This is a genomic window from Rhizobium hidalgonense (genome assembly GCF_005862185.2).
GTDB lineage: Bacteria > Pseudomonadota > Alphaproteobacteria > Rhizobiales > Rhizobiaceae > Rhizobium > Rhizobium hidalgonense.
The window spans coordinates 2,696,674-2,753,519 of the sequence record NZ_CP054027.1 but is presented as its reverse complement, the minus strand read 5'-3'; the positions used below and the strand labels follow the sequence as shown (position 1 = coordinate 2,753,519).

Here is a 56,846-nt window from a genome sequence, read left to right as displayed (position 1 = left end):
CGGCAGGCCGTAGAGGAAATGCGGCGCGGTGATCGCATCCGGGTGACCGGGATTTTCCATCTGCGCGATCATCTGCTTGCCGCCGCCGGTATAACCGGAGACCGCGTTGACCGTCACCGGATAACCGTCCGGCAGGATGCCGGCCGCGCGCAGCGGCCGGATAAGACCAATCGCGCCCGTCGGATAGCAGCCGGGGTTGGCGACGAAACGGGCGGCCTTGATCCTGTCGGCCTGCGCGCCGTCCATTTCGGCAAAGCCATAGGCCCAGCCCGGATTGACGCGGAAAGCGGTCGAGGTGTCGATGACACGGACGTTGTTGTTGCCCGAAACCATCTGAACCGCTTCCTTGGAGGCGTCGTCGGGCAGGCAGAGAATGGCGATGTCGGCGCCGTTCAGCATGTCCTCGCGCATGGCGGCGTTGCGCCGCTCGGCCTCGGGAATGGACAGAAGCTCGACATCGCGGCGGCCGGCCATGCGCGTGCGGATCTGCAGACCCGTCGTGCCGTGTTCGCCGTCGATGAAGATTTTCGGTGCCATGTTAACCTGCGCTTTCAATGAGTTCAGAAGATTTCCGGATTCACTTTGAGATGATAAGTCAGCCTTGTGACACGGCGATGGCGTGTCGCTCGGCATGAAGGCCAAGCATATACATCGCCACTGTTGCCCCCGCAATGGCGGTGATATCGGCATGGTCGTAGGGCGGCGATACCTCGACGATATCGGCGCCGCGGATATCGAGTTGGTGCAGGCGCTGCAGCACCGAGAGGATCTTGGCGCTCGACGGGCCGCCGGCAACCGGCGTGCCGGTACCCGGCGCAAAGGCCGGATCGAGGCAATCGATATCGAAGGTCAGATAGGCAGGCGCACCGCGGGTGTGGGAGATGATCGCCGAAGCGATATCGCCGGCACTCATCTCCTCGACCTGATGGCCGTAGAGAATATTGACTCCGCAATCCTCCGGCGCATGGGTGCGGATGCCGATCTGGATCGAGCGGTCGGGATCGATGATGCCCTCGCGGACGGCGCGGGCCACGAAGGAGCCGTGGTCGATGCGCCGGTCTTCGTCGAACCAGGTATCCTGGTGGGCATCGAATTGCACAAGGGCAAGCGGCCCATGTTTTGCCGCGTGGGCTTTCAGCAGCGGCCAGGTGATGTAGTGATCGCCGCCGAGCGTCAGCAGGAAGGCGCCGCTGTCGAGGATGGCGTTCGCCTGGCGTTCGATGGCCGCGGGCGTATCCTGGTGATTGCCGTAGTCGAGCAGGCAGTCGCCGTAGTCGATCACCGCCATCTCGGTAAAGAGATCGCGGTTGAACGGATATTGCGGATCATTGTCGAAGATCGCCGAAGCCCGGCGGATTGCCTGCGGCCCGAAGCGTGTGCCTGGCCGGTTCGAGGTCGCGGCATCGAAGGGAATGCCCCAGACGGCAACGTCGACGCCGGCAAGCTCCTTGGTGAAGCGGCGGCGCATGAAAGACAGCGCTCCGGCAAAGGTCGGGTCGCCGGCGGCGGAGGTAAGGCTGGTCGCCGTGAAGGCGTGGTCAATCGATCTGTTCGCCAAGTCATGCTCCATTTTTCGGGTCGCAGATCCACGGTCGCGTTCGATGCGGACGCTGCATTGCAAGGCGCCATTCGACGCCGGGCGGACGGCCGGTCTCACGCGAAGGAAATGGCGATCCGCTCACGCGCAGAAAGGGGTAGGCGAGGCGCGGGCAGATTTCAAGCAATCGTTCGGATGACGGCCGCTCGTCGTCACCGAGCGACCGTCCTTCTGCCTATCAGGCCGGTCCTCGCAGGGACCACAATCCAGAAAGCGTCGTCAGCGCCGTCACGCAGATATAGCCGACGAGCGGCCAGGCGCTGTCGCCGCCGAGCAGAAGCACGAACACGGTTCCGGCAAAGCCGACGATGATGCTCTCAACGCAGAAATACAACGCGACCGCGGTGCCTGCCGTATTGCCGAAGGCGTCGAGCGCGCCGTTGGCGGTGACTGCCGTCGCAAGGGCGATGCCTATCGCGATGACCCACATCGGCACGACGAAGCTCATCAGGGAAGGCTGCAGAAACAACTCTCCGAAGGTAAGTAGAATGGCGCCGAGAAGCAGTATCGCCATGCCTCTGGCAAGGCTGCCTGCAATGCCCCAGCGCATGATGAAGTCTCTGGCGAACCGCGCTGTCACGATCATCACGAGCGCCACCGTGGCGAAGACGAGGCTGAAGCCGATACCGGAGAAACCGGCCTTACCGATCAGGATACGGGGCGCCGTCGAGAAGAAGATGAAGAAGGCGCCCATCGCGGCGCTGAAGCCTGATGTATAGACCCAGAAGGGAAAGCTGGTGAGGATCGGGCGGACAGCGATCTTCGCGGTGGCGTTGGGGCGGGTTTCATGCCAGCGCTTACCGGCGTTGAAAAGGGCGGCAACCGATAGCAGGCCGAGGACCAGGAAGATGGCGCGCCAGCCGAAATGATCGGCGATCAAGGCTCCGGCGATCGGGCCCAAAGCAGGCACGAAGGAGAGGATAGAGCCGAGAAGGCCATAGATGGTGCTGCTTTCGGGACGCCCGGCGTAAACGTCACGCACGGTTGCGAAGGTTGCGACGAGCGCTGCCGAGGCGCCGATGGCCTGCAGCAATCGTAGCACCACGAAGAGCGATGCCGACGAGGAGCCGGCAAGCAGCAAGGAGGAAATGGCAAAGAGTGCCGTTCCTGCGAGCAGCACGGGTCGTCGTCCGACAAGATCGGACATCGGGCCGAAGACGATCTGCCCGGCGCCCAGCACCAGCATATAGAGGCTGAGGGTCAGCTGGATGACTTCAGGTGAGGTGCCGAGTGCCTTCGGCATAACAGGCACAACCGGCAGATAGATATCCATGGCGAGGGAGGCCAGGATGTCGAAAGGCGCCATCAACGCCAAGGCTGCTGGCACCGAATAGGTCCAGCGCTGAATTTTTGGATAAGACATGGGAAAGAACCCGCTCAAATGATTTCATTCGGCGGCGATCTGTCTCATCAGTATCGGGATTGGCCAGACAGACGCCGCAACAACAGGGCAGTTGTTGCGGCCTATTTGTCTGCGGATTTGGTTGTTCCCATCATGCGCCCCTGACTGCGGCTCCGTCGTTCCTGAAGCGCTTTACCCGTTGTCTAGCAATGCAGCCGGGGTTCTGCAACAGCGCGCTCCAGCCTCCTGCGCCGCTATCTCGATAAAAGCGATGGTTTAGTAGAATTATTTCTAAAAGTCAGACTTGCAGAAAATGACACGACTGCCTATGCAAGGCCGGGTTGCAGATTCGCTCCTGACAGCCGGCAGAGCACTATACTTTTGGGAATATTTTAGTGATTTACCGAAGAGAGATTGACGGCCTGCGGGCGGCCGCGGTGATGCCCGTTATTCTGTTTCATGCGGGCTTCAGTTTCTTCAGCGGCGGCTTCATCGGTGTCGACGTTTTCTTCGTGATCAGCGGCTTTCTGATCACCTCGATCATTCTTGAGGAGATGCGCAACGGCACCTTCTCGCTGGCGGCATTCTATGAGCGCCGCGCCCGTCGGCTCCTGCCGGCCCTGTTTCTTGTCGTCCTTTGCTGTCTGCCCTTCGCCTGGCTCTGGGTCATGCCGGAGGAGTTTCGGACATTCTCCGACAGCCTGATTGCCACCAGTCTTTCCGGCGCCAATTTCCTGTTCTGGTTCAAGAGCGGCTATTTCGCGCCGGAGGCCGGAGAGGTGCCGCTGCTCCACATCTGGAGCCTCGCCGTCGAAGAGCAATATTACATGTTCTTTCCGCTGCTCGTCCTATTCATGTGGAAGCGCAGGCCGAACTGGCTCTTTGCAGTCCTGGTTGCGATCGCCTGTGCCAGCCTTGCCTATAGCGAGTGGGCGTCGCGCGTCTTTCCCTCGGCCAATTTCTATTTCCTGCCTTCGCGGGTCTGGGAGTTTCTGGCCGGATCGATCTCCAGCTTGGCGCAGTTGAAGGGGCAGAAGCGCGGCAGCAATCCGTTGTCCCTGCTCGGATTCGGCATGATCGCCTTCTCCGTCTTCTATTTCGACGAAACCTCGCCCATTCCCTCTACGCTCGCCCTGGTCCCGGTGGTGGGCGCGATGCTCGTGCTGCTCTTTGCACGGCAGGGAACCTATGTGGCGGCACTGCTTTCGACCGGCGCCCTCACCCTGATCGGGCGGATCAGTTACAGCGCCTATCTCTGGCATCAGCCGCTTTTTGCCTTTGCGCGCATCCGCAGCATCGATCCGCCCCCGCTCGCCGTGATGGGCGCTCTCGGCTGCCTTTCTCTTGTGCTGGCCTATGGCTCCTGGCGTTTCGTCGAGCAGCCGTTCCGAAGGGGCGAGCTCAGATTGCTGCCGTCGACCCGCAGCCTGGTTGCATTGGTATCGCTGGTGCTTGCGGCCTTCATCGCCTTCGGCATCTACGGCCACGATACGCGCGGCATTCCATGGCGTCTGCCGGCACCGATCAAGGAATTCATGGCGGATAATGACTGGAGCAAGACCTGCCTTCGTGAGGGCTCGTCGGGCTGGGATGCGATGCCGATTGAAGATTGCATATTCAACGGCAGCCACGCAGAGACGTATGCAATCCTCGGAGATTCCCTGGCATCGTCGCTGACGCCGGCGCTGGCCAAGCGCCTGGACAGCATGAATATCGGCCTGCAGCAGATCACCCACAGCTTCTGCGCGCCGGTTGCTGACGTCTCGATGGTCCCCCATCAGGCGCGCGACTGCGGCGCCTTCAACGCCGCGGCCATCGACTATCTGGTCAAGAGCAAGGTGAGAACGGTCTTTCTCGCCGCCTCCTGGAAGATCTTTTTCGAACAGTCGCGCTATCTCTTCAACGGCGAAGAAGTCGCGACATCGGACGGAGGGCAGAGGCTGAGGGATGCTTTCGACAAAACCGTCGGCGCGCTGACATCAGCCGGCATCCGCGTCGTCATTATCTATCCTCATCCCCGCGGCGACACCGAGATCGCCGCCAAGGTCGCAAAACTGATGCATAAGGGTACGCCGGCGCCAACGATCACGATCGCTCAGGATGATTTTCTCCAGCAATCGTCGCCTTCCTACGCCTATCTCGACGACCCCAAGGACAGGCATGTCCTGCGCGTCGATCCGGCGAAGATTTTCTGTGGGATAGAGACGGGCCGATGCGACCTGGCGCGGGAAGGCAAGACCTTCATTTCCGACAAGGTGCATTTCACCCCGGCGGGTGCGGAAGCCGTCGTTGACGAAATCCTGGTCGCTCTCAGGCAGGACGACATGACGGACGGTAACGGCATGGCAGCGCTCTCCTCCAACTGACGTACGTCGCCCCGAAGGACGAGAGCGGCCAAGTTTCCCCGGAAGCGCAGAACCACTCGTCTCTTGTGTCCCCGCAAAAGCGCTTCGCGCTTTGCCTGGCAAAAGCGTTTCGCTTTGCCTGAGAAAACCCACTTCGCCCTTTTCCTGCAATTGCTCTAAACGTGTCGCAATCTTTCAAGCGCGCTGCTTCTGCTTTTGTTTGGTAAGCCGTTACCGCAGCGCTGCCGTGGTTCTGCCCTTTATCAAAAGCCGATTGCCCAACAAAAAAGGCCGGGTTGCCCCGGCCTTCGTAATCTCGTCTGTCCGAAGCGATTAACGCTTCGAGAACTGGAACGAGCGGCGGGCCTTCGCCTTGCCGTACTTCTTGCGTTCGACGACGCGGCTGTCGCGGGTCAGGAAGCCGCCCTTCTTCAGCACCGAGCGCAGGCCCGGTTCGAAGTAGGTGAGCGCCTTGGACAGACCGTGGCGAACGGCACCGGCCTGGCCGGACAGGCCGCCGCCGGCGACGGTTGCGATGATGTCGAACTGGCCGTCACGGGCAGCCGCGACGATCGGCTGACGCAGGATCATCTGCAGCACCGGACGAGCGAAATATTCCGCGAATTCCTTGCCGTTTACGATGATCTTGCCGGAGCCCGGCTTGACCCAGACGCGGGCGACGGCGTTTTTGCGCTTGCCGGTCGCGTAGGAGCGGCCGAGCGAATCGACCTTGCGGACGTGGGCCGGAGCAGCAGCTTCAGAAACCGTGCCGAGATCCTTCAGGGAGGAGAGGTCAGCCATGATCAGGCGCTCCTTACATTCTTTTTGTTGAGCACGGCAACGTCGAGGGCGACCGGCTGCTGGGCTTCATGGGGATGGTTGGAGCCGGCGTAGACGCGCAGGTTCTTCATCTGGCGACGGCCGAGCGGGCCGCGCGGAACCATGCGTTCGACGGCCTTTTCGAGGACGCGCTCCGGGAAGCGGCCTTCGATGATCTGGCGCGCGGTGCGTTCCTTGATGCCGCCGGCAAAACCGGTGTGCCAGTAGTAAACCTTGTCGGAATACTTCTTGCCGGTGAAAACCACCTTGTCGGCATTGATGACGATGACGTTGTCGCCGTCGTCAACGTGGGGTGTGAAGGTTGCCTTGTGCTTGCCGCGCAGGCGCATAGCGATGATGGAAGCGAGACGGCCAACGACCAGCCCTTCGGCGTCGATGATCACCCACTTCTTCTCCACCTCTGCAGGCTTCTGGGAGAAGGTTGCCATAGTGAATACTCTCTTTTGAGACCCTTGGCCCGAAGGCTTGAAGGGCGTTTCTTGTTGCTTGGATTGGCAGGCTTGCGGCATGCCAAAAAGAAAGCAGCCCGGACAGGCTGCGTTCTGGCGCGGTGTATAGAGGGAATGTGACAGCGGGTCAATATCGACATCCCCGATGCCTGGAAAAAAGAGTAAGTAAAAACAAGTAGTTAAGTGTATGGTATTATGTTACCACACATTTGTCGGCTGAAGAGCTGCTACGCTTGACGCTTTTCGCACCTCCTGCCGGGTCTGAAAGAGAGTGCCACGGTCGAAAGCGGCCGCTAAACTTTGAACTCGCGCAGGCATTTCATCATTTCGCGAAGGCCGCGTGTCAGGTGTTTGTCGCGGCGCAGAACCATGCCGAGCAGGCGCGTGAGCTTCGGATGCAGCGATGATGTCGTCACGAGGCTGGCGTGGTCGCGCTTCAGCGCCAATCCCGGCAGGATCGACCAGCCGAGCCCGACGGCCACCAGCTCCTTGATCGCCTCGATGCTGCCGAACTCCATTGCCGGCCGGATCCGGATGTCCGGTGCCGCCAGCCACGCGTCGATTGCCCGCCGCGTATTGCCGCCCTCGTAAAGCAGCAGTGTCCTGTCCCGCATGAACGCGGCGTCTGGTCCGCCGTCGGGTATGAGACTGCCCGCGGGAGCGACGGCCAGCAATTCCTCCTCGTAGAACGGTTCGATCTCGAAGTTGCGCCCCAGGGCCGGCAGGGCAACGACGGCGATGTCAAGGCTGTTGGCCTCCAGATCGCGTAGGACGTCGTCGGCATCGCCGATGCGCACGGTGATTTCGAGGCCGGGCATGGATGTTCTGGCGGCGGCGATGGCCCGAGGAAGCAGATGGATCGATGCAGTGCCGCCGCTGCCGATGCGCACGCGGCCGCTGGCGCCATCCCTATAGGGCGTCATCGCTTCTTCGGCGGCGGCCGATTCCTGCAGCAGGCGCCTTGCATGCGTAAGCAGGTCGAGGCCTGCCGCGGTCGGCTGCGCCCGCCGCCCGACGCGCTCGATCAGCCGGACGCCGAGACGCTGTTCGAGTCCCTTGACCTGCAGGCTGACGGCCGGCTGCGTCAGCCCCTCCTTGTCGGCGGCTGCCGTAAAGCTTCCGAGATCGGCGACGTTGACGAAGGTCGCGAGCTGATCGAGGTTCAGCGCCATACCAAAGGATCCCTTATGCAAATCATAATACCAATAAGCTTCCTTCATGGGATTTTCCAGCCCATCCTTCAGCGGTTGAAGAAAGGCAGAAGAGATGGCCATGGAACTGAGCGAAATCCTGGAGACGCCTCGCGATATCGTTCGATCGAAAATGCGCCGGACGGCGCGCTGTGGCCGGCGGCTGCTGGCGGCTGTCGGGCAGCGCCTGGAAAAACGCCGCAGCCGCCGCACGCTGTGCGAACTCACCGACGACGAGCTTCGCGATGTCGGCCTGACCCGTGCGCAGGCGAGGGCGGAGACAACGAAGTCCTGGTTCTGGTCGTGACGGCTGCGGCCTGTGCGGAAAGCGCCGATCCTGCTCGAAATTGCCGGCGCCTTGTGGCAATACCTCGGTCTGGAAATCGAGCGCAGGGAGCAGCATCATGGCCGAAATCGTATCCTTCCCGGACGCAGGCAAGGCAGAAGCGCTATTGGTCCGCTCGCTGCGGGACGGGGTGTTGCGGCTCGTGCTCAACAACCCGCCCGCCAATGCACTCTCTATCGCGCTTCTCGAAGCGCTGACGTCCGAGCTCGACAAGGCCGGATCGGACGCCGATGTCCGCGTTGTCGTCATCGCCTCGACCGGCAATGTCTTTTCCGCCGGCCATGATCTCAAGGAACTCACCACCCGTCGCGCCGATGAAGATGAGGGAGCCGCTTTCTTCGAGAGGGCCTTCCGGCTCTGCGCCGATCTGATGCTGAAGATCGCGCATCTGCCGAAGCCCGTCATCGCCGAGGTCGACGGGCTGGCGACTGCGGCCGGCTGCCAGCTCATTGCCTCCTGCGATCTGGCGATCTGCACGGATACGTCGACATTCTGCACGCCGGGCGTCAACATCGGCCTGTTCTGTTCGACGCCGATGGTGGCCGTTACCCGGGCCGCGCATCGCAAGCAGGCGATGGAGATGCTTTTGACCGGCGAGACGATCGACGCCTCCACCGCCAAGGATTTCGGGCTCGTCAACCGTATCGTGCCGAAGCAGTATCTGGCGCAGGTCGTTTCCAAATATGCCGGAGTGATCGCCAGCAAATCGCCGCTGATCCTGAAGATGGGCAAGGAAGCCTTCTACCGCCAGCTCGAACTGCCGGTGGAGGCGGCCTATGATTATGCCGCCAAGGTGATGGTCGACAACATGCTGACGCAGGATGCGGAGCAGGGGATCGGCGCCTTCCTCGGCAAGCGCAAGCCGGAATGGAAAGGTGAGTGACTAGGCCAGTTTCAGAACCAGGCCACCGATTGCGATGACGACGCCGGCGACGTAACGCCAGACGCTGGCCTTTTCCTTGAAGACGGTGATCGAGATCACCAGCGCAAACAGGATCGCGGTTTCGCGCAGGGCCGCGACGGTCGCGACCGGGGCTTTTGTCATCGCCCAAAGCGCCAGCCCGTAGGAAGCGATCGAGCCGGCGCCGCCGATGAGGCCGCGCCACCAGTTGCGGCGGACGTGATGCGCCACAGCGAAAGCGCCGCGCTGGGAGGCTGCCCAGGAAAACAGCAGCACCGGCGGCAGCAGCGACATCCACAATGTGTAGGAAATCGCATTGCCGGAAAGGCGTGCGCCGACGCCGTCGACATAGGTATAGCTGGCGATGACGCAGGCATTGGCAAGCGAGAGCAGCACGGCGCGGCTGCTGCCGCGCCGCGCCTCCAGTGCCAATGTCAGGACGCCGGCACAGATCGTCATCGTGCCGGCGAGAGCGCCGGCGGAAAGATCTTCCTTCAGAATGAAGCCGCTTGTCGCGGCGATCAGCAGCGGCGCGCAGCCGCGCATCAGCGGATAGACGAGGCCGATATCGCCGGCCCGGTAGGCAGCGGCGACCAGTTGGAAATAGGCGAACTGCAGAATGGCCGAGACGCCGATGAACGGCCAGCACGCGCTGTGCGGCAACGGCAGAAATGCCAGGAACGGCAGCGCTGAAACCGCGCCGCCGGCCGAGATTAGCGCCGCATCGAGGGATTTGTCGCTGCCGGCCTTGACGATGGCGTTCCATGTCGCATGCAGCAATGCGCCGAAGAGAACGAGCAGGATGACGTCGAGTGGCAAGGGGGTAATCCGCAAACAGGTGGGGAGGAGAAAACGTTTCGCCCCTGGACGGCGCAAACTCTTGAAAAGACAACTGGCATTTGCACGAAAATGAACGGGAGGCGGTCCCGAATGCGTTCATATGTGGAATACCATCCTTTCAATATCAGGACAATGTTGGGTCACCGCAGCAATTTTTACGTGCGCGCGATATGCGTTCAATCCGCGCGACACTTTCAACTATGAGATGTTTCTAATTTACGTGAGAACGCGAAGGGGTTTTATCGTGAACGAAACAAGAAAATGCCTGCGGGAATTCCGAAGTGGATTATTCTATGATGCTGAAATATAGATATTATTCTATAACTTTGACATAGAGGAAAACCAAAGCCACTGGTTGTGTTATCTCTAATAAATCGCAGCGCGCGATTGAGTCCGAGCCTCCCGCAACTGCGAATGATGTCGCAGCTCGTCATCCCGTGCGATGTTGAAAAATATCAGAGCTGATAGTGCGGAACGAACAGCATCCCGTCAAGGTTGTCTATGTTCTGGCAATTCAGAACGGGGCAGCGCGGATCGTCTTTCGAGGGGATGTGGGTCCACTCCGCATAATCGGTCGCATCGCAATAATGGCTGTTGCGGACATAGCGATCGTAAAGCGGCAAGCCACGGGGCGACTGATAACGGAAGATCACGGCACCCTGATTGTGGATGGCGGCGCGCACGCTGGCGCAGTTCATGCTCAGCGGATTATAGCGCGAGATCGCCAGCGCCGGCGAGGCGGCGAGCACGAAGATGAGGGCAAGAGCGATTTTTTTCATCGAATCATCCTCAGAGAGTGTCCAATCATATATACGGAAAAGCCACGCCGCCGGTTTCACGGAAAAGCAAAAAAACTGCGCGCCGTACCGGAGGGCTTTCGGGAATGGAGGAGCAACCATGAACCACGACGCCTATACGGACGATTATCTCGCCGGAATCCTGCATTCCGTAAAGACCATCGCGCTGACCGGCGCGTCGCCCAATCCGGCGCGGCCGAGCAACGGCGTCATGGGTTATCTGCTGTCGCGCGGCTACGAGGTCATTCCCGTCAATCCGGGGCAGGCGGGCAAACAGATCCAGGGCCGCACCGTCTATGCCCGGCTCGCCGACGTTCCCGTGCCGATCGACGTGGTCGACGTCTTCCGCGCCGCCGAATATCTGGATGGGGTGGTCGAGGAGGCGCTGGCGCTGAGGCAGCTGCCGCAGGTCATCTGGGCCCAGCTTGGCGTCCGGGACGATGCCGCTGCCGCAAAGGCGGAGGCCGCCGGCATCAAGGTGGTGATGAACCGCTGCCCGGCGATCGAGTACCCCCGTCTCATTGCCTGAGTTGCGGTTCGCTGAGACGGATTTTCCACGGAACGCCCATGGGTTGAAACGGATCGCAATTAACTTTCATCGGCGACAGGCTATGATCCTGCCCGACAGCAATAACTGGAGGACGACATGGCCAAGAACGATCCGGGATTCAACACGTTGGCGATCCATGCCGGCGCCCAGCCCGACCCGGCAACCGGCGCGCGGGTCACGCCGATCTATCAGACGACCGCTTTCGTCTTCGATGATTCCGATCATGCCGCCGCCCTCTTCGGCCTGCAGGCCTTCGGCAACATCTACAGCCGCATCATGAACCCGACCCAGGCCGTGCTCGAGGAGCGCGTCGCAGCGCTCGAAGGCGGCACCGCGGCGCTTGCCGTCGCCTCTGGCCATGCGGCGCAGATGATCGTCTTCCACACCATCATGCGCCCCGGCGAGAATTTCATCGCTGCCCGCAGACTCTACGGCGGCTCGATCAACCAGTTCGGCCATGCCTTCGAGAATTTCGGCTGGCAGGTGCGCTGGGCCGATTCTGCCGATCCGGCAAGCTTCGAAAGCCAAATCGACGACAAGACGCGCGGCATCTTCATCGAGAGCCTCGCCAATCCCGGCGGCACTTTCGTCGATATCGCCGCCATCGCCGATGTCGCCCATCGCAACGGCCTGCCGCTGATCGTCGACAATACGATGGCAACCCCCTATCTCATCCGTCCGATCGAGCATGGCGCCGATATCGTCGTGCATTCGCTGACGAAATTTCTCGGCGGCCACGGCAATTCCATGGGCGGCCTCATCGTCGATGGTGGCACCTTCGACTGGTCGAGATCCGGCAATTATCCGATGCTGTCGAGCCCGCGGCCGGAATATAACGGCATGGTCCTGCATGCGACCTTCGGCAATTTCGCCTTTGCGATCGCGGCCCGCGTGCTCGGCCTGCGCGATCTCGGCCCCGCGATCTCGCCCTTCAACGCCTTCCTCATCCTGACCGGCATCGAGACCCTGCCGCTGCGGATGCAGCGCCACAGCGACAATGCGATCGCCGTGGCAAAATGGCTGAAGGCGCACAGCAAGATCGCCTGGGTGAATTATGCCGGCCTTGACGACGATCCGAACCACACCCTGCAGCAGCGCTACTCACCCAAGGGCGCAGGCTCCGTCTTCACCTTCGGCGTCAACGGCGGCTACGTGGCGGGCAAGACGCTGGTCGAGGGGCTGGAGCTCTTCTCCCATCTTGCCAATATCGGCGACACCCGCTCGCTCGTCATTCATCCGGCCTCGACGACACACCGGCAGCTGACCGACGACCAGAAGACCGCCGCCGGCGCCGGCCCCGACGTGGTCCGCCTTTCCGTCGGCATCGAGGACGTCAAGGACATCATCGCCGATCTCGAACAAGCGCTCTCGAAGATCTGAATGGTCGATTCACGAGTGTGAGATGGGCTCAGTGGATATCGTGGCGTCGTCAACTTTCTCTATTTTTCCGTCAATTTAATCATGACGGCCAAGGGTATCGCCAATGGGGTGGGAAGCGCTCGGGCATTGGGGTGAAGACGCGGTTCGCATCGAACCACTTACCGGCGGAGTTGCGAACGACGTTTGGAGCGTTCGCATCCACGGGCGGGTCGCGGTCGGTCGTCTCGGCTCCAGGGCGAATGCTGATCTCGCATGGGAAGCCGAGCTACTCCAACATCTCGACCGAGAAGGTATGACCGTTCCAGTGCCGATCCCGACGACTGACGGCCGGCTGTTCGTGGACGGTCTGGTGGTGATGAAATACATGGAAGGTGGACCGCCCGAAACGGGGGCCGACTGGCGTCGCGTGGCCGACACGCTCCGCGAGCTGCATCGGTTGACGCAGGGATGGCCGCAGCGGCCAGGCTGGCGATCATCCACCGATCTGCTGCATGCTGAAACCGGAACGAGGATCAACCTTACCGCGATGCCGCCTGAGGGCGTTATTCGATGTCGAGCAGCGTGGGCGCGGTTGATCGGGCGTCAGACATGCGTTGTTCACGGCAATCCAAACAACCCCGGCAATATCCGCATGACCGCGGATCGGGTCGCGTTGATCGACTGGGATGAGGCACACGTCGACGTCCCCGACCTTGACCTAGTACTGCCCGACAACGCTGCCGGTCTCGACGACAGCGCGTTTGATATCGCCGCGCAAGCGTCGGCGGCATGGGAAGCGGCCGTCTGCTGGCAGGACGAGTACGCAGTCAGGCGGCTTGCCGAAGTTCGAGCGATCTGAGCAGTTTCGGCAGATCAACGGGCCGTATCCATACGGGAACCTCCGGCTACCGCATTGGCGCCATTTGCCGTCGGGGAGGCGTCTGAGACACGGGTTCTGGTATCGGGCATCAAATTGAATAAGGAAGGCAGATGCGAGGGCTCCAAAAATTTAACGAAATCAAACGCCCATGCTCAAAACGTCTATTGCGAACGTCAATTCAGAGAGGTCTATGACGACCATGACAAATTTCATCACCTTCCGCATCGATGGCATCGAACCGGAGGTCGGCGCCCCGGAGCCTGTCCGGATCATCTCCGGCGATCCGCAATTCCGCACCTGGAATCTGGAGGAGGCCGAAGGCGGGCTCTATTCCGGCATCTGGGAGGCGACGCCGGGCAAGTGGCGGATCGTTTACGAGGAATGGGAATATTTCAGTCTGCTATCCGGCTATTCGATCGTCACCGAGGACGGCGGCAAGCCGGTTCATCTGAAGGCGGGCGACCGGATGATCTTGAGACCCGGCTTCAAGGGAACGTGGGAAGTGGTTGAAACGACTCGCAAGGACTATGTGATCAAAGTTTAAGCAGCGCCGGCAAACCGGCGCTGACGATGGCGGACCTGTCCCGATTTGCGGCGATGACGGCCTGTCTTTCGACGAATGGCTGCGCCTCTTTCCCAGATAGATGGCTTTTAACCAATCCCGTTAATCGGACTTACATCGTCAAAATGCTATATCTCTTCTGCAGCGCATTGCGGACATGATGTCTCCTGCCGTCACCAATAGACATGGCCTTGCAACTAATCTTTTCGGAATTGGCATGTCGTCGAATCTTGTCGGTAGGCACCTTCGGACCCAAACGTCTTCCATCATTGCGACAACCGTTTGCTTCCTTGTCGTCGCCCTCGTATTGACCGGCCTGATGGCGCATGTCGTCGTGACGATGACCCGGTCGGCGAACGAAATTGATGATGCCCGAGCCAGTCGCGCCGCCCGCGCGGCGATCGCAGCCTTTGTGGCTCGTTTGAGCGCGACGACGACTGATAATGCCGTGTGGGACGATGCCTATAGTGCGGCGTCAACTCCTGCCGCTGCGGATTGGGCCTATGAGAATTGGGGAAAAACCAGCGCGGAGTACGCGCTCTATGACGGCGCGATCGTGATCGGGCCCGACCGGTCTTCGATTGTCTCCGCCTATGCCAAGGGCAAGCCATTCCAGCCAAGCGCCTTTTTCGGTGAAGGCTTTTATCGGCAGATCGGTGCAGCCGCCGATCCGGCGCAGGAGCCGGTGGTCAATTTCATCAAGACCGAAAGCGGTATCGCCCTCATCGCATCGCAGGCAATCCAGCCTTTCGGCGAAAAGGCTGAGCTGCCGAAGCTCAGCACGCTGAGCTTCTACAAGGAATTTACCCAGGAAGTTCTCGACACGCTCTCGAACGAACATGAACTTGAAGGTCTGCGCCTCGAGGCGACCCCGAAGCCGGAATTTCTGAACACGCCGATCACGGACATGAAGGGGGCCGTCATCGGCTACCTCGTCTGGCCGAGCAAAGCGCCTGGAAGTACTGTGTTTCAGCAGGTAACGCCCTATGTCGCGGCTGCCGTCGCCATCCTTTCGCTGTTTTTGGTCGGCGTTCTCCTGGTTGGGGCGACCGAGGCGCGGCGCCTGCGCCAATTGGCGCAAGCAGCGCTTTTCGAAGCTGGTCACGACAGCCTGAGCGGCTTGTTGAACAGAGGTGGGCTTCTGAGCCTGCTGGGAGATATGGAGAACTCAGAGTCATCACCAACCCGCCTCTATCTGATCGATCTCGATGGCTTCAAGGCCGTCAACGACGCCTGGGGCCACGCAGTGGGCGACGATTTGATCCGAATGGTCTCGAAGGCGCTGATGGCATGCCACCCCGAAGTCGTCGCCGCGGCCCGGCTGGGGGGCGATGAATTTGCGCTGGTGCATGTCGGATCTGCCACATGCGAAGATATGGAGAAGACCGTTCTGGCGCTGTTTGCCAAGCCCTACAAAATCGACGGACGGACAATCGAAGTTGGAGCAAGCATCGGCGCTGCGGCGCGTGACGGCGATGTCGAGCCGCTGGAGCTTCTACGCAGAGCGGATATGGCGCTTTATCGTGCAAAGGCAAACGGCAGAGGCCAGGCGGTCGAGTACGACCCCGAGCTCGACCAGGAGCGCCAACGGGTCGCCGAACTGGAAAGCCTGTTGAAGAACGCCATCAGCAGTGGCGCAATCGAAGCGGTTTTCCAACCTCTCGTCTCTGCCTCGACCGGCACCGTTACCGGTCTTGAAGCCTTGGCGCGCTGGCGAACAGCAACGGGAAATGTCAGCCCGGAGATCTTCATTCCCCTCGCCGAAAGGTGCGGCCTCATCGATGCGCTCGGCGTCCATATGCTGAGAACATCGATCGAGCATGCCAAGAACTGGCCAGATCTGGCATTGTCGGTCAATGTTTCGCCGGTCCAGCTCTGCAATCCCGGATTTGCCGCCGAGGTGATCTCGGTCCTGCAGGAACTCGATTTCGATCCAAAGCGTCTGACGTTGGAGATCACCGAAGGCGTTCTGATGACCAATCCGGAGCAGGCGCGGCGGTCGATCGACCAACTGAAGCGCGTCGGCATCAAGTTCGCGCTCGATGACTTCGGCTGCGGCTATGCAAGCATCGGGGCATTGCGGCAGTTTGGTTTTGACCGCATGAAGATCGACCGTTCACTGGTGTCGGCACTCGACGAAGGCGCAAGTGGCGCCGACGTTCTTCGGGCAACCATCTCGCTGGCGACCGCCCTCCAGATTCCCGTGACCGCTGAAGGCATCGAGAATTCCCGCCAGGCGGCGATCCTGCGAGATGCCGGCTGCGATCAGCTTCAAGGCTATCTCATCGGAAAACCGATGTCGGCACGCGATATATCCGGCAAGCTGCGGGAAGACGCGGCCGCATGATGCGATCGTAGGATCGCGGCATATGTGGCGCATGGCTGCTGTTTCGGCAGCTGCGTCAGGCCGCCCTCTTGGATGAGGTCAAGGACAAGTTAAAAGGAGCGGCCTCGGGCTCTCCGGCAGCCAGCAGCGGCGTCTCTGTATCGCCCGCGGCGTGGCGCTGCGGCCGGAGGTCCTGCTTCTCGACGAGCCGACCTCGGCGCTCGATCCGATCTCGACCGCCAAGGTGGAAGAGCTCATCGCGCAGCTGAAAGGCGACTTCACCATCGCGATCGTCACCCACAACATCCAGCAGGCAAGCCGCATCTCCGACAACACCGCCTTCATATATCTCGGCGAACTGGTGGAATACGGCCCGACCGCGGAGATTTTCCAGTCGCCGAAGGTCAAACGCACGGAAGATTACATCACCGGCCGCTACGGCTGATCTGTCAGGGGTGGATCACCACTGCAGATCCAGCCGGTCCAGCCCGTGGAAATGATAGACATCCTTGACCACGGGCGTCCTTGCCAGCCTCAGGCCGGCGAGCCTTTCGAACAGGATCGGCAGCACGACGTTGAGTTCCAGCCGTGCCAGCGGTGCGCCGATGCAAAAATGGATGCCGGCGCCGAAGGAGAGGTTCGCCGCCTCGTTGCGGTCGGGCCGGAAGGCGAGGGGATCGGTGAATTTCGCCGGATCGAGATTGGCGGCGGCGAGAATGAGGCTGACCTTGTCGCCGCGCCGGAAGGTGACGCCATCGATTTCGGCGGGCTCGAGCGCCCAGCGCTGGAAGATATGCACAGGCGCGCAGATGCGCAGGGTTTCCTCAACGGTGCGCGCCGTGGTCGCCTCGTCGCGGAAGAGTTCGGCCGGATTTGAGCCGCTGTCGAGGATGGTGCGCACCGAATTGCCGATCTGGTGCACCGTCGCCTCATGTCCGGCATTGAGCAGTACGATCGTCGTCGAGATTAGCTCTTCCTCAGTGAGATACTGACCCTTGTGCTCGGTATGGATCATGTGGGTGAGCAGGTCATCGCGCGGCGCGGCGCGGCGTTCCGCGATGACAGTCCTGACATAGTCGGAAAATTCCTTCGCCGCCCGTTCGGCCTCGTCCTCCTGCTCGCGCGTGCGGCCGAACATATACATGCGGACATAGGCGTGTGACCAGGCAAGCAGCTGCGGCCCCATCTCCTCGGGAATGCCGATCATCCGGGCGATCATCGTCACCGGGATAATGTCGGCAAAGGCCGAGAGCAGCTCGACCTCACCCTTGCCCGCGAAGCCGTCGATCAGCCGGTTGGCAAGCTCGGCAAGCTCCGGCTTCATCTTCTCGACATGGCGGGAGACGAAGGCGCGGTTGACGAGCGTGCGCAACCGCGTGTGCTCCGGCGGTTCGAGTTCGAGCAGGGAATACCGTTCCGAGAGATCGAAACTGGCAAGATGCGGCATCGGTTCGGCAAGGCCGAGTTCCTCGCGGCTGGCAATATGCAGGATCTGCCGGCCGAAACGGCGGTCGCGCAGCAGCCCGTTCACATGGTCGTAGCCGGTGAAGAAATACTGCTTCTGCTCGCTCCAGTAGAAGGTCGGGCAATGGGCATGCAATACGGCATAGACGGCATTCGGGTTGCCGTAGAAGCCCGGATTGCGGGCGTCCAGCGAGACGTGGCGGCGGGCAGGGTCGATCGAGAGAAAGGGCGGTATCATCATGCCCCGAGGCTTAGCGGATTTGCCGGGCCTCGAAAAGGTAGGGGGAGGGGGTGTTCTCGAACGCGCGTCGAGGCCGCGCGGTCGGATGCTCCATCACTTGAGGATTTGCTCACAACCCCGAGAATCGATTCCAGTTTCCGGGGTTATGTACTAGCCGGCGCGCGACAGCGTTCCCATGCGCCGCAAGGCCTCGACCTGGTCGTCGACCGTCGGCACGAGTTCGCCGGCGGTGGTGCTGGGCGTCGCCGGTGCCGGGGCTGCTGCTTCCGCTTCGCCGAAGGTGACCGTGCAGTTACGGCCGGCGCCCTTCGCCGCATAGAGCGCCCGGTCGGCAGCCGAGATCAATTTGTCGATATTGGCTTCGATCGAGGAGGCGAGCGCAATGCCGATGCTGACGGTCGCCGGAACGATCGCTTCACCGGTGCTTACCGGAAGACGGCAGAATTCGGTGCGAATCGCTTCAGCGATTGCCTCGGCTTCCGTCTGGTCCGTGACTGCAGCGAAGGCTGCGAATTCTTCGCCGCCCATACGGCCGAAGATGTTGTTCGGAATGTATTGGCGGGCCATGTGGGCGAAGGCGGTGAGCACCGCGTCGCCGGACTGGTGGCCGAAACGGTCGTTGACTCGCTTGAAATGGTCGAGATCGAAGAGCATCACCGCGACCTGGCGCTGCTCGTCATGGGCTTTTTCCTGAATGGCGCCGAAATAGCCGAGCAGGCCGCGGCGGTTGAGCACGCCCGTCAGCGAATCGGTCAGCGTGAGGGCGCGCAGGTGCCGTTCGGAGCGTTCCATGATCAGCCGGCAGGTGAAGGCGAAGGCGATGGTCAGCAGGAAGGCGCTTGCCATGGCGGAGGCGCCGCCGAGATTGGTCGCCTCGATATCGCTTGGCACGGTCAGCGCCATCGTCAGCGCCGAGCCGAAGCACAGGCAGCCCTGGATGACGAACACGCTCATCAGCTTGACCCGAGTGCGTTCGCGGCGCATGTCGCCGGCGGCAACCGCGAGCGCCAGCGCCGTCGCACCTGTCGCCGAAGCGAGATTGTAGAGCACCACCCGGTTTGAATAATCGCTGTTGACCCAGGGCAGGAAGACCCCGGCGAGCCAGATCGCCGGCGGCAGCAGCGCCCACCATTCGATCTTCTTGCGATCAAGCGCCAGAAAACCCGCCACCCAGGCGCTCTGGCCGAGCAGGGCAATGGCATTGCCGATTTCTATGGACAGAACGCTGGGAACTTGGCCGCGCATCGCGATCATGGCAAAGCCGATGCCGGTCAAAAGGAAGCCGAGGCCCCAATAGAGATAGGCTTCATTTCGGACGTTATGGCGCCAGGCGACGAATAGCACCAAAGCGAGCGTCATGGCCTCCGAGCACCAGATGGCGAGACCTGTAGCAATATTGAACACGGCAGCAACCCCTTGCCCGTCGGCCTTTCAATCGGCCCCTATTTGTTGGCTGCCATCCTTGCCGAGGAAGCTCGCCACTTCCTTAATGCTGCTGCGCTGCGGCATGCTTTTGGGCGGATATCTCCCGGTAGGCTTTCTGTCGGGTAAATGTGTGTGAGCACTCTCGAATGGAGTAAGCTTTCCTTCATCCTGTGATGCAGAAATCCCGGGGAAGGCGGCGCCATGGGCTCGCCGTTAACAGGCGCTTGTTGGAAAGAGGCTACAGCAAAGCCCGCCTTCTTAACGTTATCCTCATGCGTGTCTTGAAGAGGAGGGCCGGGACACTCTATGTAGGGATAAGACATTTTTTCTTTGATTCCCGGCGCCGGCCGGCGAGACGTTGACAAAGGACGCACATGAGAAACCCAGTCGATACCGCAATGGCCCTCGTGCCGATGGTCGTGGAACAGACCAACCGCGGTGAACGCTCCTACGACATCTATTCCCGCCTGTTGAAGGAACGCATCATCTTCCTCACCGGTGCCGTCGAAGACCATATGGCGACGCTCGTCTGCGCCCAGCTCCTCTTCCTCGAGGCCGAAAACCCGAAGAAGGAAATCGCCCTTTACATCAATTCGCCGGGCGGCGTCGTTACCGCCGGCATGGCGATCTACGACACGATGCAGTTCATCAAGCCGGCGGTTTCGACGCTCTGCATCGGCCAGGCCGCATCCATGGGCTCGCTGCTGCTGGCCGCCGGCCACAAGGATATGCGCTTCGCGACACCGAATTCCCGCATCATGGTGCATCAGCCCTCGGGCGGCTTCCAGGGCCAGGCTTCGGACATCGAGCGCCACGCCCGCGACATCCTCAAGATGAAGCGCCGCCTGAACGAAGTCTATGTCAAGCACACCGGCCGCACCTACGAAGAAGTTGAAAAGACGCTCGATCGTGACCATTTTATGGATGCGGACGAAGCCCAGGGCTGGGGCGTGATCGACAAGGTTCTGACGTCGCGCCTCGAAATGGAAGGCGAACAGGCCTAGTAATTAATTGGGATGGTGTTTTCCTCGCCACAGTTCTATCTCATTTGTGATCGAACAAGGCTTTCAACTGGCGACGAAGACGCTAATAGTAACCATTAATGCTATGTTGAATTTTTATGACATAGCATTCGGCATTCGAAGGGGAGTTCGTTGCCGCCGGAACCCGGACATGATTGGTTGGGCCCGGTTCGTACCCCCTGAAGCCTTCTCGGCAAAGGCTCCGGAAACGGAGTGCCGCCAGGAGCTGATAGAGTGGACCGCGATTTCGCCTTGAAATGCGGCGTGCTGGAAGGAAAGTGATATGAGCAAGGTCAGCGGCAGCAACGGCGGCGACTCCAAGAACACACTCTATTGTTCGTTCTGCGGAAAGAGCCAGCACGAAGTCCGGAAACTGATTGCCGGGCCGACCGTCTTCATCTGCGATGAATGCGTCGAATTGTGCATGGACATCATCCGCGAGGAGAACAAGTCCTCGATGGTCAAGTCCCGCGACGGCGTTCCAACGCCCCAGGACATCATCAAGGTCCTCGACGAATACGTCATCGGCCAGCGGCAGGCAAAGAAGATCCTGTCAGTCGCGGTTCACAACCATTACAAGCGCCTCGCGCACGCCTCCAAGAACGGCGAAGTCGAGCTGGCGAAGTCGAACATCATGCTCGTCGGCCCGACAGGCTGCGGCAAGACCTATCTTGCCCAGACGCTCGCCCGCATCATCGACGTTCCCTTCACTATGGCGGATGCGACGACGCTGACCGAGGCCGGTTATGTCGGCGAAGATGTCGAAAACATCATCCTGAAGCTTCTGCAGTCGGCTGACTACAATGTCGAGCGTGCCCAGCGCGGCATCGTCTACATCGACGAAGTCGACAAGATTTCGCGCAAGTCGGACAATCCGTCGATCACCCGCGACGTCTCGGGCGAGGGCGTGCAGCAGGCGCTGCTGAAGATCATGGAAGGCACGGTCGCTTCCGTTCCGCCGCAAGGCGGCCGCAAGCACCCGCAGCAGGAGTTCCTGCAGGTCGACACGACCAACATCCTGTTCATCTGCGGCGGCGCCTTCGCCGGCCTCGACAAGATCATCTCCGCCCGCGGCGAGAAGACCTCGATTGGCTTCGGCGCGACCGTCAAGGCCCAGGACGACCGCCGCGTCGGCGAAGTCCTGCGCGAACTGGAGCCGGAAGACCTGGTCAAGTTCGGCCTCATCCCCGAGTTCATCGGTCGTCTGCCGGTTCTGGCGACGCTTGAGGACCTCGACGAGGATGCGCTGATCCAGATCCTGTCCGAACCGAAGAACGCACTGATCAAGCAGTATCAGCGCCTGTTCGAGATGGAAGACGTCGAACTGACCTTCCACGAGGATGCCCTGCGCGAAATCGCCCGCAAGGCGATCGTCCGCAAGACCGGCGCCCGCGGCCTTCGCTCGATCATGGAGAAGATCCTGCTCGACACGATGTTCGAACTGCCGACGCTGGAAGGCGTGCGCGAAGTCGTCATCTCCGAGGAAGTGGTGCGCGGTTCGGCCCGCCCGCTTTACATCTATGCCGATCGTCAGGAAGAAAAGGCCAACGCTTCGGCGTAACCTTTGCGCTTTCGCACGATTATTTTGGGGGCTTGCCATCGGCAGGCCCCTTTCTATTTGAAAAACCACCCGAGGCACTGTTAGTATTTTGCCGGTGGGGACCGAAATTGACTTTGCCGATGTTTCGCAGGCTCCGATGTTGCGTAAGGAAGAGTGCTTGGCAATGATGCCGAGATTCCGTAAACCTATTGTCGGCGCTTGTATTTTAGCCGGTCGGAAGTGGTAAGCGCCGGTCCAGCCACGCGCTTCATAGTGTTGGCGTTCCGTTGTAATAAAGCTGTCACATCCGGGGAACGCGGGCGTTTAGCGTGGCTTGAAAAGCGTAGTCAGAACCTCCACTTGTAGCAACAAGTGAGAGTGCCGGCCGGTCCCAAGCGGCCGTGCAGAGAGCCCGGCAACGGGACGATGGAAAGGACTTAAAAATGACGAAGAAAACGTCTGTAGCGAGCAGTACTGCCTACCCTGTTCTGCCTTTGCGCGACATCGTGGTTTTCCCGCATATGATCGTGCCGCTGTTCGTCGGACGGGAAAAGTCGATCCGTGCGCTCGAAGAGGTCATGGGTTCCGACAAGCAGATCATGCTGGTCACGCAGATCAACGCCAGTGACGACGATCCGGATCCGTCCGCGATCCACAAGGTCGGCACCGTGGCGAACGTATTGCAGCTCTTGAAGCTGCCCGACGGCACCGTCAAGGTTCTGGTCGAAGGCCGCGCCCGCGCCGAGATCGACACCTATACCAGCCGCGAGGATTTCTATGAGGCGCTCGGCCACGTGCTTGAGGAGCCGAATGACGATCCGGTCGAGCTAGAAGCCTTGTCGCGTTCGGTCGTCTCCGAATTCGAAAGCTACGTGAAGCTCAACAAGAAGATTTCGCCGGAAGTGGTCGGCGCCGCCAGCCAGATCGACGACTATTCCAAGCTCGCCGATACGGTCGCGTCGCATCTGTCGATCAAGATCACCGAGAAGCAGGAGATGCTGGAAACCACCAGCGTCAAGGCCCGCCTCGAAAAGGCGCTCGGCTTCATGGAAGGCGAGATTTCGGTCCTGCAGGTCGAAAAGCGCATCCGCTCGCGCGTCAAGCGCCAGATGGAGAAGACCCAGCGCGAATACTATCTGAACGAACAGATGAAGGCGATCCAGAAGGAGCTCGGCGACGGCGAGGAAGGCCGCGACGAGATGAGTGAACTGGAAGAGCGCATCTCCAAGACCAAGCTGTCCAAGGAAGCCCGTGAAAAGGCCGATGCGGAGCTGAAGAAGCTGCGCCAGATGAGCCCGATGTCGGCTGAAGCCACCGTCGTGCGCAATTATCTGGACTGGCTGCTCGGCATTCCCTGGGGCAAGAAGTCGAAGATCAAGGCAGATCTCAACAATGCCGAGAAGATCCTCGAAGCCGATCACTTCGGTCTCGACAAGGTCAAGGAGCGCATCGTCGAATATCTGGCCGTGCAGGCCCGCGCCACCAAGATCAAGGGTCCGATTCTCTGCCTCGTCGGCCCTCCGGGCGTCGGCAAGACCTCGCTCGCCCAGTCGATCGCCAAGGCGACCGGCCGTGAGTATGTCCGCATGGCGCTGGGCGGCGTTCGCGACGAAGCCGAAATCCGCGGTCATCGCCGCACCTATATCGGCTCGATGCCCGGCAAGGTCATCCAGTCGATGAAGAAGGCCAAGAAATCCAACCCGCTGTTCCTGCTCGACGAGATCGACAAGCTCGGCCAGGATTATCGCGGCGATCCGTCTTCGGCCCTGCTCGAGGTGCTCGATCCGGCGCAGAATTCGACTTTCATGGACCACTACCTGGAAGTCGAATACGACCTGTCGGACGTGATGTTCATCACGACGGCGAATACGCTGAACATCCCCGCGCCGCTGATGGACCGCATGGAGATCATCCGTATCGCCGGCTACACCGAAGATGAAAAGCGCGAAATCGCCAAGCGGCACCTGCTGCCGAAGGCCATCAAGGAACATGCGTTGCAGCCGGAAGAATTCTCGGTCAGCGACGACGCCCTGATGGCGATCAGCCAGCAGTACACCCGGGAAGCCGGTGTGCGCAGCTTCGAACGCGAATTGATGAAGCTCGCCCGCAAGGCGGTCACCGAGATCATCAAGGGCAAGACGAAGTCCGTGCATGTAACGGCGGCCAACATCTCCGACTATCTGGGCGTCCCGCGCTTCCGCCATGGCGAAGCCGAGGGCGAAGATCAGGTCGGCGTTGTCACCGGTCTTGCCTGGACGGAAGTCGGTGGTGAACTGCTGACCATCGAAGGCGTGATGATGCCGGGCAAGGGCCGCATGACGGTCACCGGCAATCTGAAGGAAGTCATGAAGGAATCGATCTCGGCGGCGGCCTCCTATGTCCGCTCGCGCGCTGTCGATTTCGGTATCGAGCCGCCGCGCTTCGACAAGAGCGACATCCACGTGCACGTGCCGGAAGGCGCAACGCCGAAGGATGGCCCCTCGGCCGGCGTCGCCATGGCGACTGCGATCGTCTCGATCATGACCGGTATCCCGGTGAACAGGCATGTGGCCATGACCGGTGAAATCACCCTTCGCGGCCGTGTGCTGCCGATCGGCGGTCTTAAGGAAAAGCTGCTCGCAGCGCTTCGCGGCGGCATCAAGAAGGTGCTGATTCCGGAAGAAAACGCCAAGGACCTGGCGGAGATTCCGGATAACGTGAAGAACAGCATGGAGATCATCCCGGTGTCCCGCATGGGCGAGGTGATCAAGCATGCGCTGATCCGGCGGCCGGAGCCGATCGAATGGGATGGCACGGTGGAAACGCCTGTGATCGCAACGGTCGAAGGCCTCGACGAGACGGGCGCAACCATAGCGCATTGAGCCGCCTGGGCCACATTTATGCCCCATTGGCTGAAAAGACGGAAAAAGGCTGGCGAAAACGCCAGCCTTTTTTGTGAAAACGTCATGTAGACGCTTGCTTTTCCTTGATTTGCAGGGCTTTTGGGTTCCCGGCGGGCCTGATGAAACCTATTCTGCGCCTAGCTTACATTTGAGTCGTTTCGTACCATTTAGAAAGGGGTGGAAACATGAACAAGAATGAACTCGTGTCCGCAGTCGCCGAAAAGGCAGGACTGACGAAGTCTGACGCGGCTTCCGCTGTTGACGCGGTTTTTGACGTTGTCCAGGGTGAACTCAAGAACAAGGGCGACATCCGCCTCGCAGGGTTCGGCAGCTTCACCGTTTCTCATCGTGCCGCATCGAAGGGCCGCAACCCGTCGACGGGCGCTGAAGTTGACATTCCGGCTCGCAACGTGCCGAAGTTCACGCCCGGCAAGGGCCTGAAGGACGCCGTCAACGGCTGATCTGAGATTATCCGCCAGCCGTAAACGAGACCGGCTGTGCAGGATTTGGGAGGGGTTCGGTTTGCCGGACCCCTTTTGCTATAGGGCCTTGCCGCCCCACGCGCTTTGATCTACGACATTTCTGTTCTCAGGGCGGGGTGAAATTCCCCACCGGCGGTAAGGGTCTCGGCCCGAGCCCGCGAGCGCCTTCCCAGCTCAGGCTAGGAGGGGTCAGCAGATCCGGTGTGATTCCGGAGCCGACGGTATAGTCCGGATGGAAGAGAATGAGCATGGCCGCGTGCGGGCAGGGGACTGCCGGCATTGTGTGCCGTCGCCTCATGCGTCCTGATTTATGTTGGTCCCTAGTTGCGGATGAAGAGCATGAATCAGAAATCCCTTGCAGCCTCGCAGTCCCGCGCCTTTGCCGGCGCCGCTTTCATGGTGCTTGGAGGTGTGGCCTTCTCGCTCCTTAACGTCGTCACCCAGTGGCTGACCATGAAGCTCGCCTTTCCCCCGGCCTCTGCGGCCTTCTGGCAATACGGCTTCGCCTTCCTTTTCTCCTTGCCCTTCCTGCGCAAGGTCGGCCTTTCCGCCATGCGTACCGATTACCCATGGCGGCATGTCGTGCGCGTGGTCTTCGCCGCGCTCGGCGTCGAGGCCTGGGTGTCCGGCCTCGCTACGGTCCCGATCTGGCAGGCGATCGCCCTCGTCATGACCTCGCCCTTCTTCATCATTCTTGGCGCCCGGCTCTTCCTCGGCGAACGCGTCGGTCCCGCCCGCTGGATGGCGACCGGCGTCGGCTTTGCCGGAGCAATGATCATCCTGCAGCCCTGGTCGGACAGCTTCTCCTGGTCGGCGCTGTTGCCTGTTCTCTCGGCGCTGCTCTGGGGCGCGTCGTCGCTGATCACCAAGAACCTCACTGGCATCGAGAAGCCGGAGACGATCACCGTCTGGCTGCTGGTGCTGCTGACGCCGATCAATGGCGGGCTGGCGCTTGCGGCGGGTTTTGCCGTGCCGACGGGCGCAACGCTTGCGCTTTTCCTGCTGGCGGGCCTGCTGACGGTCGTGGCGCAATATCTGCTGACCCTTGCCTATGCCAGTGCCGACGCCGCCTATGTGCAGCCGTTCGACGACCTGAAGCTGCCGCTGAACGTACTCGCCGGCTGGCTGTTCTTCGGTTACGCGCCGGCCGGCTATTTGTGGCTGGGCGCCGCGCTTATTCTCTCCGCGTCGCTCTTCATCATGAGGAACGAGATGCGTCGGGAAAGGCAAGCTGCGTGACGCGAACCCTGTGAAATCTCGCGGGCTGTCATGTGTCTGTCATGGCAGTCCCGCAAAAAACCTCTGTTCGATCTTTCGACATTGGGGGTTTCCATGACAATTTCATCGCGCAAGGCAGCACTGGCTGCCGTGCTTGTCGCATCCGTTGCGTTTCCGGCTGCTGCCGAACCGGTTTTCAACCGCATCGCCTCTTTCTCGGTCGCCGCGAACCTGCCCGCCGACAAGGACAAGCATTCAGTCACCTCGGCCGAAATCATCACCGCGACCGACGACGGCAATACGCTGATCTATAGCGACAGCCCGCTCGGCGCGATCGGCTTCATCGACATTACCGATGCCAAGGCCCCGAAGGCCGGCGGCGCGCTGATGATGGACGGCGAGCCGACATCGGTCACCTCGAGCGCCGGCAAGGCGCTGGTCGCCGTCAACACCTCCGAGAGCAAGGCGAAGCCGTCGGGCCGCCTTGCGATCGTCGACGTGGCGACCAAAAAGATCGAGAACAGCTGCGATCTCGGCGGTCAGCCGGATTCGATCGCGCTGAACAAGGACAAGACACTCGGCACCATCGCGATCGAAAACGAGCGCGATGAAGAGGTCAATGACGGCAAGATCCCGCAGATGCCCGCCGGCGACCTGGTCGTCTTCCAGCTCAAGAACGGCACCGTCGATTGCGGCACCATCAGACACGTGGCGTTGACCGGCCTTGCGGGCGTCGCTCCTGAGGATCCGGAGCCGGAATTCGTCGCCTTAAACGGCCTGAACGAGATCGCCCTGACGCTGCAGGAAAACAACGAGATCGTCATCATCGACGCCAATACGGCCGAGGTGAAGACGCATTTCTCCGCCGGCAGCGTCGATCTCACCGGCATCGACATCAAGCGCGACGGGGCATTGAAGTTCACCGGCGAGAAGAAGGCCGTTGCGCGCGAACCCGACGCCGTGAAATGGCTAGACGACAACCGTCTGGTCGTTGCCGATGAAGGCGACTACGAGGGCGGCTCGCGCGGCTTCACCATCTTCGACAAAACGGGCAAGCTTCTCTACGAATCGGGCGCATTCTTCGAACGCGCCGTCGCCCATATCGGCCACTATCCGGAAAGCCGTTCGGGCTCCAAGGGCGTCGAGCCGGAAGGCCTGGAGGCAGCAAAGTTCGGTGATGAGCAGTATTTCTTCCTGCTCGCCGAGCGCGCCTCTGTCGTCGGCGTCTACAAGGACACCGGCGCCGATCCCGAACTCGTGCAGCTTCTGCCGTCGGGCATTTCGCCGGAGGGCGCGATCGCACTTCCCCAGCGCAATCTGCTCGCCACCGCCAATGAACTCGACCTCGGCAAGGACGGCGGCACACGCTCGCATGTCATGATCTATGAGCGTGCGGAAGGCGAAAAGGCCTATCCGCAGATCGTCTCCGCCGACAAGGACGGCAATCCGATCGGCTTCGCAGCCCTCTCGGGCCTTGCCGCCGTTCCGGGCAAGCCGGGCATGCTCTACGCCGTCAGCGACAGCGTTCTCGGCTCGCAGCCGACGATCTACACGATCGACGCCAGCAAGAAGCCGGCCGTCATCACCGACGCCCTCGTCGTCAAGCGTGACGGCGCCCCGGCCCAGAAGCTCGACATCGAAGGCATCGCGGCTGCCGCCGACGGCTCCTTCTGGCTCGCCTCGGAAGGTTACAGCGAGCGTCTCGTCCCGCACGCCCTCTACAACGTCAACGCCAAGGGCGACATCAAGGCCGAGATCGCCCTGCCTAGGGAATTCGCCGCCAACGAAATCCGCTACGGTTTCGAAGGCGTGACGATTATCGGCACCGGCGACGACGCCACGCTCTGGATGGCTGTCCAGCGCGAGTGGAATGACGACGAGAAGGGTTTCGTCAAGCTCGTCTCCTACAATCCGAAGAAGAAGGAATGGGGTGCGGTCCGCTATCCGCTCGACAAGACGGAAAGCGGCTGGGTCGGCCTGTCTGAAATCTCCGCCCACGGCGACAGTGTCTACATTATCGAGCGCGACAACCTCGTCGGCGATGCTGCCAAGCTGAAGAAGCTCTACAAGGTTGCGATCTCGGAACTGAAGCCTGCCAAGCTCGGTGGCGAATTGCCGATCGTCAAGAAAACCGAAGCCCACGACTTCCTCGGTGAACTCAAGTCCGCGACCAACGGCTACGTGCTCGACAAACTCGAAGGCTTCGCCTTCGACGCATCCGGCAAACCCTACGCCGTCACCGACAACGACGGCGTCAGCGATTCTTCCGGCGAGACTTTGTTTTTCCCGGTTGAGTTGAGCGCGACAAACTAAAAGCGGCCCATCACCCTAACCCTCTCCCCGTAAAAAAACGGGGCGAGGGGACGTGCCCTGCGAGAGGTTGGAGGGAACGGAGAGGTTGCAGCACGGTCCCTTCGCCCCGCGAGCGGGGTCCGAAGGACGGGTCGAGACCCGTGGCTCGACCCCGGTCGGTGGCGGCAGGCGGATGAGGGGCGGCTCTCGTCTCGCCGCAGCCCTTACGAAGAGCCTCCAGCCCTACCAGCGCTGATGCACATGCGGCGCGATCAGCCGCTCGTAGATTTCGCGTGTTGCCGCCATGACATCGGCAGAAAGCGGCGCCAGATCGGCGGCGTCAGCGTTGGCTCTTGCCTGTTCGCCATTGCGGGCGCCGGGGATGACGACGGTGACGGCTTCGGCCATCAGGATCCAGCGCAGCGCAAAGGCTGCCATCGTGGCGCCGGCAGGCACCAGCTTGCGCACCTCTTCCACCGCCTGCAGGCCGACCTCGAAGGGCACGCCGGCAAAGGTCTCGCCGACATCGAAGGCTTCGCCGTTGCGGTTGAAATGGCGATGGTCGTCGCTGGCAAAGTGCGTCTCCCGGGTGATCTTGCCGGAGAGAAGGCCGCTTGCCAGCGGCACGCGGGCGATGATCGCCACGTTCCTGCGGCGCGCTTCCTGAAAAAACAGGTGATTGGGGCGCTGGCGGAAGATGTTGTAGATGATCTGGATGCTGACGACGCCGGGATATTCGATCGCCTTCAGCCCGTCTTCGACTTTTTCGACGCTGACGCCGTAACCCTTGATCTTGCCGGCTTTCTGCAGGGCGTCGAGACTTTCGAAGACCTCGGGCTGGTAAAGCACCTCGCGCGGCGGGCAGTGAAGCTGCACGAGGTCGAGGCTGTCGACGGCAAGATTCTCAAGGCTGCGGTCGATGAAGCCTTCGAGGTTCGCCTTGCTGTAGCCTTCGGCGACATGCGGGTTGAGCCGGCGGCCCGCCTTGGTGGCGACCATCGGGCGCTGACCGCCGCGCGTCTTCAGCACGTCGGCGATGATTTTTTCCGAGCGGCCGTCGCCATAAACGTCAGCCGTATCGATGAAGGTCATGCCGGCATCGAGCGCGGCCTTCAGCGCCGCGCCGCCGTCCGCTTCGCTGATATCACCCCATGAGCCGCCGATCTGCCAGGCGCCGAAGCCGACATTGGTGACGGTGAAGGGCATGCGGCCAAAAGCATGGTGTTTCATGAGAAATTCTCCCAATGCATGTTGCCCGGAAGTGTGCAGCGGTTCCGGGATAACGACATGCGTAAAACAAAGAACTAAAGCGCGTCGCATGAACCAAGTTCAATGCGACGCGCTTTAGGTGATGAAAGATAATGGCCTACCAGCCGGGCGACTATGCGGCAATTGCCGATCCGCCCTTGATTGGTCGCCTCGATGAAATATCGTCAGCTGACAAGGCTTCAACTGCAATGGAATGAAAAGGAAAGATCATGGAGATCAAACCAGCCGGCTCCCGTCCCTCGATGAAGCCACCGGCCGACTATTTCACCGGCGCCGTTCGCCAGGATCCGCTGATGGAGCCGCCGGCGCCGGCCCGGGTGAAGGCGACCTCCGTTACCTTCGAGCCCGGCGCCCGCACCGCCTGGCATACGCACCCGCTCGGCCAGACGCTGATCGTCACCTCGGGCAAGGGCCTCGCCCAGAGCTGGGGCGAGGAAATCCGCGAGATCCGCGCCGGCGACACCGTCTGGTTCTCGCCGGGCGAAAAACATTGGCACGGCGCTGCCCCCGACACGGCTATGGTGCATATCGCCATCCATGAGGCGTTGGACGGCAGACACGTCGACTGGATGGAGCAGGTCAGCGACACGCAATATTCCGGTATGAGCTAATCAGAGCCGCTTCAGGCAATAGGAAAAATGCGCGTGTGATTCGACCGTCAGGAACTCGAATTGCCAGCCGTAATCCTTGCAGAATTTGGTGACCGCCTCGACGACGCCATAGACGATCGGCTTGACCGTATTGCCGGTACAGAAATCATGCCCGGCAATGCGCCCGGTCCGCTTCACCTTCTTTTCGCAGAGCAGCAGCTCCTGCCAGGTGAGCTCGAAGGAATGATCGGTGTCGATATAGGCCCAGTCGAGGAAATCGTCCTCAAACTCGGCAAGCTTGTCGAGCGACGTGCCTTGCATCAGATGCAGCCGGCCGGCTTCGATCTCGGCCGCGAATTTCGTATGGACCGTATCAAGCCCGGAGCTGTAGCGATCCATCGACCAGGGATCGATGAGGTAGAGCTGCGCCGGGCGGTTCTTTTCGAGGATCTCCGCCGTATATTCGCCGAAGGCCGCGCCGACCTCGACCCCGATGCCGCCGTTCGGGATGCGGTAGAGCAGCTCGCCGCGATCCGGCAGCAGGCGGGCGTTTTCCATATGATGGGCGCTGAGCGGAGTGCGCGGCATGCTCGCCCGGAGCGCCTGCCTGTCTTCACGTGTCTTCATCTCGGATCTCAGGATTGCGGGCGGCTGATGGCCCTGATGCGGTATGACGGGAACGTAGGAGCAGCCGAGGCCGATGACAACCGCATGACAGGAATTTGCTTCTTTCGAACAAATCGCTAAGTTTCACCTGTGGACTGACGAGAGCCCCGGGAGGAGCGATTTCATGAGACGCATGTGGCCTGAAGAATTCAACGCCATCATCAGCGGAGCCGAGGAGGTGACGTTGGAAGCACCCGCCGAGGCCGGCGAAGCGCCGCTGCATCGCAAGGCGCTGAAGGCGCGCATCAGCATGGGAGATTACGAGCGGATCTGGCCGCTCGCCGAGATGCGCTTCCGGCTTGGCGAAAAAGATGGCAAGGCCATCACCCTGATCACCACCAACCCGCATTATCACGCCTGGCACCCGAAGGACGGCGGCAGCGTTGAATCCGTGTCGGACAGCGGCCGCCCCTACAAGACAGATTATCTCGTCGTGCACTTCCTGCTCGACGAAGTGAAGGAAACATCCCCCGCCTGATGGGCGAAGGCCGGCGCCGCCGCAAGGCGGTCCCGGCCTCTTCTAACGCCGAATTGATTCTGACGCGGATGACAACGGCGGCGATATCGCTAAGTTTGGCGACAATGTTCCTATGAAATTGGAGGTTCCCGTGACGGGCAATGTGCTGGATATCCCGGTCAAGACTGTGGATGGTCGTGACACCACGCTCAACGACTATAAGGGCAGGGTGCTGCTGGTCGTCAATGTCGCCTCGAAATGCGGGCTCACGCCGCAGTATGAAGGCCTGGAAAAACTCTATGGCGAAAAGCGCGAGCGCGGCTTCGTCATCGCCGCTTTCCCCGCCAACGACTTCAAGGGCCAGGAACCCGGCACCGACGCCGAGATCCTCGATTTCTGCACCAGCACCTACGACGTCACCTTCCCGATCTTCTCGAAGATCTCGGTCAAGGGCGAAGCCCAGCACCCGCTCTACCGCCAATTGACCAAATCGGGTGTGGCGACAACAGGCGACGGCCCGATGCGCGAACGCCTGAAATCCCACGGCATATCCGGCGGCAACGAGGACGACATCCTCTGGAATTTCGAAAAATTCCTGATCGGCCGCGACGGCAAGGTCGCCGCTCGATTCGCGCCTGACGTGATGGCGGATGATTCGCGGCTGGTTTCGGCGGTGGATAAAGAACTGGCGAAGGGATGAATGGCGGGCGATGAGCCCCGGCTGTTACCAATTCCAGAACGCCACTTCGGAATCCCGAAATTCCCCGCTTCGGGATTCCGAAATTCGCCGAGCTTCGCGCCGTGTCGACAGAAAAAATCATGCAATGATTTCAATCCCGCAACCAATTTCGGGATTCCGAAGGGCTATATAGAGTCTGGTGGGGAGTTCCCAGCTATAGGCATCTGGCCTCGATCGAAGACTCGGTCGCGATCACAGAGCCATGGAATGCCCGCGGCTACCAAGCGCGTCCGGGCTGCTTGATTCGCAAAAGCTGAGCAGCGCCTTCAGATCCCAAGCACGGTCACAAGCGGGGGCGTAAAGTCCTTGAAGCCCAGTCGCGGCCAGTCGCACCGGATGTCAAACCGCGTCTTTGGCACGTGGCGCTGGCATTTCGGATTCGTCTTGAAGGCGTATCCGGGCAGGCTGACATAGATGGCACTTGGCGTGCAAAGGGCAATCGCGATGCACAGCGTCAATACGGAGCTGAAAATCCTCATGGCACATCTCCAGGCCTCGTAGGCCTTCAAGCGCGGAGACTTTCCGGGCGGCGAATACTCCCACTTTTGCCGGCCCCCATCCATTCGCCCAATAGGAGGTGGCGGGTGACCGGAGTAGTCCGTTTTGGTGGAACTGGCTTTCAGACAGTGTGCCGCATCAGAAACGCTGGGCGCTCTCCCGCGGATCCAATTGGAATTCCACATACGGTGACGAAGCAACTGAGGCGTCTGCCTGAAGTCGCTATTATTTGACACATAAGGGAAATGGTGGGCGATGAGAGACTCGAACTCCCGACATCCTCGGTGTAAACGAGGCGCTCTACCAACTGAGCTAATCGCCCATCGCTAGCGAAACCGGATCGGCCTGCCGCGTTGGTGGCCGTGATCTATGCGGATCGCGGCAAAACCGCAAGAGTGTTTGTGAAGATTTTTTGATTTTTTTGGCGGCGATCCTGTTGCTTGCGGCGCCGGTCGGGCGCGGCAGGGCTGTGGATAAAGGGGAGGGGCAGGGCGGAAGGCCGATCAGTTTCGACAATGCGACCGTCTCCGATGAAGCGCCGCTGCCGCCTTCGGAAACGGAATTGCCGGCTTTTCATTCTTCCCGCGCGGGCCTTGCCGAAACAATTCAACGACTGTCATGGTTTTGTCTCCAAACCTGCTTGACACTAAAAGGCGAACCCCGTAGTTAGCCGCTCATCGAAACGGGCAGCCGTTTTGGTGAGGGTGCGAAGGCATCCGGACTGCTTGAAATGAATTGCGGGTGTAGCTCAGTTGGTTAGAGTGCCGGCCTGTCACGCCGGAGGTCGCGGGTTCGAGCCCCGTCACTCGCGCCATTTCAAGTCTTGTAGAACGCAAATGCGATTTGTCGTTCGTCCGGGTTTCTTCATCCTCGCGGCCGCAAATGGCCGGTCCTATGCGCGGGTGTAGCTCAGTCGGTTAGAGTGCCGGCCTGTCACGCCGGAGGTCGCGGGTTCGAGCCCCGTCACTCGCGCCATTTTCTTCCGAGAGCCATGCAGTTTTCAGTGGTCAGGCATGCAGCTTGAAGCGGCTTGGGCGGATTTGTCGCGACATCGTTGCATCTGCTTGATAATGTCCGCGCGCGACGCGTCGAATTGCCTCTGTAAATCTCTTGCGCCGGGGCTTCGGCTGCGCTAACCACGGCTTGTTGCAACGCACGTTCGCTTGCCGGGCATTTGCCCAAATGCGCCGCCTGGCGCCTCCGGCAAGCAGGGATGAACATGATGACTGAACTGCTCAGTTCCTATATTCCGATCGCTATCTTCATCGCTATCGCGCTCGTTATCGGCCTGGCGCTGCTCATTGCGCCGTTTGCCGTCGCCTTCAAAGCGCCCGATTCGGAGAAGCTTTCGGCTTACGAATGCGGCTTCAACGCTTTCGATGACGCCCGCATGAAGTTCGACATCCGCTTCTACCTCGTGTCGATTCTCTTCATCATCTTCGACCTCGAAGTCGCCTTCCTCTTCCCCTGGGCCGTTTCCTTCGGCGCCATCGGCTGGTTCGGCTTCTGGTCCATGATGGTCTTCCTCTTCGTACTGACCATCGGCTTTATCTATGAATGGAAAAAGGGAGCCCTGGAATGGGAGTGACCCCTGTGAGCAATCAGCCGCTCGTCGCCCAGCAGCCGAAGGGGATCATCGATCCCTCCACAGGCAAGCCGATCGGCAGCAATGACGCGTTTTTCGGCGAGATCAACAACGAGCTCGCCGACAAGGGTTTTCTCGTCACCTCGACCGACGAGCTGATCAACTGGGCGCGTACCGGCTCGCTGATGTGGATGACCTTCGGTCTTGCCTGCTGCGCCGTCGAAATGATGCAGCTGTCGATGCCGCGTTATGACGTCGAGCGCTTCGGCTTTGCGCCGCGGGCCTCGCCGCGCCAGTCCGACGTGATGATCGTCGCCGGCACGCTGACCAACAAGATGGCGCCCGCCTTGCGCAAGGTCTACGACCAGATGCCCGAGCCGCGCTACGTGATCTCGATGGGCTCCTGCGCCAATGGCGGCGGTTATTATCACTATTCCTATTCTGTGGTGCGCGGCTGCGACCGCATCGTGCCGATCGATATCTACGTGCCGGGCTGTCCCCCCACGGCAGAGGCGCTGCTCTACGGCGTGCTTCTGCTGCAGAAGAAGATCCGGCGCACCGGCACGATCGAACGCTAAGGGTTAAGGACAAGGCATATGAGTGAAGCCCTGACTGAGCTTGCGTCCTACCTTGGCGAAGCACGCGGCAATCTGATTGCCGCTTCGCAGATGAAGTATGGCGAGCTGACGCTGACGGCGACGGGTGAAAACCTGATCGCGCTGCTGACCTTCCTGCGCGACGACGCCAAATGCGGTTTCGTCAACCTGATCGATATTTGCGGCGTCGACTGGCCGCAGCGTGAACTGCGTTTCGACGTCGTCTATCACCTGCTGTCGCCAAAGCAGAACCTGCGCATCCGCGTCAAGGTCGCAACCGACGAGGATACTCCGGTGCCGTCGGCCTGTGCGGTCCATCCCGGCGCCGACTGGTTCGAGCGCGAGACCTGGGACATGTACGGCGTGCTCTTCACCGGCCATCCGGACCTGCGCCGCATCCTGACCGACTATGGCTTCGAAGGCCACCCACTGCGCAAGGACTTCCCCACGACGGGTTTCGTCGAGGTCCGCTACGACGACGCGGCAAAACGCGTCGTTTACGAGCCAGTGGAACTGAAGCAGGAATTCCGCAACTTCGACTTCATGTCGCCATGGGAGGGAACTGAATATGTTCTGCCTGGCGACGAAAAGGCGAAGCAGTAGGATCGAAAAACTACACTATTGCCTATTGCCCATTGGCTAATGCCTGCAATAGCGGAGCACGCAGCATGACCGAACATAACGTCCGCAACTTCAACATCAATTTCGGACCGCAGCATCCGGCGGCGCATGGCGTTCTTCGTCTTGTCCTGGAGCTTGACGGCGAAATTGTGGAGCGGGTTGATCCGCATATCGGCCTGCTGCATCGCGGCACCGAGAAGCTGATCGAGACCAAGACCTATCTGCAGGCTCTGCCCTATTTCGATCGTCTCGATTACGTCGCGCCGATGAACCAGGAGCATGCCTATGCGATGGCCGTGGAAAAGCTGCTCGGCCTCGAGATCCCCATCCGCGGTCAGCTGATCCGCGTTCTCTATTCGGAAATCGGCCGTATCCTTTCGCATCTCCTGAACGTCACGACGCAGGCGATGGACGTCGGTGCGCTGACGCCGCCGCTCTGGGGCTTCGAAGAGCGTGAAAAGCTGATGGTGTTCTATGAACGCGCCAGCGGCTCGCGCATGCATGCGGCTTATGTCCGTCCGGGCGGCGTCCATCAGGACCTGCCGGAACAGCTCGTCCAGGATATCGGCGACTGGTGCGATCCGTTCCTGAAGGCGCTCGACGACATCGACAATCTGTTGACCGGCAACCGCATCTTCAAGCAGCGCAACGTCGATATCGGCGTCGTCTCGCTGGAGGATTGCTGGGCCTGGGGCTTCTCCGGCGTAATGGTGCGCGGTTCGGGCGCTGCCTGGGATCTGCGTCGCGCCCAGCCTTATGAATGTTATTCCGATCTCGAATTCGACATTCCGATCGGTAAGAACGGCGACAATTACGACCGCTACCTGATCCGCATGATCGAGATGCGCGAATCGGTCCGCATCATGAAGCAATGCGTCAACCGCCTGCTGTCGGATGCCAAGACTGGTCCTTTCTCGTCGATCGACGGCAAGGTCGTACCGCCGAAGCGCGGCGAGATGAAGCGCTCGATGGAAGCGCTGATTCACCACTTCAAACTCTATACCGAAGGCTACCACGTGCCGGCCGGCGAAGTTTACGCCGCCGTCGAGGCGCCGAAGGGCGAGTTCGGCGTCTATCTCGTCTCCGACGGCACCAACAAGCCCTATCGCTGCAAGATCCGTGCGCCTGGTTATGCCCATCTGCAGGCGATGGACTTCATGTGCCGCGGCCACCAGCTTGCCGACGTCGCGGCCGTGCTCGGCTCGCTCGACATCGTCTTCGGCGAGGTGGACCGCTGATGCAGCGTCTGCCGCTTGCCGTCGCACTCCTTCTCGCGGCATCCGGGGTTTCGGCCCAGGAGACCGATAAGCTCGGCACCCCGCTGGGTCGTAAGGAAGTGACGCCGCCGGCGGCGCAAACGTCTATGGGCGAGCTTTTGTCCAAGGGCTATCAGATCAAGGCTGCCATTCCGAATGGCAGCAAATTCGTCGTATTTATGCAGAAAGACCAGTCGGCCTATGCCTGCGAAATGCAGTCTTTGACCGCTTCGCGGTGTGGAACCCTAAACTGACAAGGCGTGAGGAAGAATGTCCGTTCGTCGATTAGCCGAAGATCAATTTCAGCCTGCCGCATTCGCTTTCAGCGATGAAAATGCGGTCTGGGCGGACAAGACGATCCAGAAATACCCCGCCGGCCGCCAGCAATCGGCGGTCATTCCGCTGTTGATGCGTGCGCAGGAGCAGGACGGCTGGGTCACGCGCGCGGCGATCGAAAAGATCGCCGACATGCTCGAGATGGCCTATATCCGGGTGCTCGAGGTCGCGACCTTCTATACGCAGTTCCAGCTGCATCCTGTCGGCACGCGGGCCCATGTCCAGGTCTGCGGCACGACGCCCTGCATGCTGCGCGGCTCGGAAGCGCTGATGTCGGTCTGCAAGAGCAAGATCCACGCCCATGCCTTCGAGCGCAATGCCGAAGGCACGCTGTCCTGGGAAGAGGTCGAATGTCTTGGCGCCTGCGTCAACGCCCCGATGGTGATGATCGGCAAGGACACCTATGAGGACCTGACGCCGGCGCGCCTCGAAGAGATCATCGATGCGTTCGCCGCCGGCAATGGCGCCGGCATCAAGCCCGGCACCCAGATTGACCGGATTTTCTCCGCACCCGAAGGCGGCCCGACCTCGCTGACGACGGAAGAGCCGAAGGCAAGAACGCGCGCCAAGAAGGCCGATGCCGAAACCATTTCGGCTCCCGTTGACGCCGCTCCGGTTCCGCCGTCGGAGGCTGCCCGCCCGAAGAGCACCGATGCCGAAACCAATGCCGCCCTGAAGACGCCGGCAACAGCGCCGAAGGCGGCTGCCAGGAATGCCAAGGCTGCCGAGCAGCAGCCGGTTTCCGGCACTGCGCCTGCCGAACCGGCCCCGGCACCCGTCAAGGCCGAAGCCGCCGCGGCGGCGAAGCCTGCGCTCACCGACAAGAACCGTCCGGCCGGCATCGAAAAGCCCGCCGCGCCGGATGATCTGAAGATGATCTCGGGCGTCGGCCCGAAGATCGAGGCGACGCTGAACGAGATCGGCATCTTCACCTTCTCGCAGGTCGCGGGCTGGAAGAAGGCCGAGCGCGAATGGGTCGACGGCTACCTGAACTTCCGCGGCCGCATCGAGCGCGACGACTGGGGCAAGCAGGCCAAGGCGCTCGCCAAGGGCGGCGAAGCGGAATATATCAAGGTCTTCGGCAAGAAGCCGCGGTAAGAGGTGAAGCATGTTACAAGATAAAGACCGCATCTTTACCAACATCTACGGCCTCAAGGACAAGTCCCTGAAGGGCGCGATGAGCCGCGGCCACTGGGATGGCACCAAGCAGATCCTCGAAAAGGGCCGCGACTGGATCATCAACGAGATGAAGGCATCGGGCCTGCGCGGTCGCGGCGGCGCCGGTTTCCCAACCGGCCTCAAATGGTCCTTCATGCCGAAGGAAAGCGATGGCCGCCCGCATTACCTCGTCGTCAATGCCGACGAATCGGAGCCCGGTACCTGCAAGGACCGCGACATCATGCGCCACGATCCGCATACGCTGATCGAAGGCTGCGTCATCGCGAGCTTCGCCATGGGCGCCAATGCCGCCTATATCTATGTGCGCGGCGAATATATCCGCGAGCGCGAAGCGCTGCAGGCGGCGATCGACGAATGTTATGATTATGGCCTGCTCGGCAAGAACAACAAGCTTGGCTGGGACATGGACATCTACGTCCATCATGGCGCCGGCGCTTACATTTGCGGCGAGGAAACCGCGCTGCTCGAAAGCCTCGAAGGCAAGAAGGGCCAGCCGCGCCTGAAGCCGCCTTTCCCGGCCAATATGGGCCTTTACGGCTGCCCGACGACCGTCAACAACGTCGAATCGATCGCTGTCGCGCCGACGATCCTGCGCCGCGGCGCCGGCTGGTTCTCGGCCATCGGCCGTCCGAACAATGTCGGCACCAAGCTGTTCATGCTCTCCGGCCACGTCAACAAGCCGTGCACGGTCGAAGAGGAAATGGGCATCACCTTCCGCGAACTGGTCGACCGCCATGCCGGCGGCATTCGCGGCGGCTGGGACAACCTGCTCGCCGTCATTCCGGGCGGCGCATCCTGCCCGATCGTTCCGGCCAAGGACATCATCGACTGCCCGATGGATTTCGACGGCCTGCGCGGCGTCGGTTCCTCCTTCGGCACGGCCGCGGCGATCGTCATGGACAAATCCACCGACGTCATCAAGGCGATCGCCCGCATCTCCGCCTTCTTCAAGCATGAGAGCTGCGGCCAGTGCACGCCGTGCCGCGAAGGCACCGGCTGGATGTGGCGGGTGATGGAGCGCATGGCCAAGGGCAATGCCCAGAAGCGCGAAATCGACATGCTGTTCCAGGTGACCAAACAAATCGAAGGCCACACCATCTGCGCGCTCGGCGACGCCGCCGCATGGCCGGTGCAGGGTCTGATCCGTAACTTCCGCCCCGAAATCGAAAAGCGCATCGACCAGTATACGGCGAGCGCGCTCGATCATGGCGCGGTTCTGGAGGCGGCTGAATAATCATGGCGGACAAGGCATCCGATAGCAGGAAAAAAGAAGACGCAGCGGATTTCGCGGCCGGCTTCGGCCGTCTTGCCGCCGAGATGCTGGAGAATGCACGGGCGATGCCGGTGCATCCGCTGATGGCGTATCCGGCCGCAGCCTTTGCTGCGGCAACGGCGATCGGCTTCGGTTTCTCGACCCAAATGGCGGGCGCCTTCTTCGGCGCCTTCCAGAGTGCGCTGGAGACGACCGGCAAGGTCGCTGCCGCCCTCGATGACACGCCGCCGGACGCGTTGACGCCCGACGTCGAGATCCGGCCGGAGAATATTCGCCCTGCCGTCAAGGTTGTCGCCAAGCCGGTTGAGAATAAGCCGGCGGTCGAGACCGCGCCGGTGGGCGGGGGAAAGCCGGTTGCCGAGAAGAAGGCAGGGCCGAAACTGACTGTTGTAACACCGGTCAGCCAACCCGCTGCCAGCCAGCCGAAGCCCGCCGTGAAGGCCAGGCCGGTTACCCGGGCGAAAAAGGCTGACGATCTCAAGCTGATCGCCGGCATCGGCCCGAAGCTGGAGCAGGTGCTGAACGACAAAGGCATTCGCAGCTTCGCCGAGATTGCTGCCTGGGGCGATGAGGACATCGCTCGGCTTGACGCCGAACTTGGCTTCAACGGCCGCATCGGGCGTGACGACTGGGCCGGCCAGGCGAAAATTCTGGCAGGGCGGGGCCGCAGACGGAAATGAACTGTCCGGCCGTATCCATCGGCCGGAAAGAGGGGCAGATCGGCGGACGGGCGGGGGCCTCAAGCTGCAGATGCCGGTGCGGGTTCTGGACCTGGAACGCGCGATAGAGAATTTGGGCGACATCAGCTGTCAGCCGGACGAAAGATCCGGCTTGGCAATGAGACTGTTGCAAAAAGTGGTTTGTTTGCCGTCATCAGGCAAACGGGAAACAGGACTGAGCGACGATGGCAAAACTGAAGATTGACGGCAACGAGATCGAAGTTCCGGATCATTACACGCTGTTGCAGGCGTGCGAAGACGCCGGCGCCGAGGTTCCGCGCTTCTGCTTCCATGAGCGCCTGTCGGTTGCCGGCAACTGCCGCATGTGCCTTGTCGAAGTGAAGGGCGGCCCGCCGAAGCCGCAGGCTTCCTGCGCCATGAGCGTGCGCGACATCCGCGGCGGCCCGAACGGCGAACTGCCCGAGGTCTTCACCAACACCCCGATGGTCAAGAAGGCCCGCGAAGGTGTGATGGAATTCCTGCTGATCAACCATCCGCTCGATTGCCCGATCTGCGACCAGGGCGGCGAATGCGACCTGCAGGACCAGGCGATGGCCTTCGGCATCGACACTTCGCGTTACCAGGAAGACAAGCGCGCCGTCGAAGACAAGTATATCGGCCCGCTGGTCAAGACGGTGATGAACCGCTGCATCCATTGCACGCGCTGCGTCCGCTTCACCACCGAGGTTGCCGGCATTTCCGAACTCGGCCTGATCGGCCGTGGCGAGGATGCTGAGATCACCACCTATCTCGAACAGGCGATGACCTCCGAACTGCAGGGTAATGTCGTCGACCTTTGCCCGGTCGGCGCGCTCACCTCCAAGCCTTTCGCCTTCACCGCGCGCCCCTGGGAATTGAACAAGACCGAATCGATCGACGTCATGGATGCCGTCGGTTCGGCGATCCGCGTCGATACCCGCGGTCGCGAAGTCATGCGCGTCCTGCCGCGTGTCAACGAGGCGATCAACGAAGAGTGGATTTCCGACAAGAGCCGTTTTATCTGGGACGGCCTGAAGACCCAGCGCCTCGACCGGCCCTACGTTCGCCGCGACGGCCGCCTGCAGCCGGCGACCTGGGCCGACGCCTTCGGCGCCATCAAGGCCGCCGTCGGCGCCACCTCCGGTGACAAGATCGGTGCGATCGCCGGCGACCTCGCTTCCGTCGAGGAAATGTATGCGCTCTCGGAACTGGTGAAGTCGCTGGGCTCGGCCAATCTCGACTGTCGACAGGATGGGGCGGCACTCGATCCGTCGCTCGGCCGTGCAAGCTATGTCTTCAACCCGACCATCTCGGGCATCGACCAGGCCGACGCGCTGCTGATCATCGGCGCCAATCCGCGCTTCGAGGCGGCGATCCTCAATGCCCGCATCCGCAAGCGCTGGCGCCGCGGCAAGTTCCCGATCGGCGTGATCGGCGAGCCGGGCGAACTGCGCTACAGCTATGACTATCTCGGCGGCGGTCCCGACACGCTGAAGGATCTGGTCGACGGAACCCACGCCTTTGCGGAGGTGCTGAAGAACGCTGCCAAGCCGATGATCATCATCGGCCAGGGCGCGCTGTCGCGCACCGACGGCGCCGGCGTTCTCGCCAGTGCCGCCAAGCTTGCCGGTTCTGTCGGTGCTGTTGTCGAAGGCTGGAACGGCTTTGCCGTCCTCCATACCGCCGCATCGCGCGTCGGCGGCCTCGACCTCGGCTTCGTGCCGGGCGCCAAGGGCGTTAACGCCGCCGAAATGCTGACGGCGATGGATGTGCTCTTCCTGCTCGGCGCCGACGAACTCGACTTCACCGCCAAGAAGGCCAAGCTGACGGTCTATATCGGCTCGCACGGCGATAACGGTGCCCATCACGCCGACGTCATTCTGCCGGCGGCCGCCTATACCGAAAAGTCCGGCACTTGGGTCAACACCGAAGGCCGCGTCCAGATGGGCAACCGCGCCGGCTTTGCGCCGGGTGACGCCCGCGAGGACTGGGCGATCATCCGTGCCCTTTCCGATGTGCTCGGCAAGAAGCTTCCCTTCGATTCGCTGAGCGAATTGCGCGTCCGGCTCTATGCCGCTTTCCCGCATTTCGCCGCCATCGACGAGATCGCCGAAACCGATAGCGCCCAAATTGCCGCAGTAGCGAAAAAAGCCGGCAAGATGAACAAGTCAGGGTTTGCGTCGCCGGTGAAAGACTTCTATTTGACGAACCCGATCGCGCGGGCCTCGGCTGTCATGGCGGAGTGCTCGGCATTGGCCCGCAACAACTTCAAAGTCGCGGCAGAGTAAGGGCAGGGGACTATGGATTCTTTCTTTTCGACCTATGTCTTGCCGGCGATCATCATGATCGGTCAGTCGCTGCTGCTTCTGGTCTGCCTGCTTGTCTTCATTGCCTATGTGCTGCTCGCCGACCGCAAGATCTGGGCGGCCGTGCAGCTGCGCCGCGGCCCGAACGTCGTTGGCCCCTTCGGCCTGTTCCAGTCTTTCGCCGACCTTCTGAAGTTCGTCTTCAAGGAGCCGATCATTCCGGCCGGCGCCAACAAGGCGGTGTTCCTGCTGGCCCCGCTGGTGACGGTGCTTCTGGCGCTGTCTACCTGGGCGGTGGTGCCGCTCGCCGACGGATGGGTGATCGCCAACATCAATGTCGGCATCCTCTATATCTTCGCGATTTCCTCGCTCGAGGTTTACGGCATCATCATGGGCGGCTGGGCTTCGAACTCGAAGTATCCGTTCCTCGGCGCGCTGCGTTCGGCGGCACAGATGGTGTCCTATGAAGTCTCGATCGGCTTCGTCATCGTCACCGTGCTTCTCTGCGTCGGCTCGCTGAACCTGACCGATATCGTCAATGCGCAGCATACCGGCCTCGGCACCATGCTCGGCCTGCCGGCCTCGTTCCTCGACTGGCACTGGCTGTCGCTCTTCCCGATGTTCATCATCTTCTTCATTTCGGCGCTCGCCGAAACGAACCGTCCGCCCTTCGACCTTCCGGAAGCCGAATCGGAACTCGTTGCCGGCTTCATGGTCGAATACGGCTCCTCGCCATACATGATGTTCATGCTCGGCGAATATGCGGCCGTCTGCCTGATGTGCGCGCTGACGACGATCCTCTTCCTCGGGGGCTGGCTGCCGCCGGTCGATATCTGGATCCTCAACTGGGTTCCCGGCATCATCTGGTTCACGCTGAAGGCCTGCCTGGTCTTCTTCATGTTCGCGATGGTCAAGGCCTTCGTTCCGCGCTACCGCTACGACCAACTCATGCGCCTCGGCTGGAAGGTGTTCCTGCCGCTGTCGCTCGCCATGGTCATCATCGTTGCATTCGTGCTGAAACTGATGGGTTGGGCATGACCATGTCAGCTCTCGTTTCCGGCAAAATTGGAGGTTGAAGATGGGAAGCTTGTCCAGCTCCATCAACTCGCTGTTCCTCAAGGAATTCTTCGGCGCGTTCTTTCTGTCGATGCGCTATTTCTTCCGCCAGAAGGCGACGATCAACTATCCCTTTGAAAAGGGCCCGGTTTCCCCGCGTTTCCGCGGCGAGCACGCGCTGCGCCGTTATCCGAACGGCGAGGAACGCTGCATTGCCTGCAAACTCTGCGAGGCAATCTGTCCTGCCCAGGCGATCACCATTGAGGCCGGCCCCCGCCGCAACGACGGTACGCGCCGCACGGTGCGCTACGACATCGATATGGTGAAGTGCATCTATTGCGGCTTCTGCCAGGAGGCCTGCCCGGTCGACGCGATCGTCGAAGGCCCGAATTTCGAGTTCGCGACGGAAACCCGCGAAGAGCTCTATTTCGACAAGGCGCGCCTTCTCGACAACGGTGACCGCTGGGAACGCGAAATCGCCCGCAACATCGCGATCGACTCGCCGTACCGCTGATTGGGTTTTGAAATGCCGCGATGGAGCTCTGCTGCTCCGGTCGCGGTCAATATGCACAGGAGCTTTGCCGGTCAGCCGCGCCAAGCTCTATCGGGCAGAAAAACTCCCGGCTGCCCGGGGGAAGATGAAAAAGGCACCAACATGGGTCTGCAGGCTCTATTTTTCTATCTTTTCGCCTTTGTCGCGGTGGCGTCGGCGTTCATGGTCATCTGGGCGAAGAACCCGGTTCACTCGGTTCTGTTCCTGATCCTGGTGTTCTTCAACGCGGCCGGCCTCTTCCTGCTGCTCGGTGCCGAATTCCTGGCGATGATCCTGCTCGTCGTCTATGTCGGAGCCGTCGCCGTTCTCTTCCTCTTCGTGGTGATGATGCTCGATATCGACTTCACGGAGCTCAGGGCAGGGGTTCTCGAATACGCGCCGATCGGCGGGCTGATCGGGATCATTCTCGCCGCCGAGCTGATTGTCGTCATCGGCGGCAGCGTCATCTCGCCTGAGATCGCCAAATCCGTCGCCATGCCGATCCCGGCGCTCAGCGAGCGCACCAATACCGCCGCTCTCGGCGACGTGCTCTACACCAACTACGTCTATTTCTTCGAGATCGCCGGCCTGGTGCTGCTGGTCGCCATGATCGGCGCGATCGTGCTGACGCTGCGGCACCGCACCAATATCAAGCGGCAGAATATCCCGAGGCAGGTTGCCCGCACGCCCGCCACCGCCGTCGAGGTGGTGTCGGTCAAGCCCGGGCAGGGCGTCTAAAGGCAGGTCAAGGAACAAAGAACATGGTCATCGGACTTTCCCACTACCTGACGGTCAGCGCCATCCTCTTCACGCTCGGTGTCTTCGGCATCTTCCTGAACCGGAAGAACGTCATCGTCATCCTGATGTCGATCGAACTGATCCTGCTTGCCGTCAACATCAATATGGTCGCCTTCTCCTCCTTCCTGAACGACATCGTCGGCCAGGTCTTCGCGCTGTTCATCCTGACGGTCGCGGCTGCCGAAGCGGCGATCGGTCTTGCAATTCTCGTTGTCTTCTACCGCAACCGCGGCTCGATCGCGGTCGAAGACGTCAATATGATGAAGGGCTGAGTGGCTCATGTTCCTCTATAAGGCTATCGTCTTTCTTCCCTTGATCGGTGCGATCGTCGCCGGCCTGTTCGGCCGCGCCATCGGCGCCAAGGCTTCGGAATATGTCACCAGCGGCCTGATGATCATCGCCGCCATCCTGTCCTGGATCGTCTTTTTCAACGTCGGCATGGGACATCTCGAAGGCGGCCCGATCAAGGTCGAGGTGCTGCGCTGGATCCAGTCGGGCGGCATCGACGTCTCCTGGTCGCTGCGTGTGGATACGCTGACCTCCGTCATGCTGATCGTCGTCAACACGGTCTCGACGCTGGTGCACATCTATTCGATCGGTTACATGCACACCGATCCGCATCGTCCGCGCTTCTTCGCCTATCTCTCGCTCTTCACCTTCGCCATGCTGATGCTGGTGACGGCCGATAACCTGGCCCAGATGTTCTTCGGCTGGGAAGGCGTCGGTCTCGCCTCCTATCTCTTGATCGGCTTCTGGTTCAAGAAGCCGTCGGCAACCGCTGCGGCGATGAAGGCCTTCATCGTCAACCGCGTTGGCGACTTCGGCTTCGTGCTCGGCATTGCCGGCGTCTTCGTGCTGTTCGGCTCGATCAATCTCGACACGATCTTTGCCAATGCCTCGAACTTCGCCCCGCATGAAGGCGGCGGCGAGGCAAGCGAAGTGATCCTCAATCTCTTCGGCATGCAACTCGACAAGGCGCATGCGCTGACCGGCATCTGCCTGCTGCTCTTCATGGGCGCCATGGGCAAGTCGGCGCAGTTCCTGCTGCACACCTGGCTGCCGGACGCGATGGAAGGCCCGACCCCGGTCTCGGCCCTCATCCATGCCGCCACCATGGTCACCGCCGGCGTCTTCCTCGTCGCCCGCATGTCGCCTCTCTTCGAACTGTCGCCGGATGCACTCGTCGTCGTCACCGTGATCGGCGCGATCACCGCCTTCTTCGCGGCGACCGTCGGCCTGGTGCAGAACGACATCAAGCGCGTCATCGCCTATTCCACCTGTTCGCAGCTCGGCTACATGTTCGTGGCGCTGGGGGTAGGGGCCTATGGCGCGGCGATCTTCCATCTCTTCACGCACGCCTTCTTCAAGGCGCTGCTCTTCCTCTGCGCCGGCTCGGTCATCCATGCCGTCGATGGCGAGCAGGACATGCGCTACATGGGCGGCCTGCGGCCGCACATCAAGTGGACGTTCCGCATGATGATCATCGGCACACTGGCGATCACCGGCGTCGGCATTCCTTTCACGCCGTTCGGCTTTGCCGGCTTCTTCTCCAAGGACGTGATCATCGAGGCGACCTATGCTTCGCATTCACCGGTCGCCGGTTTTGCCTTCTCGCTGCTGGTCATCGCGGCTCTGTTCACCAGCTTTTATTCCTGGCGGCTGATCTTCATGACCTTCTATGGCAAGCCGCGCGCTTCGCATGAGGTCATGCATCACGTTCACGAGTCGCCGCAGGTCATGCTGGTTCCGCTCTACATCCTCGCCATCGGCGCGATGTTTGCGGGCGTAGTCTTCGAAGGCCGGTTCTACGGCGAGGAATATGCTGAGTTCTGGAAAGGTGCGCTGTTTACCGGCGCCGAGAACGAACTGGTGGAACAGTTCCATCACGTGCCGGCGCTGGTGGGCCTCAGCCCCTTTATCGCCATGCTGCTCGGCTTCGTCCTCGCCTGGTACATGTATATCCGCTCGCCGCAGACGCCGCGCGTCCTCGCCAAGCAGCACCGCGTGCTCTACCACTTCCTGCTCAACAAGTGGTATTTCGACGAGCTCTACGACTTCCTCTTCGTCCGCACCGCCAAGGCGCTCGGCCGCTTCCTGTGGAAGAAGGGTGACGTCGGCGTCATCGACACCTACGGTCCGAACGGCGTTGCCGCCCGCGTCGTCGCCGTCACCGACCGCGTCGTCCGCCTGCAGACCGGTTACCTCTATCACTATGCCTTCGCCATGCTGATCGGCATTGCGGCGCTTGTTACCTGGATGATGCTCGGGAGTTCCTTCTGATGACCGATTGGCCTATTCTTTCAACGGTCACCTTCCTGCCGCTCGTCGGCGTGGTGCTCCTGCTCTTGATGAACGGCGAGAGCGCTAGCGGCCGCAAGAACGTGCTGTGGATCTCGCTGATCACCACCGTGTTCACCTTCGTCGTCTCGCTCTTGATCTGGACCGGTTTCGACAATGCCAATCCGGGCTTCCAGATGGTCGAGAAGCATGACTGGCTCGGCACCGGTATCGGCTACCACCTTGGCGTCGACGGCATCTCCATGCTGTTCGTCATCCTGACGACCTTCCTCATGCCCTTCTGCGTGTTGGCGAGCTGGCTCTCGATCGAGAAGCGCCTGAAGGAATACATGATCGCCTTCCTCATCCTGGAAACGATGATGATCGGCGTCTTCGTCGCGCTCGATATCGTGCTCTTCTACGTCTTCTTCGAGGCGGGCCTCATTCCGATGTTCCTGATCATCGGCGTCTGGGGCGGCAAGGACCGCGTTTATGCGAGCTACAAGTTCTTCCTCTACACGCTGCTCGGCTCGGTGCTGATGCTGCTCGCCATCATGGCGATGTACTGGCAGGCCGGCACGACCGACATCACCGCATTGCTTGCCTACAAGTTCCCGCCGGCGCTGCAGACCTGGTTATGGCTTGCCTTCTTCGCCTCGTTTGCCGTGAAGATGCCGATGTGGCCGGTCCATACCTGGCTTCCGGATGCGCACGTTCAGGCGCCGACGGCAGGCTCGGTGATCCTGGCCGGCGTGCTCCTGAAGCTCGGCGGCTACGGCCTCATCCGCTTCTCGCTCGGCATGTTCCCTGTGGCGTCGGATTATTTCGCGCCGCTCGTCTTCGCGATGTCTGTCATCGCCATCATCTACACCTCGCTGGTGGCGATGATGCAGGACGACATCAAGAAGCTGATCGCCTATTCCTCGGTGGCGCACATGGGCTACGTGACCATGGGCATCTTCGCCGCCAACATGCAGGGCGTCCAGGGTTCGATCTTCCAGATGCTGTCGCACGGCATTGTCTCCGGCGCGCTCTTCCTCTGCGTCGGCGTCGTCTACGATCGCACCCACACCCGCGAGATCAACGCCTATGGCGGCCTCGTCAACAACATGCCGAAATATGCCGTCGCAATGATGGTCTTCACCATGGCCAATGTCGGGCTTCCCGGCACCTCGGGCTTCATCGGCGAATTCCTGACGCTGATGGGCGTCTTCCGGGTCAATACCTGGGTCGCGCTCTTTGCCGCCACCGGCGTCATCCTCTCGGCCGCCTATGCGCTCTGGCTCTATCGCCGGGTGATCTTCGGCGCGCTTGAGAAGGAAAAGCTGAAGGCGCTGCTCGATCTGTCCAGACGCGAACAACTGATCCTCTATCCGCTGGTCGCACTGACCATCTTCTTCGGCGTTTACCCGGCCCCGGTCTTCGATGCGACGGCCGCCTCGGTGGATCTGCTGGTCAACAACTACACGGCCGCCGTGCACGCAGCGCAGAATGTTGCGCTGTCTATGAATTGATGACGGGACTTATCGGACATGACCGCTGAAACAATTCTCCTCAGTCTGCATCTTTCCGCGCCGGAGCTCATCCTTGCGGTCGGCGCCCTGGTCCTGTTGATGGTCGGCGTCTTCTCGGGCGAGCGGTCGGGCCTTGTCGTCACCGGCCTCGCCATCGTCCTGCTGTTGGCCGCCGGCCTGTGGCTGCTCTTCGTGCCGGCAGAAGGCCTCGCCTATGGCGGCGTCTACATGGCCGACGGTTTCTCGCGCTTCATGAAGCTGGTGGCGCTCATCGGTTCGCTGGTCGCCCTGGTCATGACGATGGGGCATGCGCGCGAAAATCAGCTCGACAAGTTCGAGTTCCCGGTTCTGCTGGTGCTGGCGACGCTCGGGATCCTGCTGATGATCTCGGCCAACGACCTGATCTCGCTCTATCTGGCGCTGGAACTGCAGTCGCTGGCGCTCTATGTCGTCGCCGCGATCAACCGCGACAGCCTGAAGTCGACGGAAGCTGGCCTGAAATATTTCGTCCTCGGCGCGCTGTCCTCCGGCATGCTGCTCTACGGCATGTCGCTGGTCTATGGTTTCACCGGCCACACGCATTTCTCCGAGATCGCCCAGGCGCTTTCGGTCGAGGGCGCGCGTTCGCTCGGCCTGATCTTCGGCCTGGTCTTCATTCTCGCCGGCATTGCCTTCAAGATCTCGGCCGTTCCCTTCCACATGTGGACGCCGGACGTTTATGAAGGCGCGCCGACGCCGGTCACCGCCTTCCTGGCCGCTGCCCCCAAGGTTGCCGCCATGGCGATGATGACGCGCATCGTCATCACCGCCTTCCAGCCGGTTCTGGCCGACTGGCAGCAGGTCGTCGTCTTCATCTCGATCGCCTCGATGCTGCTCGGCTCGTTTGCCGCGATCGGCCAGAAGAACATTAAGCGGCTGATGGCTTATTCGTCGATCGGTCACATGGGCTATGCGCTGGTCGGCCTTGCCGCCGGCAACCAGACCGGTGTTTCCGGCGTCATGCTGTATATGGTCATCTATATGGTCATGACCCTCGGCACCTTCGCAATCATCATGTCGATGCGGCGCAAGGACGGCACCGTCGTCGAAAACGTCGACGATCTGGCCGGCCTTTCCACGACCAACCCGTTCATGGCCGTGGTGCTGACGGCGCTGATGTTCTCGCTCGCCGGCATTCCGCCGCTCGCCGGCTTCTTCGCCAAGTACTTCGTCTTCGTCGCCGCCATCGAAGCCAAGCTCTATGCGCTTGCCATTATCGGCGTTCTCGCCTCGGTCGTCGGCGCCTATTATTATCTGCGCGTCATCAAGCTGATGTGGTTCGATGAGGCGACCGGCGAATTCGCCCGGGTTTCCGGCGCGCTGCGTCTGGTCTTCGGTCTCTCCGGTCTCTTCGTCACTGCCTATGTGCTCATCGGCGGCCCGATCGGCGGTGCGGCAGAGCTTGCCGCCGCGACGCTCTTCTGATGGGTTCCGACGGACGCCGGATATCGCTCGGCGATTTCAGGCACGAGGCTCTGTCGGAAACATCGTCCACCAACAGCGAATGCCTTGCCCGGGCTCGGGCGGGCGATGGCGGCAATCTCTGGGTGACCGCCGAGCGGCAGTCCGGCGGCCGCGGCCGTCGCGGCAGGCTCTGGGTTTCCGAACGCGGCAATCTCTACGCCTCGCTTCTATTGGTCGATCCGGCGCCGATGGAGCGCCTCAGTTCTCTGCCGCTTGCCGTCGCCGTTGCCGTGCACCAGGCGATCCGCCGGGTGCTGCCGCTGGGCGCCGAGCCGCTCGAGGTCAAATGGCCGAACGATATCCTCATCGGCCGAAAGAAGACCTGCGGCATCCTCGTCGAAGGCGAGGGGCTGCCGGACGGCCGCTACGCGCTGATCATCGGTATCGGCATCAATGTCTCGGTCATGCCGGATAATCCGCTCTACCCTGCCACCTGCCTGCGTCAGCAGGGAAGTGCGGCCTCGCCGGAGGAACTCTTCGCCCATCTCTTCGCCGCCATGGCGGATGTGCTCGAAATCTGGGATCAGGGCCGCGGCATCGGTGAGATCACGGCGCTCTGGCGCGCGGTCGCCTGCGGCATCGGCGAAAAGATCACGGTGAATTTGCCGGACCGATCGATTTCCGGACAATTCGCCGGAATAGATGATAATGGCTTGTTGATGCTCGATACCGGCACTGGCAGGATAATGCCCATTGCTGCCGGTGATGTGTTTTTTGAATAGCGGAAAAAACGAAAATTATGGCGAAACAGGACGAGTTGGTATTCCTGCCTCTGGGCGGCGTTGGCGAGATCGGCATGAATCTCGCTCTCTATGGCTACGGCCCGTCAGAGCATCGCCAATGGATCATGGTCGATTGCGGCGTCACCTTTCCCGGCCCCGACCTGCCGGGCGTCGATCTCGTGCTGCCCGATATCCGCTTCCTCGCCAGTGAACGCAAGAACCTCAAGGCGATCATCATCACCCATGCGCATGAAGACCATTATGGCGCGCTCGCGGATCTCTGGCCGGGTCTCAACGTGCCGGTCTATGCCTCGGGCTTTACATCAGGTCTGCTCGAAGCCAAGCGCAATTTCGAGAAGGCCAGAATCGGTGAGGTGCCGGTGACGCCGTTCAAGGCAGGCGACACGATCAATGTCGGCCCATTCAGCATCGAAGGTGTGGCCGTCAACCATTCGATCCCCGAGCCGATGTCGCTGATGATCCGCACGCCGCTCGGCAATGTCATCCACACCGGCGACTGGAAGATCGACCACGAGCCTTCGCTCGGACCCCTGACCGATGAGACGCGTTTCCGTCAACTCGGCGACGAGGGCGTTCTGGCGCTGATGTGCGATTCCACCAACGCGCTGCGCGACGGTGTCTCGCCCTCCGAAAAGGATGTATCGGAAAGCCTGCGCAAGATCATCGAGGATGCCGAGGGCCGGGTGGCGATCACCACCTTTTCGTCGAATGTCGGGCGCATCCGCACCGTTGCCGAAGCTGCCGAGGCGGCCGGCCGCGAAGTGCTGCTGCTCGGCAGCTCGCTGAAGCGGGTCGTCGACGTTGCCCAGGATATCGGCCTGATGGAGGGCGTAAAACCCTTCATCTCCGAGGAGGAATACGGCTACATCCCGCGCGACAAGGTCGTCGTCATCCTGACCGGCAGCCAGGGCGAGGCGCGGGCAGCCCTTGCCAAGCTCTCCCGCGACGAGATGCGCAATGTTGCCTTTGCCGCAGGCGATATCGTCGTCTTTTCCTCCCGCGCCATTCCCGGCAACGAAAAGGCGATCCAGGATATCAAGAACGGCCTCGTCGAGCAGGGCGTGCACATCATCACCGATACCGAGGCGCTGGTTCACGTTTCCGGCCATCCCCGCCGCAACGAATTGCAGCGGATGTACGAGTGGACGCGGCCGAAGATCGTCGTGCCGGTGCATGGCGAGGCGACGCATCTGACGGCGCATAAGGAACTCGCCGAGCAATCGGGCATCGCAATCGTGCCGCGCGTGCGCAACGGCGACATCCTGCGGCTCGCGCCCGGTGCCGCCGAGGTGATCGGCGAGGCGCCGCACGGCCGCATCTACAAGGACGGTTCGCTGATCGGCGATTTCGACGAGATGGGCATCGGCGAGCGCAAGAAGCTCTCCTATGTCGGCCATGTCGCGGTCAGCGTCGTGCTCGATGCCCGCTACGACATCGTTGGAGATCCCGATCTCGTCTCGATCGGCCTGCCCGTTTATGACGACGAGGGCGAGGAGATGGAAGATACGCTCTTCGATGCGGCGATCAGCGCCATCGAAAGCATTCCCCGCGCCCGTCGCAAGGATATCGACATGGTACAGGAGGCCGTGCGCCGCGCCATCCGCGCCGCCGCGAACCATGCCTGGGGCAAGAAGCCGGTCGTAACCGCCTTCGTCACCAAGGTCTGATCATGCTCGGCCGGGTGAACCACATCGCCATCGCCGTTCCCGATCTGGCGGCGGCGACGGCCGCCTATCGCGACACGTTGGGTGCTGCGGTATCAGAGCCGCAGGCTCTGCCGGAACACGGCGTCACCGTCGTCTTCGTCGAATTGCCGAACACCAAGGTCGAATTGCTGCAGCCGCTTGGGGAAACCTCGCCGATCGCAGCCTTCCTCGAAAAGAACCCCTCCGGCGGCATGCACCACATCTGTTATGAGGTGGACGATATTCTGCTTGCCCGTGACCGGTTGGTCGCGGCCGGGGCGAGGGTGCTCGGCGATAGCAAGCCGAAGACCGGCGCGCATGGCAAGCCGGTGCTGTTTCTGCACCCTAAGGATTTCTTCGGCACGCTGATCGAACTCGAACAGGCCTGACATCCGCTTTGGCTGCGGCAGAGTGACCCGAAGGCGGGGAAATTCCTCGTTCGCTTTGAATTGGCCGCCGTTCCGCCGTATAAGGGCGCCCAACTCAAAATGACAGAACGTCCTTCGCCGTCCTGTCGGCACGACACCACTGGGAACCACAATGCTCCAGACCTTCCTTCAGGGATTTGCCGTCTACTTCATCGTCTGGTGGATGACGCTTTTTGCCGTGCTGCCGATCGGTCTGCGCACCCAGGCTGAGGACAACGACGTCGTGCTCGGCACTGTTCCGAGCGCGCCCAGCCGGTTTCGTGCCGTCTTTACCTTTTCGCTGACGACGCTGATATCGGCTCTGATTTACGGCCTCTGGTATGTCTGTGACACCTATTTCGGCTGGGGCTTCGATGCCCTTCCACAACTCGGGCCGAGCTTCTACTAAAACCTAGCTTTTGCCCAAACTTTGGGCAGATGTAAATTTAGCCGGACGGCATGCCGTCATACCGCCGTCATGCTTTTGCAGCAAAGAGCGCACGTAACGGAATGAGGCCCATCTCCTTACGGAAGCGGGCGGATTTTGGAGTGGGATGGGAAGCCGAAAAACCAAAAAAAAACAAGGCTAAAAGCCTTGTTTTAAGTATCGCGTGATCCGTAACCGTTGCCGGGGCTGCGACGAGCGCGCCTAAGATCTGATCCTCCCAAGACTTGACCGCGAATTCGGCAAGAATTTATCCTTCCTGCCTGTTTTGTGAGCTAAAGCTAGCTCAAACATTGGGCTTTGTCATCAGCTTTTTTTGCATTTTTGCTACACTCTAGCAAAATTTTTCTGTTGACAAGATTTTCGTTCAAGTCCTTATAAACACGCGCTTTTTCACGCCCTGTCATTTTGCGGCTGCGAACATGCGCGTGCGGGAGGTTGCCGACATCAGTTGCGGGTTTCCTTCCTGCCGCGAAGCGGCTATGAACGCTGCCGACATTAACCATTGTCTTTCGATTCCGCTTTCGGCGGATCTCAACTGCTTCGGAATCCGCCATGCGTCTGTCCCGCTATTTCATGCCCATCCTCAAGGAAAACCCCAAAGAGGCGGAAATCGTCTCCCATCGGCTGATGCTGCGGGCCGGCATGATCCGCCAGCAGTCGCAGGGCATTTATTCCTGGCTGCCGCTCGGCAAGCGCGTGCTCGATAAGGTCAACGCCATTATCCGCGACGAGCAGAACCGGGCCGGCGCCATCGAGCTGTCGATGCCGACCCTGCAGTCGGCCGAACTCTGGCAGGAGAGCGGCCGTTACGACGCCTACGGCAAGGAGATGCTGCGCATCAAGGACCGGCAGGACCGGCCGATGCTCTATGGTCCCACCAATGAGGAGATGGTGACGGATATTTTCCGCTCCTCCGTCAAGTCCTACAAGGACCTGCCGCTCAATCTCTATCACATCCAGTTGAAGTTCCGCGACGAGATCCGCCCGCGCTTCGGCACCATGCGCTCGCGCGAATTCATGATGAAGGATGCCTATTCCTTCGATCTGACGCGTGAAGCGGCGGAGCATTCCTACAACAAGATGTTTGCCGCCTACCTCAGAACATTCGATCGGCTCGGCCTGCGCGCCATTCCGATGCGCGCCGATACCGGCCCGATCGGTGGCAATCTCAGCCATGAATTCATCATTCTTGCCGATACCGGCGAATCCGAGGTCTTTTGCCACAAGGATTTCGTCGGCTTCGATATTCCTGGCGAAAGCACCGATTTCGACAGCGTCGAAGGCCTGCAAGCGATCTTCGACAAATGGACCTCGCTCTATGCGGCGACTTCGGAAATGCACGACGAGGCGGCCTTCAACGCCGTTCCCGAAGGCGACCGCCTGTCGGCCCGCGGCATCGAGGTCGGCCATATCTTCTATTTCGGTACGAAATATTCCGAGCCGATGGGCGCGAAAGTGCAGGGACCGGACGGTAAAGAACACTTCGTTCACATGGGTTCCTACGGTATCGGCCCGACACGCCTTGTTCCCGCCATCATCGAAGCCTCGCATGATGATAACGGAATCATCTGGCCGGCATCGGTTGCGCCGTTCGATGTCGTGGTGATCAACATGAAGGCGGGCGATCAGGCCTGCGACGATACTTGCGAGCTGATCTATGCCGCGCTGAGCAAGGCCGGCAAGGATGTGCTCTATGACGATACCGACGACCGGGCCGGCACGAAGTTCGCGACCGCCGACCTGATCGGCGTGCCTTTCCAGATTATTGCCGGCCCGCGCGCGGTCGCAAACGGCGAAGTTGAGGTGAAGGACCGCAAGACCGGCGACCGCGAAACGATGACCATCGAAGCGGCGATCAACAGGTTCCTGGCTTAAGGAAACGGAGGCGAAATGGCAGAGGCAGCAGTGGACCGGAGTTCGAAATCCGGCTTGGGTCCGGCTGGCAAGCCATTTTCCACCTTCGAACGCCTCGTGGCGTGGCGCTATCTGCGCGCCCGCCGCAAGGAGGCCTTCATCTCGGTGATCGCCGGCTTCTCCTTCGTTGGCATCATGCTCGGCGTTGCGACGCTGATCATCGTCATGGCCGTCATGAACGGCTTCCGCACCGAACTCGTCTCGCGCATCCTCGGCATCAACGGCCATATGATCGTCCAGCCGTCCGATGGCCCTTTCACCGATTATCCCGATCTCGCCAGCAGGCTCGCGGCTGTGCCCGGCGTCAAGATGGCGCTGCCGCTGGTGGAAGGCCAGGTGCTTGCCTCCGCTCAGGCCGGCGGCAGCACTGGCGCCCTGGTGCGCGGCGCCCGTGCCGAAGACCTGACGAAGCTCAAGACGATTTCCGGCAACATCAAATCAGGCGACATGGTGGGTTATGCCTCCGGCCAGGGTGTGCTGATCGGTACCGGCATGGCCAACCAGCTCGGGTTGAGCGTCGGCGATCTCATTACGCTGACGTCTCCGGATGGTGACATCACGCCGATGGGCGTCAGCCCCCGCGTCAAGTCCTACAAGATCTCCGGCCTCTTCGAGATCGGCATGTCGGAATATGATTCCTCGATCATCTTCATGCCGCTCGAGGAGGCGCAGCTTTATTTCAATGCCGAAGGGCTGGTGCAGTCGATCGAGCTTTTCGTCGATCACCCCGACGATATCGACGCGCTGAGGCCCAAGGTGGAGGAGGCGGCCGGCCGCCAGATTAACCTCACCGACTGGCGCCAGCGCAACCAGACTTTCTTTTCGGCACTGCAGGTCGAGCGCAACGTCATGTTCATGATCCTGACGCTGATCGTGCTTGTGGCGGCGCTGAACATCATCTCCGGTCTGATCATGCTGGTGAAGGACAAGGGCAGCGATATCGCCATCCTGCGTACCATGGGCGCCAGCGCCGGTGCGATCATGCGGATCTTCTTCATGACCGGGGCGGC

53 protein-coding genes, 3 tRNA genes, 1 pseudogene and 1 riboswitch (2 of these 58 only partly in view) are annotated in these 56,846 nt (G+C 61.0%); of the genes and pseudogenes, 42 read left to right on the top strand and 15 right to left on the bottom strand.

Going from position 1 to position 56,846, the window contains the following annotated elements:
• From argC to cml, 3 genes are all read right to left on the bottom strand, one after another.
• Positions 1–537, bottom strand: the 5' portion of a protein-coding gene (gene argC / locus FFM81_RS13280) for an N-acetyl-gamma-glutamyl-phosphate reductase (RefSeq protein WP_003573980.1). Its footprint begins 396 nt before the window's first position; 537 of the gene's 933 nt are visible here — the first part of the coding sequence; its start codon is at positions 535–537; its stop codon lies off the left edge, out of view.
• Between the two features lie 58 nt (positions 538–595).
• On the bottom strand, positions 596–1,558 hold the full coding sequence (gene speB, locus FFM81_RS13275) for an agmatinase (RefSeq protein ID WP_003573978.1): 963 nt from the start codon (positions 1,556–1,558) through the stop codon (positions 596–598).
• A 217-nt stretch (positions 1,559–1,775) separates the two neighbouring features.
• Entirely contained in the window at positions 1,776–2,960 is a 1,185-nt protein-coding gene (cml, locus tag FFM81_RS13270) for a CmlA/FloR family chloramphenicol efflux MFS transporter (protein ID WP_138384849.1), read from the bottom strand.
• A gap of 374 nt (positions 2,961–3,334) precedes the next feature.
• Here cml and FFM81_RS13265 point away from each other — a divergent pair, with 374 nt between their 5' ends.
• Positions 3,335–5,305 carry an acyltransferase family protein gene (locus FFM81_RS13265; RefSeq protein WP_138384850.1) on the top strand — a complete coding sequence of 657 codons (1,971 nt, stop codon included), beginning with the start codon at positions 3,335–3,337 and terminating at the stop codon, positions 5,303–5,305.
• Between the two features lie 312 nt (positions 5,306–5,617).
• Here the strand turns inward: FFM81_RS13265 and rpsI are convergent, their stop codons facing one another.
• From rpsI to FFM81_RS13250, 3 genes are all read right to left on the bottom strand, one after another.
• Positions 5,618–6,085 (bottom strand): 30S ribosomal protein S9, encoded by a 468-nt coding sequence (rpsI, locus tag FFM81_RS13260; RefSeq protein ID WP_003573972.1) that lies wholly within the window; start codon positions 6,083–6,085, stop codon positions 5,618–5,620.
• A gap of 2 nt (positions 6,086–6,087) precedes the next feature.
• Positions 6,088–6,552: a 50S ribosomal protein L13 gene (gene rplM, locus FFM81_RS13255; protein ID WP_003573970.1), complete on the bottom strand. Its 465-nt coding sequence runs from the start codon at positions 6,550–6,552 to the stop codon at positions 6,088–6,090.
• A 314-nt stretch (positions 6,553–6,866) separates the two neighbouring features.
• Entirely contained in the window at positions 6,867–7,793 is a 927-nt protein-coding gene (locus FFM81_RS13250) for a LysR family transcriptional regulator (RefSeq protein ID WP_246401091.1), read from the bottom strand.
• 46 nt (positions 7,794–7,839) lie between these two features.
• Between FFM81_RS13250 and FFM81_RS13245 the strand changes: the two genes are divergently transcribed.
• Together FFM81_RS13245 and FFM81_RS13240 are read left to right on the top strand one after the other, a co-directional pair.
• On the top strand, positions 7,840–8,070 hold the full coding sequence (locus FFM81_RS13245; protein ID WP_138384851.1) for a DUF1127 domain-containing protein: 231 nt from the start codon (positions 7,840–7,842) through the stop codon (positions 8,068–8,070).
• A gap of 97 nt (positions 8,071–8,167) precedes the next feature.
• Positions 8,168–8,992, top strand: a complete 825-nt coding sequence (locus tag FFM81_RS13240) for an enoyl-CoA hydratase (protein ID WP_138384852.1) — start codon at positions 8,168–8,170, stop codon at positions 8,990–8,992.
• Here the strand turns inward: FFM81_RS13240 and FFM81_RS13235 are convergent, their stop codons facing one another.
• Together FFM81_RS13235 and FFM81_RS13230 are read right to left on the bottom strand one after the other, a co-directional pair.
• The gene (locus FFM81_RS13235; protein WP_138384853.1) at positions 8,993–9,829 is read right to left on the bottom strand and encodes an EamA family transporter; all 837 of its coding nucleotides are present in this window, start codon (positions 9,827–9,829) and stop codon (positions 8,993–8,995) included.
• Between the two features lie 476 nt (positions 9,830–10,305).
• Positions 10,306–10,629, bottom strand: a complete 324-nt coding sequence (locus tag FFM81_RS13230) for a hypothetical protein (RefSeq protein ID WP_003573959.1) — start codon at positions 10,627–10,629, stop codon at positions 10,306–10,308.
• 118 nt (positions 10,630–10,747) lie between these two features.
• Between FFM81_RS13230 and FFM81_RS13225 the strand changes: the two genes are divergently transcribed.
• The 6 genes and pseudogenes from FFM81_RS13225 to FFM81_RS13200 all read left to right on the top strand — a co-directional run.
• Positions 10,748–11,176, top strand: coding sequence for a CoA-binding protein (locus FFM81_RS13225; protein ID WP_138384854.1), 429 nt, complete (start codon positions 10,748–10,750; stop codon positions 11,174–11,176).
• 117 nt (positions 11,177–11,293) lie between these two features.
• Entirely contained in the window at positions 11,294–12,577 is a 1,284-nt protein-coding gene (locus tag FFM81_RS13220; RefSeq protein ID WP_003573955.1) for an O-acetylhomoserine aminocarboxypropyltransferase, read from the top strand.
• Between the two features lie 103 nt (positions 12,578–12,680).
• Positions 12,681–13,415, top strand: coding sequence for a phosphotransferase (locus FFM81_RS13215; protein WP_138384855.1), 735 nt, complete (start codon positions 12,681–12,683; stop codon positions 13,413–13,415).
• Between the two features lie 220 nt (positions 13,416–13,635).
• Positions 13,636–13,980: a cupin domain-containing protein gene (locus FFM81_RS13210; RefSeq protein WP_037092936.1), complete on the top strand. Its 345-nt coding sequence runs from the start codon at positions 13,636–13,638 to the stop codon at positions 13,978–13,980.
• A 235-nt stretch (positions 13,981–14,215) separates the two neighbouring features.
• Complete coding sequence (locus FFM81_RS13205) at positions 14,216–16,345, top strand: bifunctional diguanylate cyclase/phosphodiesterase (protein WP_138384856.1); 2,130 nt, start codon at positions 14,216–14,218, stop codon at positions 16,343–16,345.
• A 50-nt stretch (positions 16,346–16,395) separates the two neighbouring features.
• A pseudogene (locus FFM81_RS13200) lies at positions 16,396–16,769 on the top strand (phosphate ABC transporter ATP-binding protein); the annotation flags it as partial.
• 15 nt (positions 16,770–16,784) lie between these two features.
• On the opposite strand, the gene FFM81_RS13195 reads toward FFM81_RS13200, so the two are convergent.
• Positions 16,785–18,029 carry a cytochrome P450 gene (locus FFM81_RS13195; RefSeq protein ID WP_138384857.1) on the bottom strand — a complete coding sequence of 415 codons (1,245 nt, stop codon included), beginning with the start codon at positions 18,027–18,029 and terminating at the stop codon, positions 16,785–16,787.
• A 150-nt stretch (positions 18,030–18,179) separates the two neighbouring features.
• Complete coding sequence (locus tag FFM81_RS13190) at positions 18,180–19,433, bottom strand: GGDEF domain-containing protein (protein WP_003573946.1); 1,254 nt, start codon at positions 19,431–19,433, stop codon at positions 18,180–18,182.
• A 395-nt stretch (positions 19,434–19,828) separates the two neighbouring features.
• On the opposite strand from FFM81_RS13190, the gene clpP reads away from it, so the two are divergent.
• From clpP to FFM81_RS13160, 6 genes are all read left to right on the top strand, one after another.
• Positions 19,829–20,458 (top strand): ATP-dependent Clp endopeptidase proteolytic subunit ClpP, encoded by a 630-nt coding sequence (gene clpP, locus FFM81_RS13185; RefSeq protein WP_003573944.1) that lies wholly within the window; start codon positions 19,829–19,831, stop codon positions 20,456–20,458.
• 301 nt (positions 20,459–20,759) lie between these two features.
• Complete coding sequence (gene clpX / locus FFM81_RS13180) at positions 20,760–22,037, top strand: ATP-dependent Clp protease ATP-binding subunit ClpX (RefSeq protein WP_003573940.1); 1,278 nt, start codon at positions 20,760–20,762, stop codon at positions 22,035–22,037.
• A gap of 422 nt (positions 22,038–22,459) precedes the next feature.
• Positions 22,460–24,877: an endopeptidase La gene (gene lon / locus FFM81_RS13175; RefSeq protein WP_003573938.1), complete on the top strand. Its 2,418-nt coding sequence runs from the start codon at positions 22,460–22,462 to the stop codon at positions 24,875–24,877.
• Between the two features lie 206 nt (positions 24,878–25,083).
• Positions 25,084–25,359: a DNA-binding protein HupB gene (gene hupB / locus FFM81_RS13170; RefSeq protein WP_003573937.1), complete on the top strand. Its 276-nt coding sequence runs from the start codon at positions 25,084–25,086 to the stop codon at positions 25,357–25,359.
• Positions 25,360–25,478: 119 nt separating this feature from the next.
• Positions 25,479–25,628: riboswitch (FMN riboswitch) on the top strand.
• A gap of 82 nt (positions 25,629–25,710) precedes the next feature.
• Positions 25,711–26,619, top strand: a complete 909-nt coding sequence (locus FFM81_RS13165; RefSeq protein WP_425504971.1) for a DMT family transporter — start codon at positions 25,711–25,713, stop codon at positions 26,617–26,619.
• Between the two features lie 93 nt (positions 26,620–26,712).
• The gene (locus FFM81_RS13160; protein WP_138384858.1) at positions 26,713–28,911 is read left to right on the top strand and encodes an esterase-like activity of phytase family protein; all 2,199 of its coding nucleotides are present in this window, start codon (positions 26,713–26,715) and stop codon (positions 28,909–28,911) included.
• A gap of 222 nt (positions 28,912–29,133) precedes the next feature.
• On the opposite strand, the gene FFM81_RS13155 is transcribed toward FFM81_RS13160, so the two are convergent.
• Entirely contained in the window at positions 29,134–30,120 is a 987-nt protein-coding gene (locus FFM81_RS13155; protein WP_003573931.1) for an aldo/keto reductase, read from the bottom strand.
• Between the two features lie 248 nt (positions 30,121–30,368).
• Between FFM81_RS13155 and FFM81_RS13150 the strand changes: the two genes are divergently transcribed.
• Positions 30,369–30,770 carry a (R)-mandelonitrile lyase gene (locus tag FFM81_RS13150; protein WP_003573929.1) on the top strand — a complete coding sequence of 134 codons (402 nt, stop codon included), beginning with the start codon at positions 30,369–30,371 and terminating at the stop codon, positions 30,768–30,770.
• On the opposite strand, the gene FFM81_RS13145 is transcribed toward FFM81_RS13150, so the two are convergent.
• Positions 30,771–31,376: a class I SAM-dependent methyltransferase gene (locus FFM81_RS13145; RefSeq protein ID WP_003573928.1), complete on the bottom strand. Its 606-nt coding sequence runs from the start codon at positions 31,374–31,376 to the stop codon at positions 30,771–30,773.
• 163 nt (positions 31,377–31,539) lie between these two features.
• Here FFM81_RS13145 and FFM81_RS13140 point away from each other — a divergent pair, with 163 nt between their 5' ends.
• Both FFM81_RS13140 and FFM81_RS13135 read left to right on the top strand, forming a co-directional pair.
• Positions 31,540–31,893, top strand: a complete 354-nt coding sequence (locus tag FFM81_RS13140; RefSeq protein ID WP_138384859.1) for a hypothetical protein — start codon at positions 31,540–31,542, stop codon at positions 31,891–31,893.
• A gap of 130 nt (positions 31,894–32,023) precedes the next feature.
• Positions 32,024–32,572 (top strand): glutathione peroxidase, encoded by a 549-nt coding sequence (locus FFM81_RS13135; protein ID WP_138384860.1) that lies wholly within the window; start codon positions 32,024–32,026, stop codon positions 32,570–32,572.
• Between the two features lie 305 nt (positions 32,573–32,877).
• Here FFM81_RS13135 and FFM81_RS13130 read toward each other — a convergent pair whose 3' ends face one another.
• Positions 32,878–33,090, bottom strand: a complete 213-nt coding sequence (locus FFM81_RS13130) for a hypothetical protein (protein ID WP_003573920.1) — start codon at positions 33,088–33,090, stop codon at positions 32,878–32,880.
• A gap of 265 nt (positions 33,091–33,355) precedes the next feature.
• Positions 33,356–33,431: transfer RNA gene (locus FFM81_RS13125), tRNA-Val, on the bottom strand.
• Positions 33,432–33,846: 415 nt separating this feature from the next.
• Here FFM81_RS13125 and FFM81_RS13120 point away from each other — a divergent pair.
• From FFM81_RS13120 to FFM81_RS13015, 22 genes are all read left to right on the top strand, one after another.
• Positions 33,847–33,923 (top strand) — tRNA-Asp (locus FFM81_RS13120).
• Between the two features lie 84 nt (positions 33,924–34,007).
• Positions 34,008–34,084, top strand: a tRNA-Asp gene (locus FFM81_RS13115).
• A gap of 247 nt (positions 34,085–34,331) precedes the next feature.
• The gene (locus FFM81_RS13110; protein WP_007626195.1) at positions 34,332–34,697 is read left to right on the top strand and encodes an NADH-quinone oxidoreductase subunit A; all 366 of its coding nucleotides are present in this window, start codon (positions 34,332–34,334) and stop codon (positions 34,695–34,697) included.
• Complete coding sequence (locus FFM81_RS13105) at positions 34,688–35,272, top strand: NuoB/complex I 20 kDa subunit family protein (protein ID WP_003573916.1); 585 nt, start codon at positions 34,688–34,690, stop codon at positions 35,270–35,272. The genes FFM81_RS13110 and FFM81_RS13105 overlap by 10 nt, the downstream gene beginning before the upstream one ends.
• A gap of 18 nt (positions 35,273–35,290) precedes the next feature.
• On the top strand, positions 35,291–35,893 hold the full coding sequence (locus FFM81_RS13100) for an NADH-quinone oxidoreductase subunit C (RefSeq protein WP_003573914.1): 603 nt from the start codon (positions 35,291–35,293) through the stop codon (positions 35,891–35,893).
• A 65-nt stretch (positions 35,894–35,958) separates the two neighbouring features.
• Positions 35,959–37,149: an NADH-quinone oxidoreductase subunit D gene (locus FFM81_RS13095; RefSeq protein WP_003573912.1), complete on the top strand. Its 1,191-nt coding sequence runs from the start codon at positions 35,959–35,961 to the stop codon at positions 37,147–37,149.
• Positions 37,149–37,421 (top strand): hypothetical protein, encoded by a 273-nt coding sequence (locus tag FFM81_RS13090; protein ID WP_003573910.1) that lies wholly within the window; start codon positions 37,149–37,151, stop codon positions 37,419–37,421. The genes FFM81_RS13095 and FFM81_RS13090 overlap by 1 nt, the downstream gene beginning before the upstream one ends.
• Before the next feature lie 16 nt (positions 37,422–37,437).
• A complete protein-coding gene (locus FFM81_RS13085; RefSeq protein ID WP_138384861.1) occupies positions 37,438–38,601 on the top strand; it encodes an NADH-quinone oxidoreductase subunit E in 1,164 nt (387 codons plus the stop codon).
• Between the two features lie 10 nt (positions 38,602–38,611).
• Positions 38,612–39,916: an NADH-quinone oxidoreductase subunit NuoF gene (nuoF, locus tag FFM81_RS13080; RefSeq protein ID WP_003573907.1), complete on the top strand. Its 1,305-nt coding sequence runs from the start codon at positions 38,612–38,614 to the stop codon at positions 39,914–39,916.
• A gap of 2 nt (positions 39,917–39,918) precedes the next feature.
• Entirely contained in the window at positions 39,919–40,635 is a 717-nt protein-coding gene (locus FFM81_RS13075) for an NADH-quinone oxidoreductase subunit E (RefSeq protein WP_138384862.1), read from the top strand.
• Between the two features lie 224 nt (positions 40,636–40,859).
• Positions 40,860–42,941 carry an NADH-quinone oxidoreductase subunit NuoG gene (gene nuoG, locus FFM81_RS13070; RefSeq protein ID WP_025415888.1) on the top strand — a complete coding sequence of 694 codons (2,082 nt, stop codon included), beginning with the start codon at positions 40,860–40,862 and terminating at the stop codon, positions 42,939–42,941.
• 12 nt (positions 42,942–42,953) lie between these two features.
• The gene (nuoH, locus tag FFM81_RS13065; protein ID WP_003573903.1) at positions 42,954–43,997 is read left to right on the top strand and encodes an NADH-quinone oxidoreductase subunit NuoH; all 1,044 of its coding nucleotides are present in this window, start codon (positions 42,954–42,956) and stop codon (positions 43,995–43,997) included.
• A 40-nt stretch (positions 43,998–44,037) separates the two neighbouring features.
• Complete coding sequence (nuoI, locus tag FFM81_RS13060) at positions 44,038–44,529, top strand: NADH-quinone oxidoreductase subunit NuoI (protein ID WP_003573902.1); 492 nt, start codon at positions 44,038–44,040, stop codon at positions 44,527–44,529.
• A gap of 141 nt (positions 44,530–44,670) precedes the next feature.
• A complete protein-coding gene (locus FFM81_RS13055) occupies positions 44,671–45,285 on the top strand; it encodes an NADH-quinone oxidoreductase subunit J (protein WP_003573901.1) in 615 nt (204 codons plus the stop codon).
• Between the two features lie 23 nt (positions 45,286–45,308).
• Positions 45,309–45,617 (top strand): NADH-quinone oxidoreductase subunit NuoK, encoded by a 309-nt coding sequence (nuoK, locus tag FFM81_RS13050; RefSeq protein ID WP_003547388.1) that lies wholly within the window; start codon positions 45,309–45,311, stop codon positions 45,615–45,617.
• Positions 45,618–45,624: 7 nt separating this feature from the next.
• Positions 45,625–47,625, top strand: coding sequence for an NADH-quinone oxidoreductase subunit L (nuoL, locus tag FFM81_RS13045; RefSeq protein WP_138384863.1), 2,001 nt, complete (start codon positions 45,625–45,627; stop codon positions 47,623–47,625).
• A complete protein-coding gene (locus FFM81_RS13040; protein WP_003573899.1) occupies positions 47,625–49,136 on the top strand; it encodes an NADH-quinone oxidoreductase subunit M in 1,512 nt (503 codons plus the stop codon). The genes nuoL and FFM81_RS13040 overlap by 1 nt, the downstream gene beginning before the upstream one ends.
• 18 nt (positions 49,137–49,154) lie before the next feature.
• Positions 49,155–50,600, top strand: a complete 1,446-nt coding sequence (gene nuoN / locus FFM81_RS13035) for an NADH-quinone oxidoreductase subunit NuoN (protein WP_003573898.1) — start codon at positions 49,155–49,157, stop codon at positions 50,598–50,600.
• Positions 50,600–51,361 carry a biotin--[acetyl-CoA-carboxylase] ligase gene (locus tag FFM81_RS13030; protein WP_128399301.1) on the top strand — a complete coding sequence of 254 codons (762 nt, stop codon included), beginning with the start codon at positions 50,600–50,602 and terminating at the stop codon, positions 51,359–51,361. The genes nuoN and FFM81_RS13030 overlap by 1 nt, the downstream gene beginning before the upstream one ends.
• A 17-nt stretch (positions 51,362–51,378) precedes the next feature.
• Positions 51,379–53,049, top strand: coding sequence for a ribonuclease J (locus tag FFM81_RS13025; RefSeq protein WP_003573896.1), 1,671 nt, complete (start codon positions 51,379–51,381; stop codon positions 53,047–53,049).
• 2 nt (positions 53,050–53,051) lie between these two features.
• Positions 53,052–53,456, top strand: a complete 405-nt coding sequence (gene mce, locus FFM81_RS13020; protein ID WP_003573895.1) for a methylmalonyl-CoA epimerase — start codon at positions 53,052–53,054, stop codon at positions 53,454–53,456.
• A 151-nt stretch (positions 53,457–53,607) separates the two neighbouring features.
• Positions 53,608–53,883: a DUF1467 family protein gene (locus tag FFM81_RS13015; RefSeq protein ID WP_003573894.1), complete on the top strand. Its 276-nt coding sequence runs from the start codon at positions 53,608–53,610 to the stop codon at positions 53,881–53,883.
• A gap of 317 nt (positions 53,884–54,200) precedes the next feature.
• Here the strand turns inward: FFM81_RS13015 and FFM81_RS13010 are convergent, their stop codons facing one another.
• Positions 54,201–54,476 carry a hypothetical protein gene (locus tag FFM81_RS13010; protein ID WP_164895976.1) on the bottom strand — a complete coding sequence of 92 codons (276 nt, stop codon included), beginning with the start codon at positions 54,474–54,476 and terminating at the stop codon, positions 54,201–54,203.
• Here FFM81_RS13010 and proS point away from each other — a divergent pair.
• Positions 54,475–55,797, top strand: a complete 1,323-nt coding sequence (proS, locus tag FFM81_RS13005; RefSeq protein ID WP_003573892.1) for a proline--tRNA ligase — start codon at positions 54,475–54,477, stop codon at positions 55,795–55,797. The two genes, FFM81_RS13010 and proS, sit on opposite strands and share 2 nt — an antisense overlap.
• 15 nt (positions 55,798–55,812) lie before the next feature.
• Positions 55,813–56,846: the 5' portion of a lipoprotein-releasing ABC transporter permease subunit gene (locus FFM81_RS13000; RefSeq protein ID WP_003573890.1), read on the top strand. 271 nt of this gene lie beyond the right edge of the window; the window shows 1,034 of its 1,305 coding nt (coding positions 1–1,034); it begins with the start codon at positions 55,813–55,815; its stop codon lies beyond the right edge, outside the window.

Coding starts and splice junctions, on each gene's coding strand:
- FFM81_RS13015 (WP_003573894.1), top strand. CDS start 53,608: ATGCTCCAGACCTTCCTTCAGGGATTTGCCGTCTACTTCATCGTCTGG.
- FFM81_RS13075 (WP_138384862.1), top strand. CDS start 39,919: ATGGCGGACAAGGCATCCGATAGCAGGAAAAAAGAAGACGCAGCGGAT.
- FFM81_RS13250 (WP_246401091.1), bottom strand. CDS start 7,793: ATGAAGGAAGCTTATTGGTATTATGATTTGCATAAGGGATCCTTTGGT.
- FFM81_RS13090 (WP_003573910.1), top strand. CDS start 37,149: ATGCAGCGTCTGCCGCTTGCCGTCGCACTCCTTCTCGCGGCATCCGGG.
- nuoI (WP_003573902.1), top strand. CDS start 44,038: ATGGGAAGCTTGTCCAGCTCCATCAACTCGCTGTTCCTCAAGGAATTC.
- nuoH (WP_003573903.1), top strand. CDS start 42,954: ATGGATTCTTTCTTTTCGACCTATGTCTTGCCGGCGATCATCATGATC.
- clpX (WP_003573940.1), top strand. CDS start 20,760: ATGAGCAAGGTCAGCGGCAGCAACGGCGGCGACTCCAAGAACACACTC.
- FFM81_RS13195 (WP_138384857.1), bottom strand. CDS start 18,029: ATGATGATACCGCCCTTTCTCTCGATCGACCCTGCCCGCCGCCACGTC.
- FFM81_RS13095 (WP_003573912.1), top strand. CDS start 35,959: ATGACCGAACATAACGTCCGCAACTTCAACATCAATTTCGGACCGCAG.
- FFM81_RS13010 (WP_164895976.1), bottom strand. CDS start 54,476: ATGGCGGATTCCGAAGCAGTTGAGATCCGCCGAAAGCGGAATCGAAAG.
- rpsI (WP_003573972.1), bottom strand. CDS start 6,085: ATGGCTGACCTCTCCTCCCTGAAGGATCTCGGCACGGTTTCTGAAGCT.
- FFM81_RS13245 (WP_138384851.1), top strand. CDS start 7,840: ATGGCCATGGAACTGAGCGAAATCCTGGAGACGCCTCGCGATATCGTT.
- FFM81_RS13040 (WP_003573899.1), top strand. CDS start 47,625: ATGACCGATTGGCCTATTCTTTCAACGGTCACCTTCCTGCCGCTCGTC.
- FFM81_RS13105 (WP_003573916.1), top strand. CDS start 34,688: ATGGGAGTGACCCCTGTGAGCAATCAGCCGCTCGTCGCCCAGCAGCCG.
- FFM81_RS13110 (WP_007626195.1), top strand. CDS start 34,332: ATGACTGAACTGCTCAGTTCCTATATTCCGATCGCTATCTTCATCGCT.
- FFM81_RS13225 (WP_138384854.1), top strand. CDS start 10,748: ATGAACCACGACGCCTATACGGACGATTATCTCGCCGGAATCCTGCAT.
- clpP (WP_003573944.1), top strand. CDS start 19,829: ATGAGAAACCCAGTCGATACCGCAATGGCCCTCGTGCCGATGGTCGTG.
- lon (WP_003573938.1), top strand. CDS start 22,460: ATGACGAAGAAAACGTCTGTAGCGAGCAGTACTGCCTACCCTGTTCTG.
- FFM81_RS13205 (WP_138384856.1), top strand. CDS start 14,216: ATGTCGTCGAATCTTGTCGGTAGGCACCTTCGGACCCAAACGTCTTCC.
- FFM81_RS13215 (WP_138384855.1), top strand. CDS start 12,681: ATGGGGTGGGAAGCGCTCGGGCATTGGGGTGAAGACGCGGTTCGCATC.
- FFM81_RS13085 (WP_138384861.1), top strand. CDS start 37,438: ATGTCCGTTCGTCGATTAGCCGAAGATCAATTTCAGCCTGCCGCATTC.
- FFM81_RS13165 (WP_425504971.1), top strand. CDS start 25,711: ATGAAGAGCATGAATCAGAAATCCCTTGCAGCCTCGCAGTCCCGCGCC.
- FFM81_RS13240 (WP_138384852.1), top strand. CDS start 8,168: ATGGCCGAAATCGTATCCTTCCCGGACGCAGGCAAGGCAGAAGCGCTA.
- FFM81_RS13025 (WP_003573896.1), top strand. CDS start 51,379: ATGGCGAAACAGGACGAGTTGGTATTCCTGCCTCTGGGCGGCGTTGGC.
- hupB (WP_003573937.1), top strand. CDS start 25,084: ATGAACAAGAATGAACTCGTGTCCGCAGTCGCCGAAAAGGCAGGACTG.
- FFM81_RS13160 (WP_138384858.1), top strand. CDS start 26,713: ATGACAATTTCATCGCGCAAGGCAGCACTGGCTGCCGTGCTTGTCGCA.
- proS (WP_003573892.1), top strand. CDS start 54,475: ATGCGTCTGTCCCGCTATTTCATGCCCATCCTCAAGGAAAACCCCAAA.
- FFM81_RS13230 (WP_003573959.1), bottom strand. CDS start 10,629: ATGAAAAAAATCGCTCTTGCCCTCATCTTCGTGCTCGCCGCCTCGCCG.
- FFM81_RS13100 (WP_003573914.1), top strand. CDS start 35,291: ATGAGTGAAGCCCTGACTGAGCTTGCGTCCTACCTTGGCGAAGCACGC.
- FFM81_RS13030 (WP_128399301.1), top strand. CDS start 50,600: ATGGGTTCCGACGGACGCCGGATATCGCTCGGCGATTTCAGGCACGAG.
- nuoN (WP_003573898.1), top strand. CDS start 49,155: ATGACCGCTGAAACAATTCTCCTCAGTCTGCATCTTTCCGCGCCGGAG.
- nuoK (WP_003547388.1), top strand. CDS start 45,309: ATGGTCATCGGACTTTCCCACTACCTGACGGTCAGCGCCATCCTCTTC.
- nuoL (WP_138384863.1), top strand. CDS start 45,625: ATGTTCCTCTATAAGGCTATCGTCTTTCTTCCCTTGATCGGTGCGATC.
- rplM (WP_003573970.1), bottom strand. CDS start 6,552: ATGGCAACCTTCTCCCAGAAGCCTGCAGAGGTGGAGAAGAAGTGGGTG.
- FFM81_RS13140 (WP_138384859.1), top strand. CDS start 31,540: ATGAGACGCATGTGGCCTGAAGAATTCAACGCCATCATCAGCGGAGCC.
- FFM81_RS13210 (WP_037092936.1), top strand. CDS start 13,636: ATGACAAATTTCATCACCTTCCGCATCGATGGCATCGAACCGGAGGTC.
- FFM81_RS13220 (WP_003573955.1), top strand. CDS start 11,294: ATGGCCAAGAACGATCCGGGATTCAACACGTTGGCGATCCATGCCGGC.
- nuoG (WP_025415888.1), top strand. CDS start 40,860: ATGGCAAAACTGAAGATTGACGGCAACGAGATCGAAGTTCCGGATCAT.
- cml (WP_138384849.1), bottom strand. CDS start 2,960: ATGTCTTATCCAAAAATTCAGCGCTGGACCTATTCGGTGCCAGCAGCC.
- FFM81_RS13130 (WP_003573920.1), bottom strand. CDS start 33,090: ATGAGGATTTTCAGCTCCGTATTGACGCTGTGCATCGCGATTGCCCTT.
- FFM81_RS13155 (WP_003573931.1), bottom strand. CDS start 30,120: ATGAAACACCATGCTTTTGGCCGCATGCCCTTCACCGTCACCAATGTC.
- FFM81_RS13145 (WP_003573928.1), bottom strand. CDS start 31,376: ATGAAGACACGTGAAGACAGGCAGGCGCTCCGGGCGAGCATGCCGCGC.
- FFM81_RS13055 (WP_003573901.1), top strand. CDS start 44,671: ATGGGTCTGCAGGCTCTATTTTTCTATCTTTTCGCCTTTGTCGCGGTG.
- FFM81_RS13150 (WP_003573929.1), top strand. CDS start 30,369: ATGGAGATCAAACCAGCCGGCTCCCGTCCCTCGATGAAGCCACCGGCC.
- mce (WP_003573895.1), top strand. CDS start 53,052: ATGCTCGGCCGGGTGAACCACATCGCCATCGCCGTTCCCGATCTGGCG.
- nuoF (WP_003573907.1), top strand. CDS start 38,612: ATGTTACAAGATAAAGACCGCATCTTTACCAACATCTACGGCCTCAAG.